The sequence below is a fragment of the Proteus sp. G2300 genome, assembly GCF_009915965.1.
GTDB lineage: Bacteria > Pseudomonadota > Gammaproteobacteria > Enterobacterales > Enterobacteriaceae > Proteus > Proteus vulgaris.
Map to the genome: position 1 here is coordinate 1 of NZ_JAABNK010000006.1, position 57,671 is coordinate 57,671.

General features: G+C 36.7%; 57 protein-coding genes and 2 pseudogenes (1 of these 59 running past the window's edge). 30 read left to right on the forward strand and 29 right to left on the reverse strand.

What is annotated here, in order from left to right:
• The 7 genes and pseudogenes from GWI97_RS04265 to GWI97_RS04295 form a co-directional block, all read left to right on the forward strand.
• Positions 1 to 520 (forward strand): annotated as a pseudogene (locus tag GWI97_RS04265) (electron transport complex subunit RsxC); the annotation flags it as partial.
• A 6-nt stretch (positions 521 to 526) separates the two neighbouring features.
• The gene (gene rsxD / locus GWI97_RS04270) at positions 527 to 1,603 is read left to right on the forward strand and encodes an electron transport complex subunit RsxD (protein ID WP_036937063.1); all 1,077 of its coding nucleotides are present in this window, start codon (positions 527 to 529) and stop codon (positions 1,601 to 1,603) included.
• Positions 1,604 to 1,621: 18 nt separating this feature from the next.
• Positions 1,622 to 2,248 carry an electron transport complex subunit RsxG gene (gene rsxG, locus GWI97_RS04275; protein ID WP_087802481.1) on the forward strand — a complete coding sequence of 209 codons (627 nt, stop codon included), beginning with the start codon at positions 1,622 to 1,624 and terminating at the stop codon, positions 2,246 to 2,248.
• A gap of 1 nt (position 2,249) precedes the next feature.
• Positions 2,250 to 2,954 (forward strand): electron transport complex subunit E, encoded by a 705-nt coding sequence (locus tag GWI97_RS04280; protein WP_036937069.1) that lies wholly within the window; start codon positions 2,250 to 2,252, stop codon positions 2,952 to 2,954.
• Between the two features lie 12 nt (positions 2,955 to 2,966).
• Positions 2,967 to 3,605, forward strand: a complete 639-nt coding sequence (gene nth / locus GWI97_RS04285; protein ID WP_123822090.1) for an endonuclease III — start codon at positions 2,967 to 2,969, stop codon at positions 3,603 to 3,605.
• A 113-nt stretch (positions 3,606 to 3,718) separates the two neighbouring features.
• Positions 3,719 to 5,665: an exoribonuclease II gene (locus GWI97_RS04290; protein ID WP_161751850.1), complete on the forward strand. Its 1,947-nt coding sequence runs from the start codon at positions 3,719 to 3,721 to the stop codon at positions 5,663 to 5,665.
• A 184-nt stretch (positions 5,666 to 5,849) separates the two neighbouring features.
• Complete coding sequence (locus GWI97_RS04295; RefSeq protein WP_036937079.1) at positions 5,850 to 6,398, forward strand: RNA 2'-phosphotransferase; 549 nt, start codon at positions 5,850 to 5,852, stop codon at positions 6,396 to 6,398.
• 72 nt (positions 6,399 to 6,470) lie between these two features.
• On the opposite strand, the gene GWI97_RS04300 is transcribed toward GWI97_RS04295, so the two are convergent.
• The 6 genes from GWI97_RS04300 to pgpB all read right to left on the reverse strand — a co-directional run bounded on the left by GWI97_RS04300 (position 6,471) and on the right by pgpB (position 10,477).
• Positions 6,471 to 6,881 (reverse strand): hypothetical protein, encoded by a 411-nt coding sequence (locus GWI97_RS04300; RefSeq protein ID WP_036937082.1) that lies wholly within the window; start codon positions 6,879 to 6,881, stop codon positions 6,471 to 6,473.
• Positions 6,882 to 6,989: 108 nt separating this feature from the next.
• Complete coding sequence (yciH, locus tag GWI97_RS04305; protein WP_036937085.1) at positions 6,990 to 7,313, reverse strand: stress response translation initiation inhibitor YciH; 324 nt, start codon at positions 7,311 to 7,313, stop codon at positions 6,990 to 6,992.
• A 5-nt stretch (positions 7,314 to 7,318) separates the two neighbouring features.
• Positions 7,319 to 8,053 carry an orotidine-5'-phosphate decarboxylase gene (gene pyrF / locus GWI97_RS04310; RefSeq protein ID WP_161751851.1) on the reverse strand — a complete coding sequence of 245 codons (735 nt, stop codon included), beginning with the start codon at positions 8,051 to 8,053 and terminating at the stop codon, positions 7,319 to 7,321.
• Positions 8,054 to 8,098: 45 nt separating this feature from the next.
• Positions 8,099 to 9,268 (reverse strand): lipopolysaccharide assembly protein LapB, encoded by a 1,170-nt coding sequence (gene lapB / locus GWI97_RS04315; protein ID WP_036937089.1) that lies wholly within the window; start codon positions 9,266 to 9,268, stop codon positions 8,099 to 8,101.
• Positions 9,269 to 9,280: 12 nt separating this feature from the next.
• Positions 9,281 to 9,598 carry a LapA family protein gene (locus GWI97_RS04320; protein WP_036937091.1) on the reverse strand — a complete coding sequence of 106 codons (318 nt, stop codon included), beginning with the start codon at positions 9,596 to 9,598 and terminating at the stop codon, positions 9,281 to 9,283.
• A 159-nt stretch (positions 9,599 to 9,757) separates the two neighbouring features.
• Positions 9,758 to 10,477 (reverse strand): phosphatidylglycerophosphatase B, encoded by a 720-nt coding sequence (gene pgpB, locus GWI97_RS04325; RefSeq protein WP_036937094.1) that lies wholly within the window; start codon positions 10,475 to 10,477, stop codon positions 9,758 to 9,760.
• Positions 10,478 to 10,744: 267 nt separating this feature from the next.
• Between pgpB and ribA the strand changes: the two genes are divergently transcribed.
• Both ribA and GWI97_RS04335 read left to right on the forward strand, forming a co-directional pair.
• The gene (gene ribA, locus GWI97_RS04330) at positions 10,745 to 11,344 is read left to right on the forward strand and encodes a GTP cyclohydrolase II (RefSeq protein WP_036937095.1); all 600 of its coding nucleotides are present in this window, start codon (positions 10,745 to 10,747) and stop codon (positions 11,342 to 11,344) included.
• Positions 11,345 to 11,594: 250 nt separating this feature from the next.
• The gene (locus GWI97_RS04335) at positions 11,595 to 12,410 is read left to right on the forward strand and encodes a MetQ/NlpA family lipoprotein (protein WP_036937096.1); all 816 of its coding nucleotides are present in this window, start codon (positions 11,595 to 11,597) and stop codon (positions 12,408 to 12,410) included.
• Positions 12,411 to 12,490: 80 nt separating this feature from the next.
• Here the strand turns inward: GWI97_RS04335 and acnA are convergent, their stop codons facing one another.
• Positions 12,491 to 15,163, reverse strand: a complete 2,673-nt coding sequence (gene acnA, locus GWI97_RS04340; protein ID WP_115370257.1) for an aconitate hydratase AcnA — start codon at positions 15,161 to 15,163, stop codon at positions 12,491 to 12,493.
• Positions 15,164 to 15,385: 222 nt separating this feature from the next.
• Between acnA and GWI97_RS04345 the strand changes: the two genes are divergently transcribed.
• Positions 15,386 to 16,216, forward strand: coding sequence for a hypothetical protein (locus GWI97_RS04345; RefSeq protein WP_161751852.1), 831 nt, complete (start codon positions 15,386 to 15,388; stop codon positions 16,214 to 16,216).
• Between the two features lie 60 nt (positions 16,217 to 16,276).
• Here the strand turns inward: GWI97_RS04345 and cysB are convergent, their stop codons facing one another.
• The 3 genes from cysB to topA form a co-directional block, all read right to left on the reverse strand.
• Positions 16,277 to 17,251 (reverse strand): HTH-type transcriptional regulator CysB, encoded by a 975-nt coding sequence (gene cysB / locus GWI97_RS04350; RefSeq protein ID WP_036937099.1) that lies wholly within the window; start codon positions 17,249 to 17,251, stop codon positions 16,277 to 16,279.
• A 238-nt stretch (positions 17,252 to 17,489) separates the two neighbouring features.
• Positions 17,490 to 18,014, reverse strand: coding sequence for a superoxide dismutase family protein (sodC, locus tag GWI97_RS04355; RefSeq protein WP_087802487.1), 525 nt, complete (start codon positions 18,012 to 18,014; stop codon positions 17,490 to 17,492).
• Between the two features lie 158 nt (positions 18,015 to 18,172).
• Positions 18,173 to 20,770: a type I DNA topoisomerase gene (gene topA / locus GWI97_RS04360; protein WP_087802490.1), complete on the reverse strand. Its 2,598-nt coding sequence runs from the start codon at positions 20,768 to 20,770 to the stop codon at positions 18,173 to 18,175.
• 307 nt (positions 20,771 to 21,077) lie between these two features.
• Here topA and GWI97_RS04365 point away from each other — a divergent pair, with 307 nt between their 5' ends.
• Complete coding sequence (locus GWI97_RS04365) at positions 21,078 to 21,326, forward strand: YciN family protein (protein ID WP_036937102.1); 249 nt, start codon at positions 21,078 to 21,080, stop codon at positions 21,324 to 21,326.
• A 474-nt stretch (positions 21,327 to 21,800) separates the two neighbouring features.
• Here GWI97_RS04365 and sohB read toward each other — a convergent pair whose 3' ends face one another.
• The gene (gene sohB, locus GWI97_RS04370) at positions 21,801 to 22,847 is read right to left on the reverse strand and encodes a protease SohB (RefSeq protein ID WP_036937103.1); all 1,047 of its coding nucleotides are present in this window, start codon (positions 22,845 to 22,847) and stop codon (positions 21,801 to 21,803) included.
• Between the two features lie 213 nt (positions 22,848 to 23,060).
• Here sohB and GWI97_RS04375 point away from each other — a divergent pair, with 213 nt between their 5' ends.
• A complete protein-coding gene (locus tag GWI97_RS04375; RefSeq protein ID WP_180978772.1) occupies positions 23,061 to 23,822 on the forward strand; it encodes a YciK family oxidoreductase in 762 nt (253 codons plus the stop codon).
• Positions 23,823 to 23,841: 19 nt separating this feature from the next.
• A complete protein-coding gene (gene cobO, locus GWI97_RS04380; RefSeq protein ID WP_036937106.1) occupies positions 23,842 to 24,432 on the forward strand; it encodes a cob(I)yrinic acid a,c-diamide adenosyltransferase in 591 nt (196 codons plus the stop codon).
• 18 nt (positions 24,433 to 24,450) lie between these two features.
• Here cobO and GWI97_RS04385 read toward each other — a convergent pair whose 3' ends face one another.
• From GWI97_RS04385 to rnm, 4 genes are all read right to left on the reverse strand, one after another.
• The gene (locus tag GWI97_RS04385) at positions 24,451 to 25,401 is read right to left on the reverse strand and encodes a hypothetical protein (RefSeq protein WP_036937109.1); all 951 of its coding nucleotides are present in this window, start codon (positions 25,399 to 25,401) and stop codon (positions 24,451 to 24,453) included.
• A gap of 182 nt (positions 25,402 to 25,583) precedes the next feature.
• Positions 25,584 to 26,507 carry a 23S rRNA pseudouridine(2605) synthase RluB gene (gene rluB, locus GWI97_RS04390; protein ID WP_036937111.1) on the reverse strand — a complete coding sequence of 308 codons (924 nt, stop codon included), beginning with the start codon at positions 26,505 to 26,507 and terminating at the stop codon, positions 25,584 to 25,586.
• Positions 26,508 to 26,912: 405 nt separating this feature from the next.
• Positions 26,913 to 27,533: an L-threonylcarbamoyladenylate synthase gene (locus GWI97_RS04395; protein WP_036937114.1), complete on the reverse strand. Its 621-nt coding sequence runs from the start codon at positions 27,531 to 27,533 to the stop codon at positions 26,913 to 26,915.
• Between the two features lie 24 nt (positions 27,534 to 27,557).
• Positions 27,558 to 28,418, reverse strand: coding sequence for an RNase RNM (rnm, locus tag GWI97_RS04400; protein WP_036937117.1), 861 nt, complete (start codon positions 28,416 to 28,418; stop codon positions 27,558 to 27,560).
• A gap of 308 nt (positions 28,419 to 28,726) precedes the next feature.
• Between rnm and GWI97_RS04405 the strand changes: the two genes are divergently transcribed.
• From GWI97_RS04405 to GWI97_RS04435, 7 genes are all read left to right on the forward strand, one after another.
• Positions 28,727 to 30,304, forward strand: coding sequence for an anthranilate synthase component 1 (locus GWI97_RS04405; protein WP_087802496.1), 1,578 nt, complete (start codon positions 28,727 to 28,729; stop codon positions 30,302 to 30,304).
• Positions 30,304 to 30,897, forward strand: coding sequence for a glutamine amidotransferase-related protein (locus GWI97_RS04410; RefSeq protein WP_036937122.1), 594 nt, complete (start codon positions 30,304 to 30,306; stop codon positions 30,895 to 30,897). The genes GWI97_RS04405 and GWI97_RS04410 overlap by 1 nt, the downstream gene beginning before the upstream one ends.
• A 1-nt stretch (position 30,898) precedes the next feature.
• Positions 30,899 to 31,897, forward strand: a complete 999-nt coding sequence (trpD, locus tag GWI97_RS04415; protein WP_036937124.1) for an anthranilate phosphoribosyltransferase — start codon at positions 30,899 to 30,901, stop codon at positions 31,895 to 31,897.
• Between the two features lie 4 nt (positions 31,898 to 31,901).
• The gene (trpCF, locus tag GWI97_RS04420; protein ID WP_087802499.1) at positions 31,902 to 33,257 is read left to right on the forward strand and encodes a bifunctional indole-3-glycerol-phosphate synthase TrpC/phosphoribosylanthranilate isomerase TrpF; all 1,356 of its coding nucleotides are present in this window, start codon (positions 31,902 to 31,904) and stop codon (positions 33,255 to 33,257) included.
• Between the two features lie 39 nt (positions 33,258 to 33,296).
• The gene (gene trpB / locus GWI97_RS04425; RefSeq protein WP_036937130.1) at positions 33,297 to 34,487 is read left to right on the forward strand and encodes a tryptophan synthase subunit beta; all 1,191 of its coding nucleotides are present in this window, start codon (positions 33,297 to 33,299) and stop codon (positions 34,485 to 34,487) included.
• Positions 34,487 to 35,293, forward strand: a complete 807-nt coding sequence (gene trpA / locus GWI97_RS04430) for a tryptophan synthase subunit alpha (RefSeq protein ID WP_036937132.1) — start codon at positions 34,487 to 34,489, stop codon at positions 35,291 to 35,293. Before trpB ends, trpA begins: the two co-directional genes overlap by 1 nt.
• Positions 35,294 to 35,566: 273 nt before the next feature.
• Positions 35,567 to 35,881, forward strand: coding sequence for a BON domain-containing protein (locus GWI97_RS04435; protein ID WP_036937135.1), 315 nt, complete (start codon positions 35,567 to 35,569; stop codon positions 35,879 to 35,881).
• A 673-nt stretch (positions 35,882 to 36,554) separates the two neighbouring features.
• Here the strand turns inward: GWI97_RS04435 and ompW are convergent.
• A complete protein-coding gene (gene ompW, locus GWI97_RS04440; protein WP_036937138.1) occupies positions 36,555 to 37,202 on the reverse strand; it encodes an outer membrane protein OmpW in 648 nt (215 codons plus the stop codon).
• Between the two features lie 433 nt (positions 37,203 to 37,635).
• On the opposite strand from ompW, the gene GWI97_RS04445 reads away from it, so the two are divergent.
• Positions 37,636 to 38,406: a YciC family protein gene (locus GWI97_RS04445; RefSeq protein WP_161751853.1), complete on the forward strand. Its 771-nt coding sequence runs from the start codon at positions 37,636 to 37,638 to the stop codon at positions 38,404 to 38,406.
• Between the two features lie 97 nt (positions 38,407 to 38,503).
• Here the strand turns inward: GWI97_RS04445 and GWI97_RS04450 are convergent, their stop codons facing one another.
• Positions 38,504 to 40,318 (reverse strand): SulP family inorganic anion transporter, encoded by a 1,815-nt coding sequence (locus GWI97_RS04450; protein ID WP_036937142.1) that lies wholly within the window; start codon positions 40,316 to 40,318, stop codon positions 38,504 to 38,506.
• Positions 40,319 to 40,627: 309 nt separating this feature from the next.
• On the opposite strand from GWI97_RS04450, the pseudogene GWI97_RS04455 reads away from it, so the two are divergent.
• Together GWI97_RS04455 and yciA are read left to right on the forward strand one after the other, a co-directional pair.
• Positions 40,628 to 41,182, forward strand: a pseudogene (locus tag GWI97_RS04455) (septation protein A); the annotation flags it as partial.
• A gap of 336 nt (positions 41,183 to 41,518) precedes the next feature.
• Positions 41,519 to 41,950 carry an acyl-CoA thioester hydrolase YciA gene (gene yciA / locus GWI97_RS04460; RefSeq protein ID WP_006536988.1) on the forward strand — a complete coding sequence of 144 codons (432 nt, stop codon included), beginning with the start codon at positions 41,519 to 41,521 and terminating at the stop codon, positions 41,948 to 41,950.
• Between the two features lie 137 nt (positions 41,951 to 42,087).
• Here the strand turns inward: yciA and tonB are convergent, their stop codons facing one another.
• Entirely contained in the window at positions 42,088 to 42,801 is a 714-nt protein-coding gene (gene tonB, locus GWI97_RS04465; RefSeq protein WP_161751854.1) for a TonB system transport protein TonB, read from the reverse strand.
• Between the two features lie 113 nt (positions 42,802 to 42,914).
• Positions 42,915 to 43,097 carry a YciY family protein gene (locus tag GWI97_RS04470; RefSeq protein WP_072024206.1) on the reverse strand — a complete coding sequence of 61 codons (183 nt, stop codon included), beginning with the start codon at positions 43,095 to 43,097 and terminating at the stop codon, positions 42,915 to 42,917.
• A gap of 295 nt (positions 43,098 to 43,392) precedes the next feature.
• Between GWI97_RS04470 and cls the strand changes: the two genes are divergently transcribed.
• The 3 genes from cls (at position 43,393) to GWI97_RS04485 (ending at position 45,568) form a co-directional block, all read left to right on the forward strand.
• Positions 43,393 to 44,853: a cardiolipin synthase gene (gene cls / locus GWI97_RS04475; RefSeq protein WP_036937150.1), complete on the forward strand. Its 1,461-nt coding sequence runs from the start codon at positions 43,393 to 43,395 to the stop codon at positions 44,851 to 44,853.
• Between the two features lie 79 nt (positions 44,854 to 44,932).
• Positions 44,933 to 45,262 carry an HI1450 family dsDNA-mimic protein gene (locus GWI97_RS04480; protein WP_373364689.1) on the forward strand — a complete coding sequence of 110 codons (330 nt, stop codon included), beginning with the start codon at positions 44,933 to 44,935 and terminating at the stop codon, positions 45,260 to 45,262.
• A 90-nt stretch (positions 45,263 to 45,352) separates the two neighbouring features.
• The gene (locus tag GWI97_RS04485) at positions 45,353 to 45,568 is read left to right on the forward strand and encodes a hypothetical protein (protein ID WP_161751855.1); all 216 of its coding nucleotides are present in this window, start codon (positions 45,353 to 45,355) and stop codon (positions 45,566 to 45,568) included.
• Positions 45,569 to 45,645: 77 nt separating this feature from the next.
• Here the strand turns inward: GWI97_RS04485 and GWI97_RS04490 are convergent, their stop codons facing one another.
• The 8 genes from GWI97_RS04490 to GWI97_RS04525 form a co-directional block, all read right to left on the reverse strand.
• The gene (locus tag GWI97_RS04490) at positions 45,646 to 45,927 is read right to left on the reverse strand and encodes a hypothetical protein (RefSeq protein WP_087802502.1); all 282 of its coding nucleotides are present in this window, start codon (positions 45,925 to 45,927) and stop codon (positions 45,646 to 45,648) included.
• Positions 45,928 to 46,095: 168 nt separating this feature from the next.
• Positions 46,096 to 46,551: a GNAT family N-acetyltransferase gene (locus GWI97_RS04495; RefSeq protein ID WP_087802504.1), complete on the reverse strand. Its 456-nt coding sequence runs from the start codon at positions 46,549 to 46,551 to the stop codon at positions 46,096 to 46,098.
• 196 nt (positions 46,552 to 46,747) lie between these two features.
• Entirely contained in the window at positions 46,748 to 47,287 is a 540-nt protein-coding gene (locus GWI97_RS04500) for an Ail/Lom family outer membrane beta-barrel protein (protein WP_087802507.1), read from the reverse strand.
• 334 nt (positions 47,288 to 47,621) lie between these two features.
• Complete coding sequence (locus GWI97_RS04505) at positions 47,622 to 48,158, reverse strand: Ail/Lom family outer membrane beta-barrel protein (RefSeq protein WP_036937168.1); 537 nt, start codon at positions 48,156 to 48,158, stop codon at positions 47,622 to 47,624.
• A gap of 428 nt (positions 48,159 to 48,586) precedes the next feature.
• Entirely contained in the window at positions 48,587 to 49,186 is a 600-nt protein-coding gene (locus GWI97_RS04510) for a pentapeptide repeat-containing protein (protein WP_036937171.1), read from the reverse strand.
• A 69-nt stretch (positions 49,187 to 49,255) separates the two neighbouring features.
• On the reverse strand, positions 49,256 to 49,576 hold the full coding sequence (locus GWI97_RS04515; protein ID WP_052038508.1) for a hypothetical protein: 321 nt from the start codon (positions 49,574 to 49,576) through the stop codon (positions 49,256 to 49,258).
• A gap of 66 nt (positions 49,577 to 49,642) precedes the next feature.
• Positions 49,643 to 49,939: a putative quinol monooxygenase gene (locus tag GWI97_RS04520; RefSeq protein ID WP_036937174.1), complete on the reverse strand. Its 297-nt coding sequence runs from the start codon at positions 49,937 to 49,939 to the stop codon at positions 49,643 to 49,645.
• Between the two features lie 411 nt (positions 49,940 to 50,350).
• Complete coding sequence (locus GWI97_RS04525) at positions 50,351 to 50,602, reverse strand: nucleotidyltransferase domain-containing protein (RefSeq protein WP_161751856.1); 252 nt, start codon at positions 50,600 to 50,602, stop codon at positions 50,351 to 50,353.
• 362 nt (positions 50,603 to 50,964) lie between these two features.
• Between GWI97_RS04525 and leuE the strand changes: the two genes are divergently transcribed.
• Positions 50,965 to 51,606 carry a leucine efflux protein LeuE gene (gene leuE / locus GWI97_RS04530; protein WP_036937179.1) on the forward strand — a complete coding sequence of 214 codons (642 nt, stop codon included), beginning with the start codon at positions 50,965 to 50,967 and terminating at the stop codon, positions 51,604 to 51,606.
• Between the two features lie 353 nt (positions 51,607 to 51,959).
• Positions 51,960 to 52,883 (forward strand): tRNA 2-thiocytidine(32) synthetase TtcA, encoded by a 924-nt coding sequence (gene ttcA / locus GWI97_RS04535; protein ID WP_036939034.1) that lies wholly within the window; start codon positions 51,960 to 51,962, stop codon positions 52,881 to 52,883.
• Positions 52,884 to 53,188: 305 nt separating this feature from the next.
• On the opposite strand, the gene zntB is transcribed toward ttcA, so the two are convergent.
• On the reverse strand, positions 53,189 to 54,172 hold the full coding sequence (gene zntB, locus GWI97_RS04540) for a zinc transporter ZntB (RefSeq protein ID WP_115370262.1): 984 nt from the start codon (positions 54,170 to 54,172) through the stop codon (positions 53,189 to 53,191).
• Positions 54,173 to 54,550: 378 nt separating this feature from the next.
• Between zntB and GWI97_RS04545 the strand changes: the two genes are divergently transcribed.
• A complete protein-coding gene (locus tag GWI97_RS04545) occupies positions 54,551 to 54,892 on the forward strand; it encodes a DUF4377 domain-containing protein (protein ID WP_036937185.1) in 342 nt (113 codons plus the stop codon).
• Positions 54,893 to 55,144: 252 nt separating this feature from the next.
• Positions 55,145 to 55,705, forward strand: coding sequence for an Ail/Lom family outer membrane beta-barrel protein (locus GWI97_RS04550; RefSeq protein WP_036937187.1), 561 nt, complete (start codon positions 55,145 to 55,147; stop codon positions 55,703 to 55,705).
• A 602-nt stretch (positions 55,706 to 56,307) separates the two neighbouring features.
• Here the strand turns inward: GWI97_RS04550 and GWI97_RS04555 are convergent.
• Positions 56,308 to 57,671, reverse strand: partial view of a peptide ABC transporter substrate-binding protein gene (locus GWI97_RS04555; protein ID WP_036937190.1) — the 3' portion only. Its footprint extends 256 nt past the window's final position; 1,364 of the gene's 1,620 nt are visible here — the last part of the coding sequence; the start codon falls outside the window, past its right edge; the stop codon is at positions 56,308 to 56,310.

Sequence of the window (57,671 nt, forward strand, 5' to 3'; positions counted from 1 at the left end):
AACGCCAACTGTTGAAGCCCCTGCTGAAAGCGCTGAAACCGAAGAAGTCGATCCGCGCAAAGCGGCTGTTGCTGCAGCATTGGCGCGTGTGAAAGCCAAAAAAGCACAGCAAACTTCTCAAGCAACGCCAACTGTTGAAGCCCCTGCTGAAAGCGCTGAAACCGAAGAAGTCGATCCGCGCAAAGCAGCTGTTGCTGCAGCATTGGCGCGTGTGAAAGCCAAAAAAGCACAGCAAGCTTCTCAAGCAACGCCAACTGTTGAAGCCCCTGCTGAAAGCGCTGAAACCGAAGAAGTCGATCCACGCAAAGCGGCTGTTGCTGCAGCCATTGCCAGAGTAAAAGCGAAAAAAGACGCTCAACAAACTTCTCAAGCAACGCCAACTGTTGAAGCCCCTGCTGAAAGCGCTGAAACCGAAGAAGTCGATCCACGCAAAGCGGCTGTTGCTGCAGCCATTGCCAGAGTAAAAGCGAAAAAAGAAGCCGAACAGCGTCGTGCTAAAGAAGAAGTTACCTTGGATTAATCACAGATGAAATTTAGACCGATACAAAATAACAACAGTAAATTAAAAATTGCGAGTTCACCTTTTACGCATAATCAGCAATCCACTAGCCAAGTTATGCTATGGGTTATTTTAGCCACATTGCCGGGGATCATCAGTCAGATCTACTTCTTTGGTTTAGGCACTATTTACCAAATTATATTAGCCATAATCGTCGCACTTGTGGCTGAAACTGTCTGCGTAAAACTCAAAAAAGAAGATCCTTTACGTTACCTCAAAGATAACTCCGCACTGCTTACTGGTGTATTACTCGCCATTAGTATTCCACCTTTAGCACCATGGTGGATAATTGTCTTAGGCACCTTTATTGCTGTTGTTATCGCAAAACACATTTATGGCGGTTTAGGGCAAAACCCATTTAACCCGGCAATGGTAGGTTATGTGGTCTTATTGATCTCATTCCCAGTACAGATGACATCGTGGATGCCTCCTGTTGAATTACAAGCTGTCTCTTACAATTTCATGGACAGTTTAAATATCTTCTTTACAGGTCATACATCATCAGGCTTAACACTTGAAGATTTAAGACGCTCCATTGATGGCATTACGCAAGCTACACCTCTTGATAGCTTTAAAACAGGCTTATTAACCCACTCTATTGATGAAGTGTTAGCGACACCTATTTTACAAGGGAAATTTGCCGGCATTGGCTGGCAATGGGTGAATGTCGCTTATTTAATTGGTGGATTAGTTCTACTTTATAAACGCATTATTAGCTGGCATATCCCTGTTGCAATGATCTCAATGTTAGCCTTATGTTCTGTTATTAGTTGGGGTATCGATCCTACTCGTTACTCCCAACCTCTATTACAAATTTTCTCAGGTGCAACGATGTTAGGTGCTTTCTTTATTGCGACAGATCCTGTGAGTGCCTCAACAACCCCTAAAGGTCGTTTAATTTATGCGGGTATGATTGGTTTGTTAGTTTGGATTATACGCGTTTATGGCGGATATCCCGATGCAGTTGCTTTCTCTGTATTACTTGCCAATATCGCTGTACCTTTAATTGATAGCTATACACGCCCTCGTGTTTATGGGCATTAATGTGCCAAGGAGAAAATGATGATCGAGATCTTAAAACGTCATGGGCTAACATTAGCTGTCTTTGCGGCTTGTACAACAGGTTTAACCGCGGTGGTATACCACTTAACCGCAGATACCATTGCAGAGCAAGTGGCTATAGAAAAACAAAAATTATTGGATCAAGTGATCCCTCAAACAATGTATGACAATGAACTTTCTAAAGATTGTTATCTACTTACGGCACCTGAATTGGGAAATTCAATCCCTCATAAACTTTATGTAGCGCGTTTAGAAGGAAAACCTGTTGCAGCGGCCTTAGAATCTACCGCGCCAGATGGCTATTCAGGTGCAATCGAACTTCTTGTTGGTGCTGACTTTAAAGGTAACGTTCTAGGTGTTCGTGTAACCGCACATAACGAAACTCCCGGTCTAGGTGATAAAATTGAAACACGCATTTCTGATTGGATCACAACACTGAGCCATAAATTCATTTCCAGTGAAAACGATCCACATTGGGCAGTAAAAAAAGATGGTGGCGATTTTGATCAATTTACAGGTGCGACGATCACCCCCCGCGCTGTTATTAACTCATCAAAACGTACAGCATGGCTAATACAATCATTACCAGAGAAGCTAGAAACACTCTCTGTCTGTGAGGCGAATTAATATGAACTCCATTAAAACGCTCTTTGCTCAAGGGTTATGGACAAACAACTCAGCCCTAGTGCAATTACTTGGCTTATGTCCTTTACTCGCCGTTTCTTCAACAGCAACTAACGCATTAGGTTTAGGGCTTGCGACAACATTAGTATTATTTTGCACCAATGTGGCAGTTTCAAGTTTACGTCGCTGGGTTCCTTCTGAAATTCGTATCCCAATTTATGTTATGATAATCGCGTCTGTCGTCAGTGCTGTGCAATTACTGATCAACGCATACGCTTATGGTTTATACCAATCGTTGGGGATCTTTATTCCATTAATAGTCACCAACTGTATTGTTATTGGCCGTGCTGAAGCCTTCGCCGCTAAAAATGAAGTCTTTCCTTCTGCCATTGATGGTTTAGCTATGGGATTAGGGGCAACAGCCGCACTCTTTGTATTAGGCGCGATCCGTGAAATTTTAGGTAACGGAACATTATTTGACGGTGCAGATTTACTGTTAGGTGAATGGGCTCAAGTATTAAGAATCGAAATAGTTCATTTAGATTCACCCTTCTTACTTGCCATTTTACCGCCAGGTGCTTTTATCGGTTTAGGCTTTATGTTAGCGGGAAAATACCTTATCGATGAAAGACAGAAAAAGCGCAGCGCTTCGACAATGAAAACTTACGAAAAAGAACAAGGCTGTGGTAGTCATATCGTTAAAAATTAATTTGTGAGCATAATGAATCAAGCAAAACGTATTGAAATTCTAACTCGGTTGCGTGATAACAATCCGCAACCTACGACAGAGCTAAAATTTGACTCTCCGTTTGAACTATTGATCTCCGTGTTACTCTCTGCACAAGCCACCGATGTGAGTGTCAATAAGGCAACCGCTAAGCTTTATCCTATTGCCAATACACCACAAGCAATCCTAGATTTAGGGGTGGATGGGCTTAAGAAATACATTAAAACCATTGGCCTATATAATACTAAAGCTGAAAATGTGATTAAGACCTGTCAGATCTTAGTGGATAAACATCACAGTGAAGTCCCTGAAAACAGAGAAGCCCTTGAAGCTTTACCTGGTGTTGGTCGCAAAACTGCAAATGTTGTTTTAAATACCGCATTTGGTTGGCCAACTATTGCTGTCGATACACATATCTTTAGAGTGAGTAATCGCACAGGCTTTGCCCCTGGTAAGAATGTCAATGAAGTTGAGCAAAAACTCTTAAAGGTTGTTCCGGCAGAATTTAAAGTTGATTGCCATCATTGGCTTATTCTTCATGGCCGTTATACCTGTATTGCACGAAAACCACGGTGTGGCTCTTGTATTATTGAAGATCTGTGTGAATTTAAAGAAAAAACAGATCCTGAATAAAAATTTGCCGATTTGTCTGTTTTTCTGATGCGATATTACTTGCGTCGCTACACACAATCGAATAAAACTATTGCCCACTTTTATTATTAAAACTGCCGACTTTCCGGAAAAATATGTTTCAAGACAATCCGCTGCTTGCACAGCTAAAACAGCAACTCCATGCCCAAACACCGCGCGTGGAAGGCCTTGTAAAGGGAACAGATAAAGGCTTTGGCTTCCTTGAAGTTGATGGTCAGAAAAGCTATTTTATTCCCCCTCCGCAAATGAAAAAAGTGATGCACGGTGACCGCGTTATTGCTACCGTTCATACAAACGGCGATAAAGAGTCGGTTGAGCCTGAAGAGTTAGTAGAACCTTTCTTAACCCGATTTGTCGGCCGTATTCAGAAAAAAGAGGGAGATAACCGTCTGTGGATAATACCAGATCACCCTCTCCTAAAAGACGCAATCCCTTGTCGCCCAGCTCAAAACTTAACACATAGTTTTGTCAATCAAGATTGGGCTGTTGCCGTAATGCGTCGTCACCCACTGAATAAAGGTGATAAAGGCTTTCAAGCCGAAATAACAGACTACATCACAGATAAAGATGATCACTTTGCACCTTGGTGGGTGACTTTAATGCGTCATCAGCTTGAACGTAATGCACCTGAAATGGGTAATGAAACGCTTACATTACATGATATTTTACCTCGTGAAGATCTGACTTCTCTCTATTTTGTCACTATTGATAGTGCATCAACAGAAGATATGGATGATGCACTCTTTATTCGTAAAGAAGAGAACGGTCAATTAACGCTATTTATTGCCATTGCCGATCCTACGGCTTATATTCTGCCAAATAGTGAATTAGATAAAATTGCAGCACAACGTGCACTGACTAACTATCTGCCCGGCTTTAATATCCCAATGTTGCCTCGCGAACTGTCAGATAACATCTGTTCATTACGTCCTAATGAAAAACGCCCTGCTTTAGTCTGCCAAGTCAGTATCACTGAAGATGGCTCTCTGCTTGAAGATATTCACTTCTATTCTGCGTGGGTAGAATCCAAAGCTAAACTGGTTTACGACCATATTTCAGATTGGTTAGAAAGCGGTAACAGCGATTGGAAACCTGAAAATGACATCGTACATGAGCAAGTAATGTTATTAAAAGAGATGTGTGAAAAACGTCATGAATGGCGCGAAAAACATGCTCTAGTCTTTAAAGAACGTCCTGATTATCGTTTTATTCTTGATGAAGGTGGTAATGTTTTAGATATCGTTGCGGAAAAACGCCGTATCGCCAACCGCATTGTTGAAGAAGCGATGATCACGGCCAATATCTGTGCAGCTAAAGTGCTAGCAAAAAATTTAGGCTTTGGTGTTTATAACGTTCACACTGGTTTTGATCCACTTTATATCGATCAAGTTGTACAAACTCTAAAGGATAATGGTATTGAAACCACTTCTGAAAGTTTGTTAACCCTTGAAGGTTTCTGCCAATTACGTCGTGAGCTCGATAACCAACCAAATCAATTCCTTGATAGCCGTATTCGTCGTTATCAAAACTTTGCTGAAATCAAATCAGAGCCGGGTCCTCACTTTGGTTTAGGGTTGGAAGCTTACGCAACATGGACTTCACCAATTCGTAAATACAGTGATATTTTAAATCACCGTTTGCTAAAAGCGATTATCAGCAAAGAACATGCTGAAAAACCACAAGAAGAAGATGGTATTCGTATTGCAGAACGCCGTCGTGCTAATCGTATGGCCGAGAGAGATGTGGGAGATTGGTTATATGCCCGTTTCTTAAAACCTTTTGCAGGTACTGAAACGCCATTTAACGCTGAAATTATCGATATTACACGTGGTGGTATTCGTGTTCGTTTAGTTGAAAATGGAGCTGTCGCCTTTATTCCTGCGCCATTCTTACATGCTGTACGTGATGAAATTCAATGCAGTCAAGAAACGGGGACGGTTATTGTAAAAGGCGAAAGCGCTTATAAACTCAATGATATCATTCCCGTTCGTATCGAAGATGTAAAACTAGAAACGCGCAATGTCGTTGCTCGCCCTATCTAATTAACCTACAATCGGTATACAATAAAACTGATAGTTCATTTTGAGCTATCAGTTTTTTTATGCCTCTTATCTTTGTTAGACATAACACTAGAAATTTAAAGAGTATGAAAAGGAGATTTTTTATGGGATTGGGAAAATAACATGCCCGTCTCATAAATTTAATAAATAACAAATGGATTGAATTATGAAAGATAAAGTGCAAATTAGCCGTTTCTTAAGCTATATATTACGACACGCCCCTGAAAGTATTGGCTTATCACTTGATGCTCAAGGATGGGGTGAAATATCACAATTGATCTTGTTAACTCAGAAGAAAGGCACGCCACTAACCCTTGAACTTATCAACGATGTGGTCAAAACGAATGATAAAAAGCGTTTCGCTATTTCAGAAGATGGGCTTTTTATTCGTGCCGTTCAAGGACACTCGCTTAAGACTACGGTTGCTTACCAAGCTATTACTCCTCCCAAAATACTTTATCATGGCACAGCGACTCGCTTTATCGACAGTATTTTTAATCAAGGTTTAATACCTAACGGTCGCCAATATGTTCATCTATCACAAGATTATAAAACAGCAGTGAATGTCGGCAATCGTCATGGAAAAGCAGTTGTTTTAATTGTCGATAGTGAAAAAATGTTTAGTGAAGGTTTTGAGTTTTATCAGTCTGATAATGGTGTATGGTTAACACTTTTCGTACCGGTGAATTATCTAAAAATCGAAGAGAAAGAATAAAATGAAATATAAACAAGTAGGTGACATTGTCACCTACAATCTTACTTACGGACTTCACTACTTAGTTAATCCTTAATCGGGATGGCCTGTGATCGTGATTTTTGTACCTTTTTGATCTTCTTCTAATAAAATTTCGCTAAAACCACCTGCAAACTGCTGTTCTATCATTAATTTTTTCGGATTTTCCCATTTATAATCAACAAAAACACCGTCTTTTGTATACTCTTTCTGGATGTTATTGTTCACCTTAATGATTTTTTCAAGGTATTCTTCATCATGCTCATTGACATATTTTTTATATGCATCTGCAATTGAAAGCCCTGTATAAATACAATGTGTTAGCGACCCATTCTCAAAGACTTCATCCAACGTTTGCTCTGGTGAAGAACAATATTGATCATGGACAATCACTTTATCCATTTTGCTTTCTGCCAAAAGCGCAGAAGAATACAACAACGTTACAATCATCAAATACGCTTTCATAAAATACCTTTAAAATACATCTATTAATGACAATAAAAAATGCGCCAATTTCAATAGAAAATTAGCGCACTATTATTCATTTTGTTGCTATCTAGCTAGCTAAATAAATTAGCCACCAGCAAGTTTCACTTTCATTCCTTTGGCTTCTAATAGCGATTTAATTAAATCACGTTTGTCACCTTGGATCTCAATTAAACCGTCTTTTACACTACCACCACAGCCACATTTTTTCTTTAGTTCGGCGGCAAGTTTGACCAGCTCAGCATCATCCAGATCGATACCTGAAACAACGCAAACCCCTTTTCCTTTACGTCCACTAGTTTGACGTTGAATACGAACAATACCATCACCGGCTGGGCGCGCTGGCTTTTGCTCTTCTTCTTTAATGCGACCCGCATCTGTGGAGTAAACCAAACGAGAGTTATTATCCATATTAATTACATACCTTGTATAGAGCGATTAATTTGTTGTAATGTTTCAAGAGGATTATCACTACGTGTAATTGGACGCCCAATCACCATATAATCAACGCCCGCTAAAACGGCTTGTTCTGGTGTCATTACGCGACGCTGATCACCAATATCACTCCCTATTGGGCGAATACCCGGTGTCACTAATAAGAAATCATCACCACAAACTTGTTTAAAACGTGTTGCTTCATGCGCAGAACAAACAACACCATCAAGACCACAAGATTTTGTCAATAACGCTAAACGTTCTGCTTGTTCTGCGGGTGTCAATGTTATGCCCAACTCAATCAAATCAGAGTGATCCATACTGGTTAACACAGTTACTGCCGTTAAAAGTGGCGCGTCTTTGCCATAAGAGGCAAGACTCTCTTTAGCGGCGCGCATCATACGACTTCCACCACTTGCATGTACGTTCACCATCCACACACCTAAATCAGCGGCAGCTGCAACCGCTCTTGCAACGGTATTGGGAATATCATGAAATTTCAGATCCAAGAAAATATCAAAGCCACCTTTTTGTAGCTGTGTGACAAACTGAGGCCCAAAACGGGTAAACATCTCTTTACCAATTTTTAAACGGCAAGATGAGGGATCGATACGTTGTGCAAAATCTAACGCACTTTTTTGATCTTCATAGTCTAATGCCACAATAACGGGCGCGCAGGTGAACTCGGGCGATTTTTTATCACAATGAAATGACATTTTAGGGCCTTTATTTATAAAGAGACTATTAAAAAAGTGACATCGTCACTGACCATCTAAACCGCGAATAGGTTTAACGGTATCCCATGAACGACAGGATGGACAATGCCAATATAATGCATGAGAGGTAAAACCACATTTATGGCAACGATAATCCGGTTTGGTGCGAATTTGTTCACCGACCATGTAACGCAATAAGATAAGGCTCTCTTTGGCTCGACCTTCTTCTGCTTCTGCTAAATGGTAACGCATTAACCGATAGAAAAGTCTCATCGTAGGATGGCGTTCTAATTGGCGATTAATATAAAGCTGAGCTGCTTCAATACCTTCTTTGGCTTCAATAATATCTGCCAAGTAAAGCTCGGCAATTGCACCACAATTACTATCGACACATTGGCGTAAATACGCCTCCCAACGAGAGGTATCTTCCTGTGCTTGAAAACATTCAAAAAGCATAGGTAATGTTTCACTGACCATCTCTTTATCTTGCTCAATAACGTTCATCAGCACGTCAATGGCTTTTTGTTTTTCATCACGAGCAATATAAATACGACCATACATAATTGAAACACGGGCACAGAAGGGATCTGCTTGCCCTGCTTTTTGTAGAAAATTAAGTGCACTATCAAGATTATCACTACTCATTTCTTGAAGTGCCAATTCACAGTAAAAATGTGAAATTTGTTCTTTTAACTCATGCTGACCTAATTTCACCAATTTTTCAGCCATGTCAATGGCTTTGCTCCAATCGCTGGTTAACTGGTAAATAGCCAGCAAGGATTGTAAAGCACTTTGGCGAAACTCTTGCTCATCAATAAGTTGCTGAAACATATTTTCAGCACGATCGTAAACTCCTGCGGCGACATAGTCACGACCGAGTTGTTGAACAGCAAGAAGGCGTTGTTCAAAAGAAAGTGCAGCACTTTCCATTAAGGATTGGTGAATACGTATTGCGCGTTCAACTTCGCCACGAGAGCGGAAAAGATTGCCTAATGTAAGATGAGCTTCAAACGCAGAGCTATCTTCTTTAAGCATTTCAAGGAAGAGATCTACTGCTTTATCTTGTTGATCAGAAAGTAAAAAGTTAACACCCGCCACGTATTCTCGTGACAGGCGATCGGCATTCTGCTGTTTATCCTGTTGGGCACCACGACGCCCCATATACCAGCCGTAAGCCGCCGCGACAGGTAATAACAGAAACAGCAATTCTAGCATCAGCTATCGTCCTTATTTCGTAGCAGAAGCAACCATTGGGCGACTTTCTTGGTTTTCTTGTTTTGTTTGAGCGCTTTCAAGCCGTTTGATTTTACGTTTTGCTCGGCCTAAAGATAAGCGTACACGTAAATAAAAAATACCACTCACAATCCAACCAAGAACAAAACCTACACCAAACAGTGTGGCTAACAAGGTAGAAATACGATATTCACCTTGAGCAATAAGGTAATTGAATGTGACTACCTGATCGTTATTTGAGCCCAAAGTCATGGCAATAACCACGATGGCAAAAATAAGAATAACTAAAATAAAAAGTAGGACTTTTTTCACATTATTTCCTTTTTTATTCTCTTTTCTTTAATGGACAGATAAAGGTAGCATTTTCACTGCGCACAAAGAAAGTCATTTCTTAGAATCAACTGATTTTCGTATATTTTTTCACATAAATATCGAAAAAGACATTCTGTATCTCAAAAATAAGGGCTATTGTCAGGATTTGAGTAATATACGTCGCTCAATCACCTTAAATGCACACCAAACCAGCGCTGTACTGATAAGAATACCGATAATCACATCAGATGCCCAGTGCATTCCTAATACAATACGCCCTACCGTGACATCGATTCCCCATAATAACCCGAGTGATGCTAAAAAATAATGACGACGCAACATAAAAAGGACAAAAACAAACAAGGCGAGTGTTGCTGAAAATAAACTATGGCCGGATGGAAAAGCATAACCCGTTTCAGCTTTCCAATGTTTAAGTTGCCATTCTGGGATCATCGGTGAGTTAGCAAATCCATTTTGGAGCAATTGTTCTCGCTCAGGTCTTGATACTTGATAAAAAGCCTCTGGAGTAATATGCAAATTCTCACTCACCCAAACAACATAAGGACGAGGCTCTTTTACTGTATTTTTAACTGCAACCTTAATTAATTGCCCAATAGATAAGGTCGCAATAATTATCACGGCCAGTTGCATGAAATGGTAACGTTTTAATTTTAAAACCACAAAAAGCAACGCTAACAAAACAATAATCGTCACGGCCCCCCAAGGTTTTGCTGCACTGTTTGCTATCCACAATGTACTGATACCCCCTAAAGGGTGATCGGTAGGTTGCCATTGCCATCCCACGATCAACACTGCACTAGGCACGATTAAGAGCAATATACTGCCTAATAAAATTAATTGAGTGAAATGCTTATTCAATATATTAGCCTCTTTTCAAATATAAATATTGTCTTTCATTCGTACTTAAAGACAATCAGTATAAACGATGCTCGTTTAGCAATAAATCATTATGCAATAAGGTCCAAAATCTGATAATTTATTGTGGTGTGATTTTATAAGTGTGTGTTACCTATTTCCCTTGCCAATTAGACATGGAAATATTTCAGTGTTTTATTTCTCTTTGTTCTCGTTATAAAGTGTATAATCTTGAACGAGAGTTTCACCTGAAATTATGAGTCAAAAATAATGAAATTAAGACGAATCGCAGAAGCAAAGCTACCAACGCCTTTTGGCGAGTTTTTAATGGTCGGTTTTGAAGAAATCGCAACAGGTAAAGATCATGTCGCTCTTGTTTATGGCGATATATCGGGCACAGAGCCCGTATTATCTCGTATTCATTCGGAATGCCTAACGGGTGACGCTTTATTTAGCCTACGTTGTGATTGTGGTTTCCAACTTGAAGCCGCGCTTTCACAAATAAGTAAAACAGGTCGTGGCGTATTACTTTATCACCGCCAAGAAGGTCGTAATATTGGCTTACTAAATAAAATAAGAGCTTATGCATTACAAGATAAAGGATTAGATACCGTTGAAGCGAACCTTGAATTAGGTTTTAAAGCTGATGAACGTGATTTTACCCTTTGTGCTGATATGTATAATTTGTTAGGCGTTCATGAAGTACGATTATTAACCAATAATCCGAAGAAAATTGAAATCATGAAAGCAGCGGGTATTAATGTGATAGAACGAGTGCCTTTAATTGTGGGTCGTAATCCAAGTAATGCGCATTATCTAGATACCAAAGCCGATAAAATGGGCCATCTTTTATTTAAGAAAGCGCAATAATAAAGCAACAACATAGCATTAATTATTTTCAAATCCGAGTTTCATCACTCGGATTTTTTATTTGATGACTTTTACCTATTATCTTGTTTATTCACTTCTTTATCTCTCTGTTCATTTTCTTACATCTTGCTTTTTTACTTATTTTTATCTTTAAAGTATATCATGTGAAAAATTGTCATATTCGATTTCATTGACTATCCATCTGATTCTAAGTTATTTATTACTAAATAAATTTTGATAGGAAGATATTATGCCATTACATTTTTCAGGTAGGATTTTGGGTGCACTTTTATTAGTAGGAACGTTATTAACGGGCTGTGATAATAGCGATAAAAACCGCTATTCAATCAAAGTTGGCGTAATAAATGGTGCTGAACAAGATGTGGCTGAAATAGCGAAAAAAGTCGCAAAAGAAAAATATGGTTTAGACGTTGAGTTAGTGGGGTTTAGTGGCTCTTTATTACCGAACGATCCCACCGCAAATAAAGAGTTAGATGCGAATGTTTTTCAACATCGTCCTTTTCTTGCTCAAGATAATAAATCTCGTGGTTATAATTTAGTGGCTGTGGGCAATACTTTTGTTTTTCCTATGGCGGGCTATTCAACAAAAATTAAACACCCTTCTGAATTAAAATCTGGCGATACCATTGCAGTTCCTAACGATCCAACCAACTTGGGCCGAGCCTTACTGTTATTAGATAAAGAAAAACTTATCACATTAAAACCCAATAGTGGCTTATTACCTACTGCTATTGATATTATTGATAATCCTCTTAAATTAAAAATTATGGCGCTAGAAGGTGCGCAATTACCACGAGTATTAAACGATCCTAAAGTCACGGTTGCGATTATTAGCACCACGTATATTCAACAAATCAATTTATCCCCGACAAAAGACAGCATTTTTATTGAAGATAAAAACTCCCCTTATACCAATATCATAGTGGCAAGGGAAGACAATAAAGACGCTAATAATGTACAGGATTTTATAAAAGCTTACCAATCCCCCGAAGTCGCAACAGCGGCCGAAACTATTTTTAACGGTGGCGCTATACAAGGCTGGTAATTATTATTACAAATACATAAAAACGCCCCATTATTATAAAAATAATGAGGCGTTTCTTATTTCTATAACGATAAGACTAATTACAGCATATTACGAATAACATAATGCAATATGCCACCATGTTGGAAATAAGCAAGTTCAGTTTGAGTATCAATACGACAACGCGCCATAATCGTTTCTGTGCGATTATCTGCGAAAGTAAGATTAACCGCGACATCTTGACCTGGTGTTAATGTATTAAGCCCAGTGATCTCAATTTTCTCATCACCTTTTAAGCCTAATGTTTGACGTGTAACGCCTTCTGGGAATTCTAACGGTAAAACGCCCATACCAATCAAGTTAGAACGATGAATACGCTCAAAAGAGCCCGCAATCACGACACGAACACCTAATAAACGAGTTCCTTTCGCCGCCCAGTCACGACTAGAGCCAGAACCATACTCATTCCCTGCAATTATCGCCAATGGCGTATTTTCTTGCTGATAACGCATAGCAGCATCATAAATTGCTAACGTTTCACCGGTTGGAATATGCTTGGTAAAACCGCCTTCAACTCCTGGTACCATTTCATTACGAATACGAATATTAGCAAAAGTTCCTCGCATCATCACTTCATGATTACCACGTCTAGAACCGTATGAGTTAAAATCTTTAGGCTCTACGCCATGTTCACGTAAATAGCGCCCTGCGGGGCTATCCGCTTTAATATTTCCAGCGGGAGATATATGGTCAGTTGTTACTGAATCACCTAATATTGCCAAGATACTGGCTTGGTGAATATCGTTAATCGGTGCAGGCGTTTTTGTCATTCCTTTAAAGAAAGGAGGGTGACGAATATAGGTAGAATCAGGTTGCCAAGTATAAACGGGTGTGTTTTGTGTTTTCAGTGATTTCCACGTTTCATCCCCTTCAAATACAGCAGAGTACTCTTTGTGGAACATCTCCGTTTTCACTTTTTCGACGGCATCCGCAATCGCCTTACTATCAGGCCAAATATCTTTTAAATAAACAGGGTTACCTTGTTTATCTTTACCTAAAGGTTCTTTAGTAAGATCAATATTCATATTTCCTGACAATGCATAAGCAACCACCAATGGTGGCGAAGCAAGCCAGTTGGTTTTCACTAACGGATGAATTCGACCTTCAAAGTTACGGTTACCTGATAATACTGCAGCAATGGTTAAATCATTGTCTTTAATTGCACTTTCAATTGGTGCTAATAAAGGCCCTGAATTACCAATACACGTTGTACAACCATATCCCACAAGATTAAAACCTAACTCGTCAAGATAAGGGGTTAACCCCGCTAAATTAAGATAGTCTGTGACGACTTTAGAGCCAGGTGCTAAAGAGGATTTAACCCAAGGCTTACGCTGCAATCCTTTTTCTACCGCATTTTTAGCCAGCAATCCCGCAGCCATTAAGACATTCGGGTTTGAAGTATTTGTACAAGATGTGATCGCCGCAATCACAACAGCGCCATCAGTGAGTTTAAATTCAGGATAACCATCAATTTTTACTTCAGGAAAGTGTGAAAGTGGTTTCTTGTTTGCTTCAAGCTCTACTGCCGCTTTAAATGCATTAGGAACACTTGATAAACTCACTCTATCTTGAGGACGTTTAGGCCCGGCTAGGCTTGCTTCAACAGTTCCCATATCAAGAGATAATGTAGAGGTGAAGATAGGCTCATCACCTGTATGACGCCATAAACCTTGCTCTTTACTATAAGCTTCAACCAGAGCAATTTCTTGTTCTTCGCGTCCTGTTAAACGCAAGTAATCAAGAGTGATTTCATCTATTGGGAAGAATCCACAGGTCGCACCATACTCTGGAGACATATTCGCTATCGTTGCCCGATCAGCTAAAGGTAATGAGGCTAAACCATCTCCGTAGAACTCAACAAATTTTCCTACTACACCGTGGGCTCGTAACATTTGAGTGACAGTGAGGACAAGATCTGTTGCTGTAATACCTTCTCGCAGTTTTCCTGTCAGTTTAAAACCGACAACATCAGGAATAAGCATTGAAATAGGCTGCCCTAACATCGCAGCTTCCGCTTCAATACCCCCAACCCCCCAACCTAAAACACCAAGGCCATTAATCATCGTGGTGTGAGAATCTGTTCCTACTAAGGTATCAGGATAAGCCACATAACGGCCATTTTGCTCTTCAGACCAGATGGCTTTACCTAAATACTCAAGGTTGACCTGATGGCAAATTCCTGTTCCTGGTGGCACAACACGAAAACGTTCAAAGGATTGCTGTCCCCAACGTAAGAAAAGGTAACGTTCATAATTACGCTCCATTTCTATTTCAACGTTTTCAGCAAACGCATTTTTACTGGCGTATTCATCAACCATAACAGAGTGGTCAATCACTAAATCAACGGGCGATAGTGGATTCACTTTCTCCACTTGTCCTCCCAAAGATTTTACGGCTTCGCGCATGGCAGCTAAATCGACAACAGCTGGTACCCCCGTAAAATCTTGCATAAGAACTCTTGCTGGTCGATAGGCAATTTCACGTGATACATGAGCTGTTTTTTGCCAATCAACTAATGCCTTAATATCCTCTTCAACAACAGTATCGTTATCAAGATAACGGACTAAATTTTCTAGTAACACCTTCAGAGACTTAGGAAGACGGGTAATATCGCCTAATTGACGAGCAACTTCTGAAAGACGGTAGTACTCATATTCTTGAGATCCGACTAAGAGCGTGGAATGACTCTTTGTTTTCAAGCGTAACGACATAGCTCCTCCTTCTTATTTTTATACTGACAGCATGTTTAATAAACTATCAAAATAGGTAAGGTTATCTATTAAACATATCATATAACGCAAAATTTCGCTTAAAGACCACACAATTTGTTAACGTAATGTTATTGATGTCATAGAGTTAATAAAATTTAGTCTCAGGATTTTTGTCTAATTAAGATTTAATAACGGAGGTATCACTATGAAAGGATAATATTTATGAATAATAAACAATATGAGTTACTCAACAATATAATGAGCGCCGATCGTTACTTTGCTGAACCTATTACCCCTCCTTTTCCACAAACCTTGTCGATAAATTCATTACATTCTCAAAATCTAAAAGATACAGAAGGTCTTGTACAATTTATCATCGCATCACCAAAGTCTTTTGAAGAATTTGAAATAGAAAGGATGTCTCAACTTAAAAATATTCAAATTGGCCTTATTTCTATTATGGCAAACCATCTTGCTGCATTAAAAAAAGAGGATAACGAGGCTTATTATCGCCCTGAACATTGGTTAGATACACTTAATCATCTTCCTCTTTTAGGACACAATAAAATTGAAACAAAAAAACTCCATAAACAAACATTTAATTTATCGGTGGCTCAAGCTTTTATTCAATTATTACTTGGTGTAGCGATTAATACCACCTCTCCTGCATTAGGAGAGTTTATTGATTTTTTACGCACTCAAGGCCAAAAGATAGAAATTGGATTACGTCAATCATTAGATAGTTACCAAACAATAACCATTGCGGGAGTAACCGAGATCCTCAATCATAATAACCATCTTATTTTTGTGCCTAAATTAAAAATCTTAAGCTTACGTTTTTCCTATCAATCAGCCAAAATGTTACTCGCCAGTTGCATTGGACGTAAATTCACGATTTCTTTAGAGTACAGCACTATCACGTCTATCTTTGATGCTAACGCACTTGATGATCCGCAAATTAATCAACAATTTTATAATTTTTTAAACAAGTATCGTCAACTCAGCATTACAAAGTCAGACGCTTTTTTTAGTGGGGATTTTTATCTGAAATAAGTTATATAGGATTAAGATTTATGAACACGCTTGAAGGCGGGAATTACCCGCCTTTCAGTATTACACTAATGGTAATTCTATCTCTTTAAATAGCTCTTCAATTTCTTCATGAGTTCGCAATGCGACAGCTTGTTCAATTAAATTTCGAGTAAGATGTGGTGCAAAACGCCACATAAAATCATACATATAACCACGTAAGAAACCACTACGGCGGAAGGCAATTTTAGTAGTGCTATAGCTAAATTTATCACGCATATCAATCGCCACTAAATCACTGTCCAGCACAGGATCAAACGCCATACTGGCAATCACACCAATACCTAAATGCAATCTTACATACGTTTTAATGACATCGGCATCCGTTGCAGTGAAAACAATTTTAGGTTTTAAACCGACTTTACCAAAGGCATCATCAAGATCAGAACGCCCGGTAAAACCTTGGGTATAGGTCACGATATCGTAACCAGCAAGCTCTTTTAATGTCACTTCTCGTTTTTGAGCCAAAGGATGATCTTTAGAAACCACCACAATACGATTCCAACGATAACAAGGCAACATGACTAAATCGTTATAAAGATGCAGTGATTCTGTCGCAATCGCAAAATCACTTTTACCTCTGCAAACATCTTCGGCGATTTGTGTTGGTGAACCTTGATTCATATGCAATGAAACATCTGGATAACGCTCAATAAAACCTTTTATCACTGGTGGCAATACATAACGCGCTTGTGTATGCGTTGTTGCAATAGACAGTGAACCTCTATCTGGATAAGTGTGTTCACCCGCAGCTGCCCGAATGGCTTCTGTTTTTGACAAAATTTCTCTAGACAGCCTAACAATCTCTTCACCTGCAGGCGTCACATGCGTTAAGTGTTTACCACTACGAGAAAATATTTGTATACCTAACTCATCTTCCAACATGCGGATCTGCTTACTTATCCCTGGTTGAGATGTATACAAACGCTCTGCCGTGGTTGATACATTTAAATCGTTATTCACCACTTCAACGATATAACGCAACTGTTGTAATTTCATAGAGAGGCTATCCCTTCAACAAAAGACTTATTATTCCGCTATTCTATTTATATTCATATAACTAAAAAGAATAATAAAGATGTAATATATAACCACTATATCACTTATTTCATTTCGGTCTAACGTAATTAATAGGGTTATTTAGGTTTTGTTATATCGAATGGTTATAAGCTATAAGTAAGCATAAAAAAAGCTGACTTGATGTCAGCTTTGATTTCAACACAATAAAGGCATTCAATTAGTTAATCACACCGCACGCCATTCTTGCACCACCACCGCCAAGCGCTTCTGGGTTATCAGAATAGTTATCGCCACCGACGTGCACCATTATGGCTTTATCTTTCACTTGCTCAAGTTTAGTTAGTTTGGGTGCTAATACTGCGTAATCAGCAACACCTTTATCATTAACAACCAATCCAGGTAAATCACCTAAATGCCCTTCTTTATTATAAGGCCCTAAGTGAACACCCGTTTTTTCAGGATCTAAATGGCCACCAGCTTTTAAAGCAGGAACAGGTTTCCCCTCTTTCATATCTGGCTCACAAGAACCATTAGCATGAATGTGAAAACCATGTACACCGGGTGTTAATCCGGTCAACTTTGGCGTAAATAACAGTCCATAATCAGTTTCAGTGATGGTAACAACACCAATATCGTTACCTGCACCTGTAGGAAGTGCTTCTTTTAATGTGATATCTAATGTGGCAGCACTTGCCACTGACGTGAAAAGTAAACCAGAGAGTAACAAAGGCATCAGTTTCATAGTATCTCCGTCTTATTATTAGCAAAGTAAAATATCAGACAAATAGAAATTAACTATTTTATACTATTTCAATATACTTTAATTAGCCTATCTTCTTCATGCAAAAAAAGCGACTAACTCTCATTAGTCGCTTTTAAATTTATCGCGTGATGTCAATGTTATTTGGTTTTCTCAACCCATTTACCATCAACATAAAATGCAGACCAACCCGTAGCTTTGCCATCTTTCTCTGAAGAAACATATTGTTGTTTAGTTTTACGACTAAACCGCACAATTGTTGGGTTTCCGTCAGGATCAGCCACTGGTGCTTCGGCTAAATAACGCATTTTCTCTGCTAGTCTGTCTTTAAAGCGAACAAGTTCTTCCACTTTAGGTGCACGTGTTTCCCTTGATTTAGGGAAGGTATTTGCAGCTAAGAATACACCAGCCGCGCCATCACGTAAGACAAAATAGGCGTCAGATTTTTCACACAGCAATTCAGGAAGTGGAACTGGATCTTCCTTTGGTGGCGCAATTTCACCACTTTTTAAGATCTTACGCGTATTTTTACATTCATCATTGGTGCAACCCATGTATTTACCAAAACGCCCCATTTTCAGATGCATTTCAGAGCCACATTTATCACACTCTATGACAGGACCTTCGTAACCTTTTAAACGGAATTCACCCTCTTCGACCTCATAACCATCACATGCCGGATTATTACCACAAACATGTAATTTACGATGCGTGTCAATCAGGTAACTGTCCATTGCAGTACCACATTTCGGGCAACGGCGACGTGCACGTAACGCGTTAGTTTCTGCATCTTCCCCTTCCAGAATATTCAATAACTCATCTTCAGGAATAAGATTAATAGTCTGTTTACAACGTTCTTTAGGGGGTAATGCATAACCAGAACATCCTAAGAATACCCCTGTTGTGGCTGTTCTAATTCCCATATGACGAGAACATGTTGGGCATTCTATGGAGGTTATTACCATTGGATTTGGTCGCATACCGCCTTCTTCCGGATCTTTTTCAGCGATTTCTAATTGCTGACTAAAATCAGTAAAGAATGCATCTAATACAGCTTTCCAATTCTCTTCGTTGTTTGCGACATGGTCGAGGTGGTCTTCCATTTGTGCTGTAAAATCATAATTCATTAAATCGCTAAAATTTTCTTCTAAGCGATCAGTGACAATTTCACCCATTTTTTCAGCATAAAAACGACGGTTTTCAACTTTCACGTAACCACGATCTTGAATAGTGGATATGATTGAAGCATAAGTTGAAGGGCGACCAATACCCCGTTTTTCCAATTCTTTAACTAATGTCGCTTCACTAAAACGTGCTGGTGGCTTAGTAAAGTGTTGCGTAGGTTCTAGCTCAGTTAAAGCTAGTTTTGCGCCTACATCAACAGCTGGTAATGTTTTATCCTCATCTTTATTACGCATCGCTGGCATCACTTTCGTCCAACCAGCAAAACGTAAAGTACGGCCTTTAGCGCGTAGTTTATAATCTCCTGATTCGACGGTTAATGTCGTTGAATCATATTTTGCCGGTGTCATTTGACACGCAACAAATTGATTCCAAATCAGTTGATATAATCGTTTGGCATCGTTATCCATATCTTTCAAAGATTCTGCAATAACGTTGACATCTGAAGGACGAATAGCTTCATGCGCTTCTTGCGAATTTTCTTTGCTCGAATAAACGTTTGGCTCTTTCGGCAAATATTTAGCTCCAAATTGCTCGCTAATATAATCACGCGCCATTTGAATTGCATCCTGACTTAAGTTAGTCGAGTCAGTACGCATATAGGTAATATAACCAGCCTCATAAAGGCGTTGAGCTAACATCATTGTTTTTTTCACACCAAAACTTAAACGCGTACTAGCCGCTTGCTGTAAGGTTGATGTGATAAGTGGTGCACTTGGTTTACTTGATGTTGGTCTATCTTCACGATCTTTTACTGTGAAAGTTGCATTCTTTAATGCGTTAACCGCAACCTGTGTTTCATCAGATGAAACTGGGTTGAAGGCCTTATCATTATAGTGCGTAACTTCCATACGCAATGGTTGTTCATCAGGCGTTAATAATGATGCGTGCAACTGCCAATATTCTTCAGGAACAAAGGCTTTAATTTCACGCTCACGTTCAACCAATAGGCGTACAGCAACAGATTGTACTCGGCCCGCAGATAATCCACGAGCGACTTTTTTCCAAAGTAAAGGTGAAACCATATAACCCACAACACGATCCATAAAGCGACGTGCTTGTTGCGCATTAACGCGGTCTATATTTAATTCACCTGGAGTTTGGAAAGCTTGTGTAATAGCATTTTTCGTGATTTCGTTAAAAACTACTCGACTAAATCGTTCATCATCACCGCCGATAACTTCGCGTAAATGCCACGCGATAGCTTCTCCTTCGCGGTCAAGGTCCGTTGCGAGATAGACATGATCAGCTTTATCAGCCAATGCTTTTAGTTCAGCCACCACTTTTTCTTTGCCAGGTAGAATTTGATAGTTCGCATTCCATCCATTATAAGGATCGACTCCCATACGGCTGACTAAGGCTGACTTCTCATCCTTTTTAACTTTTTTCACGCCTTTCGTGGCGGATGAGTTTTCGCTCTTCTGGCTGCCAGAACCACTCTTGGGCAAATCACGAATGTGACCCACGCTAGATTTAACTACGTAGTCATTGCCAAGATATTTATTGATCGTTTTGGCTTTTGCCGGGGACTCCACGATTACAAGAGCTTTACCCATAATTACCTTTACCTAATTAAACTTTGTTATGACGGTATTGTTTAATACCCTCAACTAAAAAAATGTTTAAAATCTCTTTTTTATATTGCGTTAGTTTTGCAATATATCAACCTGTTTTTATTCAAAGCTTTTGTTTGAGCTCAAAACTCATTACTTTTTTTGAGGTATTTTAATCACCTCACTGCTTTGATCGAGCAACAGGTAAATGATATTTGCTACATATAGAGTAGCTAAGCTTTTAAAAATGCCACACTCTACCTGATAAAAAGTGAGGCGCAACAAATTATTTTTCTAAGGAGCACTGATTATGTCAACACAAACTACACCTATAACAACAGAGATGCTACTTGAAAAAGCGAATAAAATCATATGTGAACACGAAGATTATTTACAAGGTATGCATGCGGATTCTGTTGAACAAAAAGGTAATGTCCTCGTATTTAAAGGCGAATTTTTTTTAGATGAACAGGGTTTACCAACGACAAAAAGCACTGCGGCTTTTAATATGTTTAAACATTTAGCACATGTGTTATCTGATAAATATCATCTAGAATAAATCGCCTTTAGGACTATTTCACCCTTAATCTCATCATCGAGAAAGAGGTGTGACTTGCTAGATGTTGTTTTTTCTCAACAATATCTTGCATAAAAAATCGGAATTAAAGAATACAAATGCAATGAAAGGTGAGGTGAATAGCTATTGTCTGATGTTTATGATTACACAACCTATCAATACAATCAGTAATATCAATTATTGTTATTCTGTTTTTAACGCTATATTGACACTTCCTAGAAAGAGGAAATATTTACTCTGTTGTTGTTAAGCAACATCAATTATTTCTTTAATTGCCAGTGAATTTTTCACTGGCTTTTTTTATCTTATTGAAAAACAATTTTTCCAATAAAGCATCAATATCTCTGTTTGAAAAACTCAAAAAGTGTCAATTGGCAGGAAGGAAAATAACAGCGATACCAAGTTTGACCTTCTTGGTATCGCTAATAGTGCTTATATCGCTGTATTCATTTTCACTTATAGCAATGGTTTTTTACTTCTTTGCACCCAACGCATCATCAGTTTATCAACGCTTTCCATCGCACCGCCAGTAACACGCTCAACCATTTTCTTTTTAAGAACATATTGAACAGAAAAAACTTCGTAGTCGTTAATGTGATTAATTAACCAATCATCACTCACACCAACTTCATCAATTAAGCCTTTATTCAGGGCTTCTGTGCCGTACCAATATTCACCTGTTGCAACACTATCAATATCAAGTTGAGGGCGGTATTTATGTACAAAAGATTTAAATAACAGATGTGTTTCATTGAGATCTTGCTTAAATTTCTCACGACCTTCTTCTGTGTTCTCACCCAACAAAGTTAATGTCCGCTTATATTCACCAGCAGTGTGTAATTCCACATCAATATCGTTTTTCTTGAGCAAACGGTGAATATTGGGAATTTGAGCAACAACACCAATTGAGCCAATAATCGCGAAAGGTGCGGCGACGATTTTATCTGCCACACAGGCCATCATATATCCTCCACTTGCGGCCACTTTATCAACAACGGCAGTGAGTTTAATCCCCTTTTCTTTTAAACGTGTCAATTGCGCTGCTGCTAGTCCATATCCGTGGACCATGCCACCAGGGCTTTCTAAACGTAGTAAAACTTCATCACCAGTTTGGGCAACAGAAAGAATGGCGCTGATCTCTTCGCGTAATGCACCCACTTCATGTGCATCCATACTACCTTTGAAATCAAGAACATATAAGCAAGGTTTTACGACACCTTTTTTACCTTCCTTTGCATTGTGCTTACTTTGTTTACTTTCTTTTTTCTGCTGTTTTTTAAACGCTTTGTACCAGACCTTTAATTCAGCATCATCCATTCTCGCTTGTTGCATCACTCGCTGTTTTTCTTCATAAGCTTCAGCAAGATCTGTCACTTTTAACGTTCCTTTTCGACTTTGCTTTTTATTTCCAATGACGATAAAAAACAACACAATAGCGATAATAGCCACGACAACAGTGGCAATCTCTGCTAAAAACAGTCCATATTGTAAAATATACTCCACAAAGACCTCTTTTTAAGGTTAATAACACTGACTAAAACCAATATGCCTAGTTTAACGAAATTCTGCTTTAGCGCTAGTCACAAAGGCATAATTATGGGCAATACCATAAAGAAAATAGTCAGCAATTGTAAACAAAGAAACAGACTAAACTGGTCGCTAGAGCAATAAGACGTTACACTTTATTTACTTTTTACTAGACAGGATATCAATATGTTGCAATATCAACCGGATCATAGCGTGCTAAAAGATAAAATTATTCTAGTAACAGGTGCTGGTGATGGCATAGGAAAAGAAGCCGCGCTAACTTATGCGCAATATGGCGCAACACTTATCTTATTAGGTCGCACTTTATCAAAACTTGAAGATGTTCAAGAAGAAATCATCACATCAGGTGGCCAACAACCTATGTTATATCCACTTGATTTACTCACCGCGACAGAAAATGACTTTCAGCAATTTGCGGATACCCTCGTTAAACGCTTCCCTCATCTTGATGGCGTATTACAAAATGCAGGTTTATTGGGCGTTGTTGAGCCTATTATTAACCAACCAAGCAACCTTTGGCATGATGTTATGCAAGTCAATGTCAATGCAACATTTATGCTGACAAAAGCACTATTACCGCTAATGCTCAAAGCACCTCATGCAAGCCTTATTCTCACGACATCCAGTGTAGGTCGCCAAGGTCGTTATGGTTGGGGGGCTTATTCTGTCTCTAAATTCGCAACAGAAGGCCTTATGCAGGTACTTAATGAAGAATATAACGACAGTACCTTACGTATTAACTGCATTAATCCTGGTGGTACCCGTACCGCAATGAGAGCGAGTGCATTCCCAGATGAAAATGCACAAAAACTAAAAACGCCCAAAGATTTAATGCCGTTATACCTCTACCTAATGAGTGATGACAGCATTGATGTGAAAGGACAATCTTTAGATGCTCAACCTGGTCGCAAAGCCGGCCCAGCTGAATAATGTAAATTCGAGGTAAAAAATGAATGATGCACAACACCAAAAACGCCAACAACGTTTAAAAGAAAAAGTCGATACCCGAATTGAGCAAGCTCAACGAGAGCAAGGTATTTTGATGATCTTTACAGGTAATGGTAAAGGGAAAACGACGGCGGCGATGGGGACAGCAACTCGTGCTGTTGGCCATCAAAAAAAGGTCGGTGTTGTGCAATTTATTAAAGGGACTTGGGAAAACGGTGAGCGTAATCTATTAGAACAGTTTGGTGTACCTTTCTATGTGATGGAAACAGGGTTTACTTGGGAAACTCAAGATAAAAGCGCCGACACTGCCGCCTGTTTGAATACTTGGCAATATGCACTCAAACTACTAAATGATCCAGAATACAATCTCGTTATCCTTGATGAAATCACCTATATGATTAGCTTCAACTATTTACCATTAGATGAAGTTATTTCAGCGATTAGTTCTCGCCCCTCTCAGCAAAACGTAATTATTACAGGGAGAGGCTGCCATAGAAAATTAATTGAACTAGCTGATACCGTAACCGAAATGCGCCCTATCAAACATGCTTTTGACAGTGGAATAAAAGCGCAAAAAGGCATAGATTGGTAGCCACTATTATAGAAAATATTAAATGAGAATGGGCTCACCTAAAATACCTGCGCCAAATAGGCGCCCATTCGTTTTCATGAACTCTAAATAAGCTTCTCTATCAACAAAAATATTATTCTGTAGTTGTTGATTATAAATAATCGCCATTTTGATTACATGTTTATGATATTCATCATAAAATACTTGCTTTTCTTCCGGATCCCTTGATGCTAAATATTGCTCCATTATTTTATAAATACTCTTTGCTTCCCCTGTTAATTTTTCATTACAAAATTTGAAATTATATTCTAACGGGAGCAAACTATCCGTTCTGGTATTATTTTCGTCTATCCAACTAAAATTATCTTTTGTTGAATATTGAGTTAATAAATCACGCTCAGAATAAAAATTAATACCATAAGGATATTTAGCTATATATTGATGAAAATCATCTTTTGAAAAACATTTAGTCAATACATTTACCTTTTCGTTTCCTTCCCAATCAGGCAAGTAAGTAGGTATTGATTCATCTATTGGGATATCACAATTGAATATATTGTTATCAATAAAAAGAGAGTCAGAACTAGCAATCGCACCTCTTACAAGCATACCGTTAACCCATATTGCACGCTCTTCTATACGAATACTTTCCAATAATCGACTCTCTTGCTTAAATACCGTTGTAAAACTATAGTATATGTCTCTGTCAGGGTTAATAATCCCACCTCGGTTCCCTGGATAGATCATAAAGACACTTTTCTTTCCCTGACTATCAACCAACACATGCATTCCATCATTAAGCTTAATTTTTTTAACTTCACCTTTTTCCATTACAAAATGAGTATTATCAATTGTGAATTTTAAAAGTTCTAATTGATTATTGTTGATGTAGAAAACACCATTTTGTTTTTCTCTTATTGCAGGATTATCACACCCGGTTACTAAAGAGATTGTATATAGCACAGTTATCAAATAAAAATAACGATACATATTATTTTGAATACCTTATCGTTAAATATAAAATTATTAACAAATACGTTCTAATAGAATAATTATCATAAATAGATTTATAATAAAAAGAAAGTAGTCAAAAAAAAAGCGCCCTACTTTAATAGGGCACTTCTTTTTTAAAATGATATTTTAATTTAAAATAATAAATAATTATTCGAAACTTATTTATTATTTCCTGCCGATTGACGACGACTAGACGCTCTTTTTGCAGGTGACGTAGACGTACGTGCCGATATTTTAGTATGACGCTTAACCGCACGACGAATTTGATTTGCTTTAATTCGGCGTTGATCTTTTTCTACAGCAACTTTTGTCACTGTTTCGTCATTTAATTCGACAAGTTGACGCAAGTAATTAATTTGCTCTAATCCAAGTTCAACCCAACCACCACGTGGCAAACCTTTAGGTAAATCAATATCACCATAACGAACACGAATAAGACGGCTTACTTGAACACCAACGGCTTCCCACATACGACGAACTTCACGGTTACGACCTTCTGTCAGTGAAACGTTGTACCATTGGTTAATTCCTTCACCGCCACGATAAGAAACAGAGCGAAATGATGCAGGACCATCTTCCAATTGTACGCCACGAGTTAACTGACGAATTTTAGCATCATCAATTTCACCAAAAACACGTACCGCATATTCACGCTCAACTTCACGACTTGGGTGCATTAAGCGGTTAGCTAATTCACCATCTGTCGTAAATAGCAATAATCCGCTGGTATTCACATCAAGACGTCCTACAGCGATCCAGCGAGCACTATTAAGACGAGGAAGGCGTTGGAAAACGGTAGGACGGCCTTGTGGATCACTACGAGTACACAGTTCACCTTCAGGTTTATAATACGCCAACACTCGACAAACATCTTTTTGGGCTTCGCGAATATTTAAAATACGGCCATCTAAGCGGATTTTTGCTGTTGTGGTGACATCAATACGATCACCTAATTTTGCTTTTGTACCATCAATGCTAATACGTCCTTCTTGAAGGTAACCTTCAATCTCACGACGAGAGCCGTGACCAGAACGAGCAAGGATTTTTTGTAATTTTTCAGTGCGTTGCGATTTATCGCTCATGAAACAACCTCATGTGTCGCCTTCACAGGCGTCATAAAAATAGAATTAATTTTTAAAAATCAATTAAGTAAAAAATAACCCATGTTTATTAAATTCACTAATAAACACAGGTTTATTGATTCAATAACGAACAATGTTGATGATTGTTCACCTCAACATTGTGATAAATAGTCTCGACAAAATAGTAATAACGGTTTTACTGCTTTTTCTCGTTATGTAATATTAACGCCTCAATGAGAACGCTTATTGACATGACTGATTAAAAAACAAACACCGTGATTTTTATCGCAATGTATAAATTTAACACAAGCGATAAATCCCTTCACCTGTTATCTCTTTAGCTCACAATAAATTTCTTCACTATATGTCTATCGAATCGATATTAAGTTTAATCGGCCAAATCATTTACTGAAATGGAGTAATATCTCCAGTGCCTTCTCGCACTATCACCGGGCTATCATCCGTTAAGTCAATCACCGTTGTGGGTTTTTGCCCTAAATAGCCACCATGGATCACTAAATCGACCTGTTTGCTTAATAAATCATTTATCTCTTCAGGATCAGACTCTGCGAAATCATTACCTGGTAAAATCAGGCTTGTTGACATCAATGGCTCACCAATATTTTCTAACAATGCTAATGCAATAGGGTTAGAAGGAACACGTAGGCCAATCGTTTTGCGTTTATCATTCATCAAACGCTTTGGTACATCTTTAGTCGCTTTTAAGATAAACGTGTAATTACCAGGAGTGTTATTTTTAATTAAACGAAATACCACATTATCAACATAAGCGTAATTAGCGATTTCAGACAAATCACGACACATTAGTGTGAAATTATGGTTTTTATCTAATTGGCGAATACGACAAATTCGCGTCATTGCATCTTTATTTTCTAAACAACAGCCTATAGCATAGCCAGAATCTGTTGGATAAATCACCACGCCGCCTTTGCGTAAAATATCAGCACTTTGTTCAATTAAACGAGCCTGCGGATTATCTGGGTGAATATAAAAAAGTTGGCTCATACATCCCTCAACGAATTTCTGATGTTACTCCTGCCATAGCGACCAAACTGGTTCAACGCCACCGGGTAACCATAAATTACGTCCCAACTCTATCCACGAGCAAGGACGATGAAAATCAGAACCTAACGAAGCCTTTAACTCATAACATTGGGCTAATGCTGCGTGTTGTTCCCGTTCTTGTGGTGGTTGTTGGCATTGTGCCACTTCGATTGCATCACCACCTTGTTGTTTAAAATAAAGTGTTAATCGTTTTAACCATTTAGAGGATAGACCATATCGACCTGGATGGGCTAATACTGCAACACCACCAGCGGCATGAATTGCTGTGACAGCGTCACCTATTGAGCACCACTGTGGAGGTACATAGCCTGTTTTTCCTTTCGCTAAATAGCGTTTAAAAACTTTATTAACTGAAGCAACATGCCCATCATTCACTAAAAAGCGGGCAAAATGCCCTCTAGTTACTTGCCCACCATGCGCTAGCGCTTTAGCGCCTTCAAAAGCATTGGCGATACCTGCTTTTTCTAATCGCTCACCTATCATTATCGCACGTGTTTCACGACATTGACTTTGTGATGAAAGGAGCAACTTCATCGCGTTATGGTCGATATCTATATTTAATCCAACGATGTGGATTTCTATATTCTCCCACAAAGTCGATATTTCGACACCTGATATCAGAGTAAGTGGCAGATTTTTTTCTGCTATATATTGATTAGCAGGCGCAATCGCCGCTGTTGTATCGTGATCGGTAATGGCTAAAACATTAATTTGACGCTCTATCGCTCTATCAATCAATTCTTCTGGTGAAAGCTCGCCATCTGACGCGGTAGTGTGGCTGTGTAAATCATAAATCACTCTTAAATCAGATAGCCCTTCAGTCATCGCTTCTCCCATTTCATCTTAACAAGATAATAATTTTTAAAGAGTATGCCATAAAGTACTTGACGAACCTAACTCAATCCAGTTTACTAGTACGCAACACGAGCTAGTTCACTTTCTATTTATCTGTCGTTAGCTGTAAGGAGATCTTATGAATATCAATCAACATCTTATCGCTCTTTGGTGGCGTAATACTCTTTTATGGGCGGTTTGATCTCCGGCTTAACGTCAGTGATATCTAAAACCCGCCTACGCGGGTTTTTTTATGCTTTAAAAACAGTCAATAAAGAAAATAATATAGAGCGATAACAATGAATACATCACTTGCATTCTCATTTAATACCAAGGCAACGCCACTGCCTTATCACAGCGAACCCGCTTTGCTTTTCAATACATTATGTGAAAATCAACATTACACATTATTATTAGAATCCGCACAAATCGACACTAAAACAAACTTAAAAAGTTTGTTGATTGTTGATAGTGCATTACGTATTAGTGCAATAAAAAATCAAGTTACTATTGATGCATTAAGCGTCAATGGGCAAGCGTTATTACCTGCATTAAAAATCGCATTAAAAGAAAAAGCTGATTTAACATTAGAAAGCGATAAACAGTGTGTTTTTACTTTTGCGTCACCTTCACAAGAAATAGATGAAGAAAGCAAATTAAAATCAGCCAGCATATTTGATGCATTACGCTTTTTTCTGGGCGATAAAGAGACGAAAGATGCAAACTTTATCTTTGTAGGTGGCTTATTTGCATATGACTTAGTCTGTGGATTTGAATCTATTCCTGAATTAGAAAGTGATTTTTCTTGCCCTGATTATTGCTTTTATTTAGCCGAACAATTAATTGTGATCGACCATCAAAACAAAGATAGCCAATTAGTTTCCATTTCATTTACTGATAATAAAACCGAGTGTCAACGTCTTGCTTCACGACAATCACAACTGGTAGCGCTAGCTAAACAGCCGTTAAAACACCCTATTCGCCACGCTTTAACAGCAGAAAGATCAACAATACACACCAATATGGACGATAAAGGCTATGGTGATATCGTTGAAGCAATGAAAACCTATATTCGTCGTGGTGATATTTTTCAAGTCGTGCCATCACGTCGCTTTCAAGTTACTTGCCCTTCACCACTTGCCGCATATCAAGTGTTGAAACAGAAAAACCCAAGCCCGTATCTGTTTTATATGCAAGATGCGTTATTTACCGTTTTTGGTGCATCACCAGAAAGCGCACTGAAATATCAAACCAGTGATCGCCAAATTGAAATTTACCCTATTGCGGGAACTCGTCCTAGAGGGCGCAATGCCGATGGTTCAATTAATGCGGATTTAGACAGTCGTATAGAGCTAGAAATGCGTACTGACACCAAAGAACTTTCAGAGCATTTAATGTTAGTTGATTTGGCGCGTAATGATTTAGCGCGTATTTGCCAAGCTGGTAGCCGCTATGTTGCAGAGCTAACAAAAGTTGATCGTTATGCTTTTGTGATGCACTTAGTATCTAGAGTGGTTGGAAAATTACGTGATGATTTAGATATTTTCCATGCTTACCAAGCATGTATGAATATGGGAACACTATCTGGCGCCCCTAAAGTCAGTGCTATGCAATTAATTGCTCGTTACGAAAAAACGAAACGTGGTAGCTATGGTGGAGCCATTGGTTATTTTACGGGTGCCGGTGATTTTGATACTTGCATAGTTATTCGCTCTGCCTATGTTGAAAATAATATTGCAACTATTCAAGTTGGTGCTGGAATTGTGCTCGATTCAGATCCAAAAATGGAAGCGGAAGAGACGCGCAATAAATCACAAGCCGTTATCAATGCCATTTTACAAGCTCACACAGAAATACCCACCCAGGAGGCTTGCTAATGGCAACTATCTTACTTCTCGATAATATCGACTCTTTTACATACAACCTTGTCGATCAACTGCGTAGCCTTGGTAATACAGTCGTCATATATCGCAATAATGTAACGGCCGATTTTATTGAACAAAAATTACATGAACTAAATAACCCTATTTTACTGTTATCGCCAGGGCCAGGAGCACCTTCACAAGCGGGCTGTATGCCTGAACTGTTGAAGCGTGTACTAGGTACATTACCTGTTGTTGGCATCTGTTTAGGCCATCAAGCCATCATTGAAGCTTATGGTGGCAAAGTTTCTTCATGTGGAGAGATCTTACACGGTAAAGCGACATTAGCTTTACATGATAACAGTGAGATGTTTATTAATTTACCCAATCCTTTACCTGTTGCTCGTTATCATTCGCTTTCAGGAGAACACGTTCCAGAACAACTTATTATCAATGCGTGGTGCGATAACACTGTTATGGCGGTACGCCACCGTCAACATAAAACCTGTGGTTTTCAATTTCACCCAGAATCAATTTTAACCACAAAAGGCGCACAACTTTTAGAACAAACAATCGCATGGGCATTAACTCCTAAAGGAGACGCATAAAATGGAAACTATCTTCAACAAATTATTTAGTGCGCAACAGTTAACATTAGAAGAAAGTCAAACACTGTTTAACGCTATTATTCGCGGTGAGTTAACGGAATCACAATTAGCCGCTGTATTAATTAGTATGAAAATGCGTGGTGAACACCCACAAGAAATCGCCGGTGCCGTACGTGCATTACTTGAAAATGCACTGCCATTTCCTCGCCCTGATTACACTTTTTGCGATATTGTTGGTACAGGAGGTGACGGCGCGAACAGCATCAACATCTCAACCGCTAGTGCATTCGTGGCAGCAGAAATAGGTATTAAAGTTGCCAAACACGGTAATCGTAGCGTATCTAGTCGCTCAGGCTCATCCGACTTACTCGCTGCTTTTGGCATTCCATTAGATAGAAGTGCAGATGATGCGCGTCAATTATTAGATGAAGTGGGACTTTGCTTTTTATTTGCACCGCAGTATCACAGTGGTTTTCGTTTTGCAGCCCCTGTGCGCCAACAACTAAAAACACGCACCTTATTTAACGTATTAGGTCCCTTGATTAATCCAGCTCGCCCACCATTAGCATTAATTGGTGTTTATAGCCCTGAATTATTAATGCCTATTGCAGACACGCTAAAAGTATTGGGTTATGAACGCGCCGCCGTGGTACATAGTGGCGGTATGGATGAAGTGTCGTTACATGCACCGACTCAAGTCGCTGAATTACGTCATGGTGAAATTACACGTTATGAACTCACACCAAGTGATTTTGGTCTTCGTCCTTGTTCAATGAACGATTTGGAAGGTGGTACACCTGAAGTTAACCGCCAATTATTGGCAAATTTACTGCAAGGTGAAGGAAAAAGAGCACATACCGAATCTGTCGCAGCTAATGTCGCTTTATTAATGCGTTTACATGGGCAAGAAGATTTAAAAATGAACACTGAAGTTGCTATGCAAACCATTTATAGCGGTAAAGCAATAAACCGCGTAACTGCATTAGCAACAAGAGGATAAAAACATGACTGTATTAAACGCCATTGTAAAAGATAAAGCAGAATATCTGATTGCACGTAAAGCAAGCCAACCATTATCAGAATTTGTGCATCAAATAGTGCCATCAACACGCTCGTTTTATCAGGCATTAACTCAGCCTAATACTGTTTTTATTTTAGAGTGTAAAAAAGCATCGCCCTCAAAAGGATTAATTCGTGCTGATTTTGATCCCGCTACAATTGCAAAAATTTATCAGCCTTATGCTGCGGCAATTTCGGTATTAACGGATGAAAAGTATTTTCAAGGGAACTTTGATTATTTACGTCAAGTCAGCCAAGCCGTGCATCAGCCCGTTTTGTGCAAAGATTTTATTATTGATGAATACCAAATCTATTTAGCACGTTTTTATCAAGCAGATGCCATCTTATTAATGCTGTCTGTCTTAGATGATGAACAATATCGTGCGCTATCAGCGGTTGCTCATCAATTAAATATGGGTGTATTGACCGAAGTCAGCACAGAAGAAGAGCGTCAACGAGCAATTAAGCTTAATGCCAAAGTTATTGGTATTAATAATCGCGACTTGCGTGATCTCTCTATTGATTTAGCGCGTACTCCGCAATTAAGCCAAGGATTACCTGAAGATGCAATCGTGATCAGCGAGTCTGGTATTCATACCCACCAGCAAGTCCAAGAGTTAAGCCAATATGCTAATGGTTTTCTGGTAGGCAGTGCCTTAATGTCACAAGAGAATATTGACCAAGCGGTAAGAGCACTTGTTTTGGGAAAGCATAAAGTGTGCGGGTTAACTCGTACACAAGATGTAAAAGCAGCTTATCAAGCCGGTGCTTATTATGCAGGACTGATTTTCGCAGAAAAATCCCCACGCAAAGTGACACTGTCACAAGCTCAAGAGTTGATAACACAAGCCCCCTTAGCATTTGTAGGTGTTTTTCAAAACCAGCCCATTGCACTTATTTGTGACTATGCTGAAAAACTCAAGTTATCTGCCATTCAATTACATGGGCAAGAAGATACTCAGTTTATTGAGCAACTTAGACAAAAAATTCAACCTAGCTGTGAGATTTGGCAAGCAATAAACATGGCAATCCACAGTGATATCCCTCCTGTTTTACACGTTAATAAATATGTACTTGATAACGGCACAGGCGGTACAGGAACAACGTTTAATTGGCAAAAAATTCCAAACACAATACGTGAAAAAGCATTACTTGCAGGCGGTCTTAATAGTGAAAACTGTTTGGATGCCGTTAAAACAGGCTGTATCGGGCTTGATTTTAACTCTGGAGTAGAATCAGCTCCTGGCATAAAAGATGCACAACGTCTGAAACAAGTATTTGCACAATTACAGCTAAACTAAATTTCATAAAGATAAAATTTTAAACAGGATGACATCACAATGAGAAAACTTAACCCCTACTTTGGCGAATTTGGTGGCCAATATGTACCTGAAATCTTAATTCCTGCCTTGGATCAACTCGAACAAGCGTTTATTGATGCACAAAACGATCCGTCATTTCAGCAAGAATTCCAAGATTTATTAAAAAATTATGCAGGTAGGCCAACAGCATTAACCCTTTGCCGTAATTTAACAGAAGGCACGCGAACTCGTTTATATCTAAAACGTGAAGATTTACTGCATGGTGGCGCTCATAAAACTAACCAAGTATTAGGTCAAGCACTACTGGCAAAACGTATGGGAAAAACCGAAATAATTGCAGAAACGGGTGCTGGTCAACATGGTGTTGCAACTGCTTTGGCCTGCGCACTACTTAATATGAAATGTCGTATCTATATGGGTGCAAAAGACGTTGAACGTCAATCACCTAACGTCTTTCGTATGCGTTTAATGGGGGCTGAAGTTATTCCCGTTCATAGTGGTTCATCTACCCTAAAAGATGCCTGTAATGAAGCATTACGCGACTGGTCTGGTTGTTACGATCGCGCTCACTATTTACTAGGAACAGCCGCAGGCCCACATCCTTATCCAACAATTGTACGTGAATTCCAACGTATGATTGGTGATGAAGCTAAAGCGCAGATCCTAGAGCGTGAAGGCCGTCTACCCGATGCAGCTATTGCCTGTATTGGTGGTGGTTCAAATGCTATCGGATTATTTGCTTCATTTATTCCTGAAACGTCAGTACAGCTAATTGGTGTTGAACCTGCAGGTAAAGGCATTGAAACGGGTGAACATGGTGCACCACTGAAACATGGTAAATTAGGGATCTATTTTGGGATGAAATCCCCTATTATGCAGACTGATGAAGGACAAATCGAAGAGTCATATTCAATTTCAGCAGGCCTTGATTTCCCATCTGTCGGGCCACAACACGCACATTTAAATAGCATTGGTCGTGCTGATTATGTTTCTGTTACCGATGATGAAGCCATTGAAGCCTTTAAAGCACTTTCTCGCCGAGAAGGGATTATTCCAGCATTAGAATCTTCTCATGCTCTAGCTTACGCACTTAAATTAATTGCACAAAATCCTGATAAAGAGCAATTACTGATTGTGAACTTATCAGGCCGTGGCGATAAAGACATTTTTACTGTAAACGATATTTTAGCAGCAAGAGGAGAAATCTAATGAGCCGTTATCAAAACTGCTTTGATGCATTAGCACAAAAACAACAAGGTGCATTTGTTCCCTTTGTCACATTAGGTGATCCTTCTCCTGAGCTGTCACTACAAATTATTGATGCGTTAATTGAAGGTGGTGCAGATGCTTTAGAGATTGGTATTCCTTTTTCCGATCCTCTTGCTGATGGCCCTACTATTCAAGGTGCTAATTTGCGTGCCCTCAATGTTGGTGTAACACCCACCGATTGCTTTGCTCTATTAACCAATGTACGTAAAAAACACCCTAATATTCCTATTGGTCTATTAGTTTATGCCAACCTTGTTTTTAGTAATGGTATTGATAACTTTTATAGTAAATGCCAACAAGCTGGTGTCGATTCTGTCTTAATTGGTGATGTGCCCTTACGTGAATCAAAAGAGTTCCGAGAAGCAGCGCAACGAGCGAATATCGATCCTATCTTTATTTGCCCGCCTAATGCTGATGATGAGCTTTTACAAGAATTAGCCATCTCAGGTAAAGGCTATACCTATTTACTCTCAAGAGCTGGCGTGACAGGGACAGATAAACGTGCTGAACAATCGCTAACACACCTTACAGATAAATTAAAAACCTATAATGCACCACCTGCATTGCAAGGATTTGGTATTTCAGAGCCAAAACAAGTCAAAGAAGCTATTGCAAATGGTGCCACGGGTGCTATTTCAGGATCTGCCGTAGTACAAATTATTGAGAAAAACCTTCATCAACCTGAAATAATGCTTAAAGCGCTCACTCAATTTGCCAAAGAAATGAAAGTGGCAACAATCGTCTAATGTTCTTATTGGATCCGCTTTAGAAGAATAGTTTGCTATTTTTCTAAGCGGATTTCTCTTAATTCATCATTTATTGACTCACGCTTTTGAAAGCCTACTTTGGGGCTTAGTCCGCATGAAATGGCACAATTTCTTTTTTTTCACAAAAAATAACATAATCAATATCTACAAAAATTTGGCAATATTTTATTTTTTGCACATACTTTATAAAGCGCTTTATGTTTTCTTTTCAAAAATACTCAATCAATTATGCAATGTATAAGGAGTTTGATAATGAAACTATGGGCAAAAATCTCCGCTGTCATGGCGGCATTACTGATGGCATTTACGTTGTCTGCATGTTCTCCAACTGCAACATCAGAAGGTACTGGGGGTTATTTTGATGACTCCGTGATCACCACCAAAGTTAAAACAGCACTAATCGGTGAAAAAAACCTTAATTCAACACAAATTAGCGTTGAGACATTTAAAGGTAAAGTTCAACTAAGTGGTTTCGTCTCTTCTCAAGCGGATGCTAATCGTGCCATTGAAACAACACGCAAAGTTACAGGTGTAAAAGGCGTTATCAACTCAATGGTTGTTCGCTGATCCTCTTTTTATTCTAGTCTTCCTTTAGCTTTACTTTTTAGACCACTTCGGTGGTCTTTTTTCGTTTATGAATTTATGTTTATTTGTCTGGGCTATCATAATGCAGATCAAATTTTGTAAAAAACTCAAATCAATTAAAAATAGCCTGTTTTTATCTCATGCTAAAAATAGCTCACAAAAAGAGCAAAACAAAAGAATTACTAATCATTTCACGTTCAAAAAATAATCATCCAGTTATTATCAGTGCGGTATCTTATTCGCCCCTTTTATTTCTCTATTCATTTTATCTATTCATTGATAGATAAAGTACTTTTACTAAAATCAAATATAAAGATGCATTTTAAATATACCTATTAAATGCTCCTTTTTATCAATTAAAATGAGTATTTATTAATAATAAATAAAAATAAATAATTTTCATTTTATTCATAGCTAAACATTAAGATGTATATTAAATGCATCTTAAAAGATATTTAAATATTAAATGTTCCTTTTTAAATACATCTTTCTCTATTTAACACTATTTAAAAATGACTCTTATTTTGAGTATTAATAATAAAATGATATCTTTTGGTAATCTAAAAATGAGCCTTGTCTTATGAATTTAAAACATAAAAAAAGCGAAGATAATCTTCGCTTTTCATTATGAGACATTCTTTTAAAGAAAGAATAATTAGAAACGATAACCCACACCAAACATAAATACAAATGGGTCTAAACGTGTTTTAACATCAAAGTCTTTATTACCAACTTCACTGTTGAATCTTGCTTTTGTTTCGATATTCATCCACCAAACAGACGCATTCAGCATCCAGTTTTTATCGAGGTTATAATCTAAACCTGCCTGTGCTGCAAAGCCCCATGAATCCTTAAGATCAAGTCCATTTAAACCTAAACCATCAACAGCTGGGTTGTTATTGAATTTCTCATCAAAGAACGTAGTAAAGTTAAGGCCTGCGCCTAAATAAGGACGTAGTTTATCTTCACCATTACCAAAGTAATATTGTGCCATTAATGTCGGTGGTAAATGTTTAACTTTTGCAATTTCACCCACACCAGTTAATGAAATTTTATGCTCAAAAGGAGTAGCTGCTAATAATTCAACACCAATATTATCAGTGATCATATACCCAAAGGTTAAACCTAATTGAGTATTATTATTTACTTCAAAATGGTCGCCACCTAATATTGCATCAGAACCTGCATTAGGACGAACAGTTGCAGTACCTGCACGGAATAAGAAATCACCCGCTTGGTGAGCGAAAGAAATAGAAGGCGCAAGAGTTGCAGCCGCTAAAATAAGCGCAGAAAGTTTTTTCATTATTTAACCCATTCCTGTAATAAGTAAAATCTCCGCTAAAAATATAACCATTTATTGGTAATTATGATCTAATACCGATCACAACTTTGGAATTATTTTTGCAGAAAGTGTTATTTCTCTTTTTATTATTTATCAATATAATTATTTATAATTGATCCACATCAAATTACACATTAATACCATTTTTTCTTATAATTATATTTATAGTTACTGCTATTTTTTGAATAAAAAATATCTTTAAAAGGCATATTTAAAAATAAGGTTATTCATATGTTAAAATAATGTTTTATTTAATTTAAATAATGAGAGCACAATGATAATGAGTATCAAGAAATAAGCTTAATAAGCGGTTTGATAGAAAATATCCCTTTTTGCTGTTGTAAAAGGTACAATAGCGCTCATTGACTTAGTCTATTTTCACAGGAGCAGTTTCATGCCTACCACGGCACGCACAATCTACCGAGACAGTCTGAATTTTTATAAGAATGAACGACGTAGTATTGTTACTATTAGCGCTATTCTTGCTATTGTTTTAGCGATCATTCATGCATTAATTGGTCCTAATCCTCAAGAGTACCAATTGATGATCGAATTTGTCGCTAATTTTAAAAATACACAGCTCTCATCTACTTCTCCTGCAGAACTAGAAGCCATGTCGAGCAGTGTCGTCGGCATTGCCAAAAAAGTGTTATTGCTCTACGTCTTTGAAACGCTACAACAAAGCCTCTTAGTGCTCACCTTACTGATGTTCGCTATGGCAATTTCAACAAGACATAATGTCACATTAGGTCAGACATTGAATGCAAGCCTACCTCGTTTACCAAAAATGTTTTTATTGATAGTTCTGTGCTCTATTTTGATTAGTGCAGGCTTTATGGTGATGATTATTCCAGGCATTATTTTGTTAATCGGATTTGCGCTAGCACCGGTTGTTTTAGTACGCCAACAAAATATAGGAAGTGCTATACGCTTAGGTTGGAAAATTGGCTTTAATGAATCTGCGGCACTTATCCCTGCTTTAGGCATTTGGATCTTACTGCAGTTTGGTATTGGTTTTGTGGGTAACCTCACCGTTCAATTACCTAATATTGTCCATAACTTCTTATTCTATCTTTTGAAAAATATGGCTTCAGCGTGGATCATAATTTACCTGTTTCGCTTATTTATGTTAGTCGAAAATAAATACACAAAACAGCAAAGTTAATCTTACTGCTAACATAAAATGAAGTGATAAAAATCCCGTATATAAGCTAGCAACTTATCACGGGATTTTTAGTGTCAGTGAGAAAAATCAATCTTAATCAGCACACTTTAGGAGTATCGCGATTACTGGTTATTTGCAAATTTGAGCTATCCTCATCACTGCTTGCTATCTCTTTCTTTAGAGCCTCTTTTCTTGCTTCCTTTTGCTTCTCTTTAATTTGCTGTCGGCTTTGATACAGCCGGATCACAAAATAGAGATCGGGGGCAATAATCAAATCATCTTCATTGAGCGAAATCTTATTACGTTCAATCCAACGATTTAATTCTGTTCTACGGCCTGCTAAAACCAATTTCACACCTTTTATTCGCAACTCTCGTATTAGCTCATCAATAGCAGCAAACACGCTAACATCGTCATAGGTAAAGCTTACAGCTGCATCTACTGCTAACCATGCTGGGCGTTGAGGTGCGTTATCAACGAGCTGAAGTACCCGTTTTTTAAAATAACCCACATTAAAATAAGTCAGCGGTGAATTAAACCGGTACATCATTAAGCCATCAATAGGCTCAATACCATTATCTTTATTCATTGAGTGAACCATACCCTGTTCATCAACACCCAATAACTGATCGCTTGGACGAAAAACAATACGTAAAAATTGTAACAATCCTAATAAAACGGCAAAGCCGATACCGTTAATTAGCCCTGCCAATAACACAGCTAGTAAGGTAAAAGATGCCAATGTAAATGCTTGTTTATTACGCTTACGATAAGACCAAATGTGGCGGATACTCAGCAAAGACCATGAAGAAACAATCAATACGATGCCTAGTGAAGATAATGGAATATAGGCGAGAAAATCGGTCAAAAATAACAGCACAAGCAAAATCACCAACGCTGCAATAATAGAAACTAACTGCGTTTTACCACCGACAGAATCATTGACTGCGGTACGACTGCTTGCAGCACTCACCGCAAATCCTTGAGACAAAGCAGATGCAATATTAGCAATACCTAACGCTTTTAACTCTTGGTCTGCATCGACATCATAACCGTTCTTACTGGCAAAACTGCGAGCTGTCATCATAAAACTAACGAAGCTAATGACCGCCAAGTTTATCGATGGAACTAACAATTCTCTCAAGACACCTGGATGAAATCCTGTCATGGATACAACCGGTAAAAACAGATCAACATTTCCCGCATCTTTATCTACGATAGCAATACCAAAGCTTGCCAAATCAAATTGCCAACTTAAATACGTCATCACGACCATAGCAATTAAGGGGGCTGGCCATCGGCTACGAAAATAGCGAATGCCTAATAATAGAGCTAATGTTATCGCAGACATTAATACGGTGGGTAAATGCGCATCCATTAATCGAAACGGCACTTCAATTAATTTTTCAATTAGGTGATCGGGAGAGGTATCAAAACCAAATACTTTACTGATTTGCCCAACCATAATGGTGATCGCGACACCATTTAAAAGCCCTTGTAAAATAGGTCGAGACAGAAAATCAGTAAAAGCCCCTAACCGAAAATGGCTGGCTAAAATACACCAAAATCCCGTCATTGCCGTCATAATAATCGCAAGTTGCCATCTCGCATTCTCATCACCCGCTGATAATGGAATAACAACAGCGGCAATAACAGCGCAGGTTGCGGCATCAGGCCCTGTAATTAACTGACGCGATGTCCCAAACAACGCATAAATAATCATCGGAAAAATACAGGCATATAATCCAACAATCGCGTTAATCCCTAATAACTCGGTATAAGCAATTGCAACAGGCAATGCAACAGCAGCAACAGAAAGCCCTGCTTTTAAGTCATAGCCAAAATAATCACGCTTATAATTAAACAATAAGCCTAATCCTGGCATCCATTTTATTATTCTTTTTCCGTTCATTGATTTCCTCTTACCAGAAATACTTTTTTATTTATGCATTCATCAAGAAGTGGCAGGTAATGTTGATGAGTTACTGAATAATATACTAGAGTGATGTTTAAATCCTCTTTCATAACTCAAGCTTTAATTTTAATCCCCTCTAAAGATAATTACGTTGATTTTTCATTGAGTTATTTCAGGGGAAAACTATGATCTTTATATAAATCAGCACTTCATCATTAAAGATATGCAATTGTTTACCCATTTTCTGTCGCTTTGCATTAGAATAGCCTAGTTTATGAATTTAATTACCATAGGTTCCTATTTGTTATGAAAAATGGCTGGCTTAAGCAATTACTTGATTTTGCTCCACTATTAGTGTTTTTTATCTTCTATAAATGGCAAGATATTTTCTATGCTTCAGGCGCATTAATTGTCGCGACGTGGATTTCAGTCGGCTTGACGTGGCTTATTTTCCATAAAGTTGAAAAAGCACCTCTCATTACGGCGATTGTTGTCACTATTTTTGGTTCATTAACCATCTTCTTCCATTCTGCTGATTTCATTAAATGGAAAGTCACCGCTATATATGCCATTTTTGCCGTTGTATTAATTGCTATGCAGTTATTTACACCTAAAACATTAATGGAAAGAATGCTAGGTAAAGAACTTGCCATGCCACCAGCTAACTGGAAAAAAGTTAATATAGCCTGGGTGATTTTCTTTTTTGCGTGTGCCTTAGGTAATATCTACGTGGCATTCTCTTTACCAGAAGAGACTTGGGTTAATTTTAAAGTCTTCGGCTTAACCATTTTGACCTTTATTTTTACTATCGCCAGTGTGGTGTATATTTGGAATAACCGTTTACCCGAGGAACAGAGCGAAGGCGAAGTCACACAAAGTGATGAGCAAAGCCTGTCAGATAATATGACAAACCAAGTTTCTAAATCGACATCACATGATGCTCATTCAAAATCTGAATAATCATTTTTATTTTATTGGGAGATATGTGCTCTAAATAATTTAAGTTGTAGCTATTAGAGTATAGCCTGTAGATACTCTAAATAATTTAAAATGTAGCTAGGCGGCAAGCGAATGAGTCACTAGGAGCATACATAAGTATGTGACTAGTGTGAATGAGTGTAGCCAACAAGGCTACAGCTTGAAGTATGACGAGTAAATATCTCCTTGGTTTCAATATTAACAGATACATTATTCCCCATGACTGAACAACAATCTTTGCCTAATGGTGAACTCGTTTTACGCACCCTTGCCATGCCTGCTGATACTAATGCCAATGGTGATATTTTCGGTGGCTGGTTAATGTCTCAAATGGACATTGGTGGTGCAATTTTAGCAAAAGAAATTGCGTTAGGTCGTGTCGTTACTGTAAGCGTAACGGGCATTACCTTTCTTAAACCTGTTGCTGTTGGCGATGTCGTCTGTTGCTACGCACGTTGCTTAAAAACAGGCAACTCTTCAATTACTGTTAATATTGAAGTCTGGGTTAAAAAAGTTGCCACAGAGCCTGTCGGTCAACGTTATCGCGCAACAGAAGCAGTATTTACCTATGTTGCCGTTGATGAGAACAATTCGGCTCGTCGCTTACCTGAAGGTAAAGCTCACTTCACACTAACAAGTACAATGGAATAACTGCGTATTTCGTTACTACGAATAGCGTAAAAACATTAAAATTTGAAATACTAAAAAAGGCACTTAATAAAGTGCCTTTTGTTTACACGGTATCAAATGCGGATATCGCTTTATTTACCCATTGAATTTTATAAAAATTAGCTTGTTGATATCCCTGTCATTTTGAACTCAATCACAATCACTTTTCCTTTATAAGGAATTTTTTCATAACGCCATTGGCGCATCGCTCTTTTTACATCGCGCTCAAACACGTTTTTAGGATCCGCAGAAATAATTTCTACATTATCGACTCTTCCATCAGCATCAACATCAAAACGAACTTTAATGGAACCTTCCATTCCCACTGCTCGTGCTCGTGGTGGATACTCAGGTAAACCTTGGCGTATTGCATTAGGTACTTTACCTTCACCGCTACTTGCCACTGCAACTGGTTTTTCATCACCTTTATCACTTGGCTTTGCCGTCGGGTTAAGATTTTTGAGATCATTACCTTTATTAACAATTAAAGGTTGTGGTCGCTCAACAGGCGGTTTCGGTTTATCCACAGGTTTTGGCTTAGGTTTCGGTTTTGGTTCCGGTTTTTTCTCTATTGGTTTTTCGATAACAGGTTTCACATCTGGAATAGGCTCAGGCTCTGGTTCGGGCTCGATAACCGGCTCAGGCTCTGGAGGTGTAACTTCTTCAACCACAGGTTCTGGTTCGCCAACAGGCTCATCTGCAGCAAATGCCAACATCTGTATAGAGATAGGCTCAGGTGTAACTGGCTTATCTTCTACAACATATAACATCGCTGCCGCAACAAGTGAGGCATGCAGACAGAGTGATATGAATACCCAAAGCTTCCAACGCATAACTGATCTTATTTCACCTAAAGAAAAAATAATGCCCCTAGTTTAAATGCAAATAGCAATCATATTCAATAACGTTTAGTAAAATGATTGATATAAACTGTTAAAAAATGAAATTATGAGTTCCATTCTATGTGTTGTACAAATAAAAGTGCTCTATGTTTTCTAGAAGTATCCAGCTTACGCAGTTTATAAATTCGGAAATTACGACGAGATTGCCCTTCTAACCATCGACGACGTCTACGTATAGCTTGTCTCATCATTCGCCAACGAGCTACTTCAGTCCTACTGTGTCTCATGTTATCAGCACCTATTTTTTCGAAATAAGTGGACTATTATAAGACGTTCATTTTGTGATCCAAGGGGGGATTTATGGTTTGCTTAGATTTCATCCATTCTTTTAGCTTTTCTCACAAAGAAAAAATAAATAAAGAGTTGTATCTTATTGCTTATCTTTTAATAAAGAGATTTGACAGAGATAATAATCCTGATTTAATAACAACATTCGGCAAATAACAAAAATAATGAACTATTTTTAGTAAATTGCCATTAGCTTATCCATGCTATTCATTTTCAACGGAAAATAGCTCTACTATGACAACATTTTATACTGTATTAAGTTGGCTAACCTTTTTCTTCTATTGGTTATTAATTGCGGGTGTCACATTTCGTGTCCTTATGCACCGACGCCCCGTTACTTCAACCATGACATGGCTACTAATCATCTATATTCTACCGTTAGTTGGGGTCATTGCGTATTTTGCTTTTGGCGAATTACACTTAGGTAAACGACGAGTTGAACATGCAAAGCAAATGTGGCCTTCTGTCGTCGCATGGCTTGAGGACTTAAAAAAGTGTAAGCATATTTTTGCCACAAGTACGAGCGATGTTGCTACACCTCTTTTTCAATTAACCGCTAAGCGCCAAGGTATTAAAGGGGTTAAAGGTAACAAAATTGAGCTTTTAACAACCTGTGAAGATTCACTTAATTCGATTACGCGTGATATTAACAATGCACGCGATAACATAGAAATGGTCTTTTATATTTGGCAATCCGGGGGCTTAGTTGATGAAGTCACTGATGCATTAATCAAAGCCGCTAAGCGTGGCGTAAAATGTAGGATTATGGTTGATTCCGCAGGCAGTTGGAATTTCTTTCGAACTAAAGGCCCTGATGTCATGAGAGCAGCAGGTATTGAGTTTGTCGAATCATTGCATGTTAATTTATTCCGTTTTTTCTTACGTCGCATGGATTTGCGTCAACATCGAAAAATCGTATTAATCGACAACTATATTTCTTACACTGGAAGTATGAATATGGTTGATCCTCGTTATTTCAAGCAAGATTCTGGCGTCGGTCAATGGATTGATATTATGGTAAGAATGGAAGGCCCAGTATCAACCACTTTAGGTATGATTTATGCCTTTGATTGGGAAATGGAAACCGGAGAACGCCACTTACCACCACCGCCTGATGACAACATTATGCCTTGTGAACAAGAAAGTGGTCACACAACACAAGTTATCGCATCAGGCCCAGGATTTCCTGATGAACTTATTCAACAATCCTTAATTACAGCGATTTATTCAGCAAGAAATGAATTAGTGCTTACAACACCTTATTTTGTGCCTAGCGACGATCTTGCACATGCAATCTCAACCGCAGCAATGCGTGGTGTTGAGGTAAGTATTATTGTACCTCGTAGTAATGACTCTTTTCTTGTACGTTGGGCAAGTCGTGCATTTTTTACAGAAATGCTCGAAGCCGGTGTGAAAGTCTTCCAGTTTGAAGATGGCTTATTACATACCAAAAGCGTCATGGTTGATGGGCAACTTAGTATGGTCGGTTCAGTAAATCTTGATATGCGCAGTTTGTGGTTAAATTTTGAAATTACCGTTGTTATTGATGATGAAGGGTTTGGAAGTGATTTAAGCATTGTTCAATATGATTATATTGCTCGCTCTACAGAATTAACATTAGACGAATGGGAGAAACGTCCATTCTTAAATCGAGTGTTAGAGCGCATCTGCTATTTCTTTAGCCCTCTGTTATAATAAAAAGGGTAACAATATAATTTGCTAAATAAGCAAAAATATCATACAAACAACGCGATAATATTGAAATAATACAGGCATTACCATGAATGAACCAACCTTAATTAGTGAAGATGAAGCACTAGAACAAGCTTACGATTTATTTTTAGCTCAAGCAGCCGATAATTTGGATGTTGCAGATCAATTACTGTTTAACTTGCAATTTGAAGAAAGAGGCGCTGCTGAAGTGGTTCCATTAGGTAATGATTGGCAGTTTATTGTCGGCCTTCCTGTTACACCAGCTCGCTTTAGTGAAGTAATTATTGGCCTTGCACCTGATGATGATGCTGATATTGATGATATTTTTGGTCGTGTCCTAATTAGTCGCGATCCATTACAGCCTATGTTCCATATTATTTGGAAATCTTGACATCCGCCCTGTTCTAAAGAACGCGGTTTTACTACGCACCTGATAATTGCTTTTATCTTCACCCGCTTATATTTTAGTGGGTGATTTTTTATGTCAGAGAGAAATAAAATGAGTGAGAGTCAATTTATTATTGATACTATTTTTTCCTTAGCTTTCTTTGGGACATTTTATTGGTATATCTGCATAGCAGTTATTATCGTCATGCTCTATGCTGCAATGAAAACACAAAAAATATTATTTCGTCTATTGTTTATACTCATTGCTTTAGTTTTTGCTTATTTACCCTTTATGCAATATCTTTGGTAATAATGATATAGAAAATGAAAAGTACGATATAAGTAATTAGCACTTTTCTCCCTACTTTTATCTTTGATATAGGTAATTTACTCAAAGCATTTAGATGAATGAGCAATAGTTAAAAACATTGTACCTTCTCTTGTCAGCGTACTATCTTGTATTATTGGTGGTGATTGGACCATTCTATCAATATCTGTTGAAGAAAATTTATCACGTGCTTCATTATAAAAACACAGACACTGCTCGTTTGTTACTGTACTATAAATATTCAATGTATCCATGCAATACGCAATAACCCTATTTTCTTGTGATTCAGAGCAAGCCGATAGGAAAAATAAAGATAAAATGACCACTAAATTTTTTTTCATAATAATTCCGCTATTATATTTTTTATTAAGTTATGAAAAATTATTCCATTAAATCATGAGTTTTATTACGATATAAATCAAATTTGAGTGGATAATTATTATTTACATAAGATAAATAGAGAGGTTTTTTACTATCTCATCTATTTTATATCTTTAATATTTTCTTTCTTAGTGTTTATACTTATTTTTATTTAATCTTAAATGCAATAATGGAAAAGAATTTCCTTGTCCATCTACCTCAGAGCGCCCTATTTGCTCAAATCCAACATAAAGATAAAAGCCAATTGCTTGGGGATTTTGCTCGTTTACATCTAACTCATCAATATGCAATATATTTATCGCGAAAGTTATAAGCAATTTGCCACAACCATGCCCTCTAGAATTTGCATCAACAAATAACATTTCTAACTTATTTTCTGCTGTACCCAAGATCCCATGAATAACATTATTATTGTCTATCGCAATATAAGTATTAAGCATAGGAAAATATTGTTCTACAATATCTTTTTTAAGCGATGAAATGATATCTTCAGATAGAAATGTATGCGTAGCTCTAACCGATGACTCCCAAACAACTATCATTTCATCGTAGTGTGAAGGTTCTGCTTTTATTATAGTTAACATATACTTTCCTAATAAAAATTATTTTTAAATATGATTTATTATATCCGAATAAAAATAATTAAAAATTATAATTTTTTTGTATGTTAAGTTATAGAGATGAACTTATATTTTTTAAATAAAGGTTGATAAACATATTACCAACCCTTTCTATCAAAAAGAAAATTTATCTGTCTTTTTATAAGTAACCGCAATAAAATTAGAATCGATAGCCAAGCCCGACCACCCATGTACCGAATTCGATGTTATTTAGCTTTGAGTATTCGTAAGATGCATCAATAGCAAGCTTTGCAATCGGGTTATATTGTAAGCCTGAACTATAACTATTTGATATCTTATTGAAATGAATATTACTAGAATTATTTTCACTGTTTAATTTCATGTTAATTGAGCTAATACCAATCAAACCATATAAATTTATACATTCATTAAAATGATAACTTGGGTCTATAGAGAATAAGTAATAATTATAATTTATATTCCCTTTACTATCGTTAATAGCAAAAGAATATTTTTCTTTATTATATGTAAATGAGCTAAACAAGCCCCAATCATTCATTAATTTATAATTATATTTTACATTAATACCTTTAGGCGTATCAGTGACATTATTACTATCCATTTTTAATTGGCTTTGTACATAACCTAAAGACAATATATTTTTTAATGTAGCAGATGCATTACATGTCGTTATTGATAAGAAAATTGCTGTAATTGGTAATAATAATTTATTTTTCATTATATATCTCAATATTATCTTTCGTTAATAAAATGAGAAACAGCAAGAAAAATAGTTTAAATTACAATTAATTCAATACTATAAATCGCCACTTCCACTTAAAATAATAAATAAAAGTAAAAATTTATATAAATAATTTAATTTTAACAGGAAGGTAATAAATAGAACCATTCTAACAAAGGTAAATAAATAAAATATTTATTTGAAAATAGAAGATCAATAAATTTTAAAATCAAATGAAATGATTTATTTAAATATTATTTAATTTCTATTTTAGAAAAATAAAAAGGCCACATAACATGACCTTTTAAAAATATTATTTATCAGCTTAATATTAGAAACGGTAACCAACACCTAATACCCAAGTACCAAATTTTGCATTATCAATTTTTGAATATTCATAAGATGCATCAATTGCTACGTTTGGGATTGGATTAATTTGCAAACCTAATCCATAAGCCAGGGACGTTTTGCTGTATGTATCATTAACATAATAATATTTATCTTCTTGGCTAGCGTGACCAAAACCAATTAAACCATATGCACTAAAATAGTCATTAAAACGATAACTAGGGCCAGCCGTTAATGAAACATAATCAATTTCAGTTGAACCAATTTTTCCCCAACGACTATAATAATTATAGGTTAATTTTGTATACGTCAGTGATCCAATAACTCCCCAATCATTATCAAACTCATGGTTATACTTAAAGTTAATTCCTTTAGGATTATCATCTATTTTATCATCATTTAATTTAATTGAACTTTGAGCATAACCTACTGATAAAGTATTATCTAACGTGGCTTGTGCATTAAATGAAAGTGTAGAAATAGCTAACAACGAAGTAGATAGAAATAAATTACGATTCATTTTTATTCTCTATATAAAAGCAAAAGATAGAAAAAAGAACTAAACTAGAATTTAGCTCTCTTATTAAATTAAGTTTAATACTCAATAAATTTTATTTATAAATAATACGTTATTAGTTAATTTTTATAAAGAAATTCTTATGGTTAAATTAATAATTAAAAGACTATTTATCTCAAAAATAAATTCACCTTATTTTTATCTATTATTAATGGAATATTAAGACTATAAAATTGTGAGAAAACTGATTTTAAATTTTTATTAGATTTGTTTACTTTCTATCTATTATTAATTAAATGTAAAAAACTTAATCACTAACTAAAGTAAATATATTTTATTTTTGAAACAAAATATTTTTTTATTTTAAGTAATTTAAATGTTTATACTGTATAGTAATCTCACATTAAATATTACTTAATTCTCTATGGTGATTAATCAATCAATTTAATATCAAGATATTTAAGTAAATCGAGTGCTTCTATTTTAGAAAAAATTGCTTTCGTCATTTTATTTTGACGAATATCAATATCAAAAGAATGCGAATGAGTAAAATCAACCCCTTCTAAATTTGTTTGCATAAACAAACTATTAGAAAAATCAGAACCAATCATAAGTGATCTTTGAAGCTCCGCATTTCTAAAATCCACATCATGTAATCTACACTCTTCAAAAATAGATTCGCTCAGTTTTAATCCAAAAAAGTTACATCCGCTTAAAATGCTATTTTTAAAACTGAGTTGAGAATAAAGATCAAATTTTGGCCAATGTGCTTTTGTCCAGTCAATACCAACAAGTTTACATCCAACAAATTCAGTATTAGAAAATCGAGTATTAGGAAAATTAGCTAAACTTAAATTACATTTTTCAAATAAGCAATGTACAAACTTGCAATGCAATAGCTCAGCAGATAAAAAATTACACTGGTGAAATTCACATTCCTCAAAAATAACATTGCTAAGTGCCAATTCATTAATATCAAGTTTAGTGAAATTTCTATCTAAATATTCTTGATTGTTTTTTAAATTTTCCATATATGTACTCAATAGAAATGTATATTAATCTAGAGATAAAAAAGGCCGCGAGTAAAGTTTATTTTATGTTTATATATTATTAGCAAGTTGCATTTTTAACCAAAAACTTTGCTGGCATAAATTAAAAAATTCTTTTCGACAAGGAGAGATAATTTTGTTATTCGATTCTACAATTTCCCAAGTGATCCAATGTTCAGGACATTGAGCGTCATTATCATAGAACTCTGTTTCTATCTCTTCTATGCATTTCAAGATGACACCATCAGGAAATAACCAACTATGAGTTACTCTGGTTATTTCTGCTAAGTTATCCCAAAATTTCTGAGTACTTAAAATTTGATAATTATCTTCTTGGTTTACAATTTGAGATATATACTTCGCTAACATCATCATCTCTCTTGTTTTATTTCTTAATATTTAGTGTATTCACTATAATTGAGACAAGTTTTATTACTTTTAATTTTCATCAAAAGCATCTGCCATAAGCAAAAATTTAGGCTCAACTTTTTTATATGCATTGATCATCGGAACTAGTCGCTGAAAATGTTCACTAGCACAATGTGTATCAAGCGCAGCATGATCTGGCCATTGTTCAACAAAGACAAAGTGACCTGGATCTTTTTCATCAACATATAAATTATAGCTAATACAAAGAGGCTCTTTCTTAGTCGCTTCAACAAGCTCACGATAAAGAGGTAAAACAATTTCTATCGCTTCTGTTTTAATAAAATCTTCAGCAATCACTTTTAACATCACATTTTCCTTACCGTAATTGAACAATACAAGATACTGTATAAAAATACAGATAAATATAGTCTAGTTAACTTAAGAGATCTAGATTTTTTACATAAGAAAAATGCTTCTTTAAAAGAATAAAAACCGCCTTATTTTCTCAGGTTATCCTCTTTATCTTTCTTTAAACACTCAACTTCTAACCAATGAGTAAATATCTTTGCTTTTTGTATAAACACATTTATATCATCGATTGGCTTTATGCTTTCAGATAAAAGATAATTAATACTTTTTTGTTGATCTGGATAATTTGCTTCTACTATTTTTACGAAGTCTTCTAGTGTTTCAGGCCAATACTCATCTTTTTCATTACGTAAAATATTTGTTGAGCGAATAAGTTTACGCGCTATTGCCCTTTGTAAGTGATGTTTTTCAATAGCCCCAACTGTATAAATTGTTAGATGCCAATACCTCGCTTAAAATACCAATATCGAAATCAATTTTGCTGACAATAGAGTGTTGTTTTTCTAATGTTGCTCTTGCATTATCTAACAGGTGAATTTCGCTTTCGTTTATTTCATGATTTAAAATTAAGCAAATATCTAAATCTGATATTCCCTCTGTTGCACATCCCTTAGCTACACTGCCATAAACATATATGCTATGTAATCTTTCTTTTAACAATTGAGAAAGTTGCTCAGTGACATCAGTAATGACAGATTGAAATGATGATTGAAAATACTTTGTGGTAGGTAACTTTATTTTAATTTTACCTACTTAAGAAATTGTCATAGCTTACCTTTATGGAAAATCTATATATATAATTAAACCCTAACTTTTTTTAGCGAGACACAATTCATAAAAAAGCAATATGATGCAGTAATCCGTTTGAAATGATAAAAAAGCCTGTTTTTCACACAGTGAGCAGTAAACATCAAACATTTATTCTCAATATTGATAAAAATATGCGTTTAAATAACTTTGATTCTCTTTATATAATGGCTATTCATGAAGTAATACAGAGAAAGTAAGATTTGGGGGTTAACGTGTGGCTTGAACAATTTGGTGTACTTAATATCTGGACATACCTTGCAGGCATGTTTTTTATTATCCTCGTTCCTGGCCCTAATACACTCTATGTGCTAAAAACAAGCGCATCAGGTGGCGTCAGTGATGGTTATCGTGCTGCATTTGGTGTCTTTTTAGGTGATGCCATTTTGATCTTTCTCGCCTTTATTGGTGTCGCATCTGTTATAAAAGCCTCGCCTGTACTCTTTACTATTGTCCGTTTTTTAGGTGCTTTTTATCTCCTTTATTTAGGAATAAAAATTATCCATGCAACTTTTTTCTCCAAAAAGGCACACACGGAACAGACAACAACGATACAAAAACATGTTTTCAGAAAAGCACTAACATTAAGCTTAACCAATCCTAAAGCCATTTTATTTTATATTTCATTTTTCGTTCAGTTTATTGATTTTAATTACGCGCACACTGGATTATCTTATTTAATTTTAGCATCTATGCTTGAGGCTTTTAGCTTTATCTATCTCTCTTTTCTTATTTTTGGTGGTGTCGCCCTTGCTCGTTTCTTCGGTTCACGCAAAAATATCGCTAAATTAGGTAATGGTGTTATTGGGCTTTTCTTTATGGGGTTTGCAACTAAGTTAGCCACATTATCATCATAATTATTAATAATAAATTTTACGAAGGACAAGACTTGGGTTATGTTGGTTTTGTCCTCAAAATATCTTATCAAACCTACAATTATCCAAACAGATAAGATTATTATTTCCTATTTTTATCGCGCTAAAATCGCTTAACTGTAGTTATCTATATCGAAACCACCCAACCATCTGCTATCATTAGCAACTTATCCATTTTCTTGCCATAAATAACTTTGTTTTACAAAACGCTGTCACTTGAGTTGTAAGACATTTTATTGATTTATATGACTTTTAAATCATTCAGCATTCGTGATAAAAAACAAAGCCTTGGTAGCAAGTTACAGAATAATCAGCAACGATATAGAACCGTAAAAATGAGCATCCCAAAAGAACAGTATAATTTCAACAAACTACAAAAACGCTTACGCCGTGATGTTGGGCAAGCTATCGCTGACTTTAATATGATTGAAGATGGCGACAAAATCATGGTCTGCCTTTCTGGTGGTAAAGATAGTTACACGCTACTGTCTATCTTAATGAATCTGCAAAAAAGTGCCCCCATCAACTTTTCACTTATTGCTGTGAATTTAGACCAAAAACAACCTGGATTTCCTGAACATATTTTACCTGAATATTTAAATGAACTCGGTGTGGAATATAAAATTGTTGAAGAGAATACCTATGGAATTGTCAAAGATATTATTCCAGAAGGAAAGACAACCTGTTCTTTATGCTCTCGTTTACGCCGGGGTATTTTATATCGTACAGCGACAGAGTTAGGGGCGACAAAAATTGCATTAGGTCATCATCGTGATGATATTTTAGAAACATTATTCTTAAATATGTTTTATGGTGGAAAACTTAAAGGTATGCCACCTAAATTAATGAGTGATGATGGTAAACAAATCGTCATTCGCCCTCTTGCTTACGCTCGTGAAAAAGATATTGAACGTTTTGCCCAAGCAAAACAATTTCCAATTATCCCGTGTAATCTTTGTGGCTCACAGCCTAATCTTCAACGTCAAGTTATTAAAGAGATGCTAAGAGACTGGGACAAGCGTTACCCTGGTCGCATTGAAACAATGTTTAGAGCAACACAAAATATTGTTCCATCACACTTATGTGATACTCAATTATTTGATTTTGCTAACATCAAACATGGCGATGAAGTCATCAATGGTGGCGATTTAGCTTTCGATAAAGATGATATTCCATCTGTCCCCGTGATGTTCCAAGAAGAAGATGATGAACGTCCTGACTTTAGCCAAAATAAGCTCGATATTGTTGAAGTGAAATAAAGCGCTTTTTCCTAAGTCTTGTTTTGAGACTTAGGATTTTGTGATGAAATAACAACCAACAATAAATTTAAGCAAAAAAAAACCGATGTTAATAAACATCGGTGTAATAATGGTCAATTATTCTGTATTAAGAACTCAATATGAGAAAAACTACAATTATGGAGCACAACGTTCATCGCTCAACGTTGTATTCACCTGCGAGAGTTATAATGCCAGATGTTCTATTTCAAAAAATTGATATATCTCAAACAGGACTAGAGAATTCTTTTTTAAATCCATTTAGTTACGATTAATTTGCTGAAATTTTACAACCACCTACTACGTTTTAACCACCAAGTAACAATCACAATTAAAATAAATAACGATAAGCAAAAGATAGTAAAACCATAAGGAAATTCATTTCCTGGTATTCCGCCTAAATTAACACCAAATAACCCTGTTAGAAATGTGGTGGGTAAAAACAGCATCGCCATTAATGACATTGTATAAGTACGTCTATTCATCGCGTCAGCCATCATTGATGTTATTTCATCGGCTATCACTGCTGTACGAGAAATACTGCTGTCTAAGTCTTCTAAACGTCGAGAAAGTCTTTCTGATATTTCAAGCATTGTGACTCTATCACTATCGCTCATCCATGGTAATTTTTCGATAGAAAGCCTAGAAAATACATCTCGTTGCGGAGCCATATAACGACGTAAAACAATTAACTGTTTTCTTAATAATGCAAGTTCCCCTCTCGCAGGTATTTGCTGATCGAGGATCATATCTTCGAGTTCGATTAATTGGTCATGCAAAGTTTCAACAAATTCACCGATTTCATCAGTAACCGCATCTGCCATAGTAATAAGCCAATCACCACTATTTTCTGGCCCATTGCCTAACTCTAAGGTATGAATAACGGAATCTACCGAATTAACTCGGCGATGACGACTTGAAACAATTGTTTGGCTGTTAATATAAATTCTGAATGCAACAAGTTCATCAGGTCTATCATTAGGATTATTATTGATTGTTTGCAAATTGATGACGATACCTTCGCCAATACGTTGCGCCTTTGGCCTGATGTTTTCTGCTAACAATACATCTTTAGCAATAGGTGGAAGTAATTCTGTCTCTTGTATCCATTTAGCGCTTTGTGGCTTACGATAGTCTAAATGTATCCAATAAGGATTATCATTTGTAGCAATCGTATCTGCTGTTATTTTTATTACGCCACCATGACCATCGAGTTGTGTGGTGTAAATTGCATCTGAATCTTGCAAAATAGAGTCATTAATTGTTTTCACTTAGTTTCCTCCATAATCTTGCTTTAGTCGCAATAGATAAATTCAATGTTCGACCACCAAATAATGATTTGCATATCGTCTCTTTATCTCATTCTTTTTCAATACGTTATTTTATACTTTTTTCTAGTTTACTGTATATCAACACTATTTTTGTACAATTTACCTACAATTGATGTTTATATTTTCTACTTTAGGACTATTACACTAAAATTTATTTAGATAGTTACGTTAGTATATTAATACTAGAAATATCTATAGATAACTTACTTTATTTATTGAAAAAAATTTATCTGTTGTAATTTATAATAATTTGTTGCCTGGTGTATACTAAACATCATTTTATACATTTATTGCACCCTAAAAAATAAGGCCATCAATATGAAAAAATTTCTCGCTATTCCTTTATTTTTGCTTTTAGCTGGATGCAATGATGTTACATCGACTGAAAGCACAAATACTGCCTCTAGTACTGATACAACAAAAACACTCCTAGTTGATTCACAACTTTATGATTGTGTCGGTGTTGCACCAATGAAATGCATGAAGGTGAAAGAACTACCTTCAGGCGAATGGTCCCTTTTCTATCAGAATATTGAGGGTTTTGAATATAAAGCAGGTACTGAATACACATTAAAAGTAAATGTTACTGATATTCCTAATCCTCCAGCTGACGCACCAAGTGTAAAATATACGCTGGTAGAAATTGTCGATAAAAAATAACTCTCTTACTTAATTCAAACTCACAATAGGCAACTTTAGCTATTGTGAGGATTATTCTATTAACATTATTCTTCTGACATCCTCTTCATAAACTAATTTTTAATAATAAGCTATTTATGTAATCTCATTTTTATTAAACCTTAAAGATAAGTCTGCTAATTTTTTTTAAGAGTAATTTCAATCAATTAACATTGAAATCATACTTGTTTTTACTAAAAATAGAGCTCTTTACATCAACATAGAACCTCTATAATGAATAAATTCATACTTATTTTAAGTAGCTTAGTTTTACCTTTCTCTTCTACATTACATGCTTACAATGAATCACATACTATCTATAGTGGTTATATTTATGGAAAAATAAAAGGAGATACCGCAAAAGGACCTATAGTCAGTTATCGTTATGAAGCAGAAAATGCTTGGGGTCTATTAGTTTCTCTACTCTATTTAAATTCAAATCATAAAGAACCCTTTAAAGATGCTCGCTTTATCACACCATCGATAAAACAATATAAAACTAAAACCACAGCTCTATTAATCGGCCCTACTTATAGAATAACACCTAATTTTTCTATTTATGCCCAAATGGGGCCTAATAAATTAAAATACCAAGAAGATAAACTTCACCCTAAAATCAATACAACAGACATACATCGTGTTGATACAACGAGTGTTATTGGTCAAATAGGCATCGATTATACCCCAATAAAAGAGATTGCTTTTAATTTTGGCTATCTTTATTCCGATACTACAGCAAACAAACGTCATATTGAATTAAATAGCATACAATTATCTTTAGGTTATCGTTTTTAATCACTTTGATAATCTATAGTTTTTTTAACAATAAAAGAAAAATAAATAGATATCTTTTTCTATAAAATGCTTTAAAAGCACAATAAATTTATTAATTTTCATTGTTGTCAAGGGTTTATACCTACGCATAAAGTGAAATATAATATTTAACATCAAGTGTATTGCACAATTAGTCAAAACAAAGTAGTAAAAATGTATTAACATCTTTTCTGCAATGTTTATTCCTTTTGAGTCTCCTTCTGTTTTTATAACAGAGGGACTTTTTTATACATATTTTATTAATCACTGTAACAGCTCGATACAATAAAAAGCGTGCAAAGAGAACATTTAAAATATAATTTATATTCAGACAATAAATTAATCTGCTTTATTTTGCTACCCCCTTTTTAAAGGAGTTCTTTTTTATTTATATTGTCACTCATACCTAATTTCTTCATAATCTTAATACTAAAAATAATAATTTTTTATTCTCTTATTTATTTTTAGAGAAAAAACACCTCAAAGCAAGGAGTTAACTTTGAGGCATTATTTATTCTCTCTTACTCTTTTACACAGCCAGAATTCACTGATGACTATTTCAAGTAATTTATTTCATTGCTATATTAATGCTTTAATATATAAAGGGTATGGCTATAAGCCACATCCTCAGGATTACCAATGGGATACCCTTTTAACCAAGGTTTTATCAAGCGTCCATTCGTATATTGATAAATAGGTGCTATTGGTGCATCCTCAGCAATTATTTGTTCTGCTCGGTTATATAGATTATTTCTCTCATTTGCATCAATCGTCATACTTGACAATGCCAAAATTTCATCATATTGCTTGTTTCGGTATTTAGGTATATTACCCGCATGTTTAGAGCCTAATAAACTTAAGAAAGTAGAAGGTTCATTATAATCACCAATCCATGATGCTCTTATTACATCAAAATCACCTGAGTTTCGGCTGTCTATATACGTTTTCCATTCTTGATTACGTAACTCAACTTTAACCCCTAGCTTTTTCTTCCACATAGAAGCCACCGCAATGGCAATTTTCTGATGATTTTCCGAATTATTGTATAATAAAGATAATTTTAATGGGTTATGAGGACCATATCCTGCAGCAGCTAACAGTATCTTAGCTTGGCTATCTAATTCATCTTGATTATATTCATCATAAATTGTCAATTCTGGCGTAAAATTAGCCGTAACATCCGGAGTAAAACGATTTGCTGGTTTTTCACCTGTACCTAATACTTTATCAGTAATGATTTTTCTGTCTATTGCCATCGCCAACGCTTTACGTACACGAATATCTTTTGTCGGCCCTGATTGAGTATTAAAAGCATAATAATATGTTCCTAATTGATCGGGTATATATACCTCATTAGGAATATCTTTCATTAATTTATGGTATAAATTTTTAGGGAATGACTCTGTTATATCTATATCACCCGCTAAATAGCGTTTAGTCGCATGTGACTCATGGTTTATCGGTACAAAAGTCACTTTTGTTAATACTGTATTTTTATGATCCCAATAATAAGGGTTAGGCGTTAATACAATTTTTTCATTAATAACTCTGTCTTTTAAAACAAAAGCACCATTCCCAACTAAATTACCAACGTTGATCCAATCAGCACCATATTTTTCAATATAATGGCGAGGCACTGGGTATAACGAAAAATTAGTCGTCAAACTAGGAAAATAAGATATGGGTCTCTCTAATGTCACTTTTAATGTTTTTTCATCTATCGCTTCCACACCTAATGATGCTGGTTTTAATTTTCCATCAATGATTTTTTGGGCATTTTCAATAGAGGCAAGCGAAGCATACCATGCAAAAGGCGAAAGATTTTGAGGATCAACTAATCGTTGCCAACTGTAAACAAAATCAGCTGCAGTGACTTTCTCTCCATTAGACCATTTCGCATTATCACGCAACGTGAAGATCCACACCCGATTATCTTCTGTGCGCCAAC

Excerpts from the sequence above, each read along its gene's own strand:
- trpCF (WP_087802499.1), top strand. The coding sequence starts at position 31,902 with ATGACTGTATTAAACGCCATTGTAAAAGATAAAGCAGAATATCTGATT.
- GWI97_RS04510 (WP_036937171.1), bottom strand. The coding sequence starts at position 49,186 with ATGGAAAATTTAAAAAACAATCAAGAATATTTAGATAGAAATTTCACT.
- GWI97_RS04470 (WP_072024206.1), bottom strand. The coding sequence starts at position 43,097 with ATGAGACACAGTAGGACTGAAGTAGCTCGTTGGCGAATGATGAGACAA.
- GWI97_RS04550 (WP_036937187.1), top strand. The coding sequence starts at position 55,145 with ATGAATAAATTCATACTTATTTTAAGTAGCTTAGTTTTACCTTTCTCT.
- GWI97_RS04490 (WP_087802502.1), bottom strand. The coding sequence starts at position 45,927 with ATGAAAAAAAATTTAGTGGTCATTTTATCTTTATTTTTCCTATCGGCT.
- GWI97_RS04410 (WP_036937122.1), top strand. The coding sequence starts at position 30,304 with ATGGCAACTATCTTACTTCTCGATAATATCGACTCTTTTACATACAAC.
- lapB (WP_036937089.1), bottom strand. The coding sequence starts at position 9,268 with ATGCTAGAATTGCTGTTTCTGTTATTACCTGTCGCGGCGGCTTACGGC.
- GWI97_RS04515 (WP_052038508.1), bottom strand. The coding sequence starts at position 49,576 with ATGATGTTAGCGAAGTATATATCTCAAATTGTAAACCAAGAAGATAAT.
- GWI97_RS04395 (WP_036937114.1), bottom strand. The coding sequence starts at position 27,533 with ATGAGCCAACTTTTTTATATTCACCCAGATAATCCGCAGGCTCGTTTA.
- ribA (WP_036937095.1), top strand. The coding sequence starts at position 10,745 with ATGAAATTAAGACGAATCGCAGAAGCAAAGCTACCAACGCCTTTTGGC.
- GWI97_RS04485 (WP_161751855.1), top strand. The coding sequence starts at position 45,353 with ATGTCAGAGAGAAATAAAATGAGTGAGAGTCAATTTATTATTGATACT.
- GWI97_RS04385 (WP_036937109.1), bottom strand. The coding sequence starts at position 25,401 with ATGTATCGTTATTTTTATTTGATAACTGTGCTATATACAATCTCTTTA.
- pyrF (WP_161751851.1), bottom strand. The coding sequence starts at position 8,053 with ATGTCATTTCATTGTGATAAAAAATCGCCCGAGTTCACCTGCGCGCCC.
- sodC (WP_087802487.1), bottom strand. The coding sequence starts at position 18,014 with ATGAAACTGATGCCTTTGTTACTCTCTGGTTTACTTTTCACGTCAGTG.
- GWI97_RS04505 (WP_036937168.1), bottom strand. The coding sequence starts at position 48,158 with ATGAATCGTAATTTATTTCTATCTACTTCGTTGTTAGCTATTTCTACA.
- GWI97_RS04545 (WP_036937185.1), top strand. The coding sequence starts at position 54,551 with ATGAAAAAATTTCTCGCTATTCCTTTATTTTTGCTTTTAGCTGGATGC.
- topA (WP_087802490.1), bottom strand. The coding sequence starts at position 20,770 with ATGGGTAAAGCTCTTGTAATCGTGGAGTCCCCGGCAAAAGCCAAAACG.
- GWI97_RS04280 (WP_036937069.1), top strand. The coding sequence starts at position 2,250 with ATGAACTCCATTAAAACGCTCTTTGCTCAAGGGTTATGGACAAACAAC.
- yciH (WP_036937085.1), bottom strand. The coding sequence starts at position 7,313 with ATGGATAATAACTCTCGTTTGGTTTACTCCACAGATGCGGGTCGCATT.
- trpD (WP_036937124.1), top strand. The coding sequence starts at position 30,899 with ATGGAAACTATCTTCAACAAATTATTTAGTGCGCAACAGTTAACATTA.
- nth (WP_123822090.1), top strand. The coding sequence starts at position 2,967 with ATGAATCAAGCAAAACGTATTGAAATTCTAACTCGGTTGCGTGATAAC.
- ompW (WP_036937138.1), bottom strand. The coding sequence starts at position 37,202 with ATGAAAAAACTTTCTGCGCTTATTTTAGCGGCTGCAACTCTTGCGCCT.
- acnA (WP_115370257.1), bottom strand. The coding sequence starts at position 15,163 with ATGTCGTTACGCTTGAAAACAAAGAGTCATTCCACGCTCTTAGTCGGA.
- GWI97_RS04500 (WP_087802507.1), bottom strand. The coding sequence starts at position 47,287 with ATGAAAAATAAATTATTATTACCAATTACAGCAATTTTCTTATCAATA.
- rsxG (WP_087802481.1), top strand. The coding sequence starts at position 1,622 with ATGATCGAGATCTTAAAACGTCATGGGCTAACATTAGCTGTCTTTGCG.
- GWI97_RS04365 (WP_036937102.1), top strand. The coding sequence starts at position 21,078 with ATGTCAACACAAACTACACCTATAACAACAGAGATGCTACTTGAAAAA.
- GWI97_RS04495 (WP_087802504.1), bottom strand. The coding sequence starts at position 46,551 with ATGTTAACTATAATAAAAGCAGAACCTTCACACTACGATGAAATGATA.
- cysB (WP_036937099.1), bottom strand. The coding sequence starts at position 17,251 with ATGAAATTACAACAGTTGCGTTATATCGTTGAAGTGGTGAATAACGAT.
- GWI97_RS04405 (WP_087802496.1), top strand. The coding sequence starts at position 28,727 with ATGAATACATCACTTGCATTCTCATTTAATACCAAGGCAACGCCACTG.
- GWI97_RS04450 (WP_036937142.1), bottom strand. The coding sequence starts at position 40,318 with ATGAACGGAAAAAGAATAATAAAATGGATGCCAGGATTAGGCTTATTG.
- tonB (WP_161751854.1), bottom strand. The coding sequence starts at position 42,801 with ATGCGTTGGAAGCTTTGGGTATTCATATCACTCTGTCTGCATGCCTCA.
- GWI97_RS04335 (WP_036937096.1), top strand. The coding sequence starts at position 11,595 with ATGCCATTACATTTTTCAGGTAGGATTTTGGGTGCACTTTTATTAGTA.
- GWI97_RS04290 (WP_161751850.1), top strand. The coding sequence starts at position 3,719 with ATGTTTCAAGACAATCCGCTGCTTGCACAGCTAAAACAGCAACTCCAT.
- trpB (WP_036937130.1), top strand. The coding sequence starts at position 33,297 with ATGAGAAAACTTAACCCCTACTTTGGCGAATTTGGTGGCCAATATGTA.
- trpA (WP_036937132.1), top strand. The coding sequence starts at position 34,487 with ATGAGCCGTTATCAAAACTGCTTTGATGCATTAGCACAAAAACAACAA.
- GWI97_RS04300 (WP_036937082.1), bottom strand. The coding sequence starts at position 6,881 with ATGAAAGCGTATTTGATGATTGTAACGTTGTTGTATTCTTCTGCGCTT.
- rnm (WP_036937117.1), bottom strand. The coding sequence starts at position 28,418 with ATGACTGAAGGGCTATCTGATTTAAGAGTGATTTATGATTTACACAGC.
- ttcA (WP_036939034.1), top strand. The coding sequence starts at position 51,960 with ATGAGCATCCCAAAAGAACAGTATAATTTCAACAAACTACAAAAACGC.
- GWI97_RS04345 (WP_161751852.1), top strand. The coding sequence starts at position 15,386 with ATGAATAATAAACAATATGAGTTACTCAACAATATAATGAGCGCCGAT.
- cobO (WP_036937106.1), top strand. The coding sequence starts at position 23,842 with ATGAATGATGCACAACACCAAAAACGCCAACAACGTTTAAAAGAAAAA.
- cls (WP_036937150.1), top strand. The coding sequence starts at position 43,393 with ATGACAACATTTTATACTGTATTAAGTTGGCTAACCTTTTTCTTCTAT.
- GWI97_RS04435 (WP_036937135.1), top strand. The coding sequence starts at position 35,567 with ATGAAACTATGGGCAAAAATCTCCGCTGTCATGGCGGCATTACTGATG.
- GWI97_RS04445 (WP_161751853.1), top strand. The coding sequence starts at position 37,636 with ATGCCTACCACGGCACGCACAATCTACCGAGACAGTCTGAATTTTTAT.
- GWI97_RS04520 (WP_036937174.1), bottom strand. The coding sequence starts at position 49,939 with ATGTTAAAAGTGATTGCTGAAGATTTTATTAAAACAGAAGCGATAGAA.
- GWI97_RS04295 (WP_036937079.1), top strand. The coding sequence starts at position 5,850 with ATGAAAGATAAAGTGCAAATTAGCCGTTTCTTAAGCTATATATTACGA.
- rsxD (WP_036937063.1), top strand. The coding sequence starts at position 527 with ATGAAATTTAGACCGATACAAAATAACAACAGTAAATTAAAAATTGCG.
- yciA (WP_006536988.1), top strand. The coding sequence starts at position 41,519 with ATGACTGAACAACAATCTTTGCCTAATGGTGAACTCGTTTTACGCACC.
- rluB (WP_036937111.1), bottom strand. The coding sequence starts at position 26,507 with ATGAGCGATAAATCGCAACGCACTGAAAAATTACAAAAAATCCTTGCT.